Below are 44,871 nucleotides of genomic sequence, written 5' to 3' on the forward strand. Positions count from 1 at the left end.
TCCCCGGCCCCTCACCCGCGTCCCGGTCCCCGGAAAACGCGGGTGGGGCGGGCGCGTGCGGGGCCCCCCGCCCCTCCTCAGCAACTCACCGCTGTGCGGGTGCTGTTACGGCGTGACCTTGTCGATCTGCGCGCTGCCGGAGCCCGCGACCGTGCCGCGCGCGTTGACCAGCTGCACCTCGCCGAAGAACTTGCGTCCCTCGGGAGCCGCACCGGCCACCACGACCTCGGCCTTGACCTGCGCCGAGGCGCCGTTGGCCAGCTTGACGGTCTGCGCTTCGTCGATCTTGACCTGGCCGAGCGACGGCGCGAAGTACACGTCGCGGTAGTCGTACTCGGTGGTCCCGGCCGGGACCGAGTAACCGTCGACGACGATCCGGTACGTGCCCGCGGCGGGCTTGACGAGGCTGACGGCCTCCTCGGAGTCGCCGTCGGCGGCCTGGCCGACCAGCGTGGTGCCGAGGTAGACCGACAGGTCCAGGTCGGCGGCCGCGTCGGAGACCTTGCCGATCGCGATGTCGAGACGCTCCACGCCCTCACCGACGGTGAGAGTGGACTCCTGCTTCTCGCCGTTCTTGATCGAGGGACGGGTGTCCTTCGACGAGCCGAGCGAGCCGGCCTTCAGCTTGCCCTCCAGCGCGGCGAACCCGTTGGTGACCTTCCACTCGACCGCGGCCGGGTTGCCGACCTTGGCCTCGGGGATGGTCTGCACGGCCGGGTCGAAGGCGGCGCCGAGCACCGACACGTCCAGCTTGTACGGGTTGTCGAGCACCGGAGACGTACGGCGCGACTCGACCTCGACCTCCCAGACGCCCGCCTGCGGGTTCGGGTACGAACGCACGTCGGGGCGGCAGGTGTTGGCCGGGTTGGTGTAGTTCGGGTAGCAGTTGACCGTCGACGTCGGGTCCGAAGGCACACCGTACGGGTGGATGGAGACGAAGCGCGTCTGGCTGCCGGCGGCGAGCCCGCCCAGGGCCACCTCCAGCGACTTCGCGCCCTCGGGGACGTTCACGAAGTACGACTTCGGCGCGTTGCGCTGCACCGAGCCGGTGGCGGAGAACGCGTACGAGGGCTCGGCCAGCGCCTCCGCGGCGACCACGGTGGTGAGGATCTGCTTGTCGATGCCCTCGGTGGCCTTGTCGGACACCTCCAGGACCGCGCTGTGGATGCCCTTGGCGCGCGGCTGGGCGGAGACCTTCACGGTGACCGGCTGGTTCAGCGGAAGCCGGACCACGTCGTCGCCGACGATCTTGAAGGTGCCGTCGTTGTTCTCGAAGTGCAGCTCGTGGCGGACGGGGCCGGCGGGGCCGGTGGTCCGGGTGAGCGTGATGTCGTAGACCTTCTTCTGGCCGGCCTTCAGGCCGCCCTCGCGGTCGTACAGACCGGTGCCGAAGCCCGGCGTCTTGAGGAACTGGTCGATCGCGGTGTCGACCGGGGCCTTCACCGTGTACTCGTGCGCCGAGGCGTCGTCCTCGATCGACTCCCAGGCGTCCACGATGTTGATCAGGCCGGCGCCCTGCTCGTGGGGCTGGAAGCCCTTGATGTGGTCGGCCTGGCTGACGAGCGCGGTGCGCAGCTTCGCCGGGGTCAGGTCGATCTTCGCCTGCTTCGCGGCCGACAGCAGCAGCGCGCTCGCGCCCGCCGCCTGCGGCGAGGCCATCGAAGTGCCCTGGAGCATCGAGTAACCGGCCGGGAGCTTGTAGCCCGCCTCGGCGACCGGGCCGCCGGGCGACCAGGTCTGGGTGGTGTTGATGGCGGCGCCGGGGGCCGAGATCGTCGGCGCGAAGCCGCCGTCCTCACGCGGGCCGCGCGAGGAGAACGGCATCATCGCGTACCGCTTCTCCACGACCGAGCCGTAGTTGGCGGCCCACGTCTGCTTGGAGATCGACGCGCCGACCGAGACGACCTTGTCGGCCAGTGACGGGTCGCCGATGGTGTTGGTGCCGGGGCCGCTGTTGCCGGCCGAGATGACCAGCTGCACGCCGTACGTGTCGATGAGACGCGTGTAGAGCTCGGCGCGCGCGTTGTTGCCGTCGTTCAGCGCGGGGAGGCCGCCGATCGACATGTTGACGATGTCGACACCGCGCTTGGTGACGAGGTCGATCATGCCCTCGGTGAGCGCGACGTTGGTGCAGCCGCCGCTCCACGTGCAGGCGCGGGAGGAGACCAGCTTGGCGCCGGGGGCGGCGCCGTTCATCCGGCCGCCGAAGAGGCTGTTGGCGGCGGCGATGCCGGCGACGTGCGTGCCGTGCGAACCCTCGATGATGCCGATGTTGACGTAATCGGCCTTCGCGCCGGCCGCGTTGTAGACGACGTCCTTGCGGATCTCGGCGACGAACGGGATCTGCTCGACGACGTCCGTGGCCGGGTCGTCCTTGCCGAAGTACCGGACCTGGTGCCCGTCCTTGTACGGCTTCATCGCCTCTTCGTCGGCGAAGTCGGCGTCGTTGTCGAGGTCGACGCGGACCGTGCCGGCGGCGGCGTCGTACAGCACGCCCCACACGTCGGTGGTGTCGCCGTCGCGGTTCAGGTCGCCGTTCATGTCGCCACCCGTGGTGGCTTCCTCGCGGAACAGATTGAACTTGTAGCTGCCGGCGGGGGCCGACCACGTGCGGTCCGCGATCGCGAACGTCGGGCCGTCCACGGCCGCCGTCATCCGACGCCAGGTGCCGTCACCGTCCGCGACCGGGTCGGTGGCCGTCACCCAGTCGACGATCTTGCGCTCGCCGGTGGTGGTCTTCTGGAGCGCCGGGTGGCCGAGGTCGACACCCGAGTCGAGGATGCCGATGGTGACCCCGCGGCCGTCGGCCTTCGGGTTGTCCTCCACGAAGTCGACCGCGCCCGTCTCGAAGGACGGGTTGTACGGGTTCTTCGCGGGCGTCCGCTTCCCGGGGGCGGGGTACGTGCCCTCGGCGGCGGTCTCCGCGCCCTTGGCGCGGTCCGCGGCCGGCGTCGGGTCGTCCAGCGCGATCTCCTGCTTGAGGTCGATCCCGTGGACGGAGGAGAGCTTCGCGGCGGCCTTGATGGCCTTGTCCGCCTCTCCGGTGGGCAGGGTGGCCCGTACGTAACCGAGCTTGTCGTCCGTACGGCCGACCAGGCCGCCCTGGACGGCGTCCAGCTGCCGCGCGACCTGCTCGGTCGCGCCGGGCGCGGTGGCGACCATCAGCGTGACGCTCTTCGCGCCGTCGGCCTCCGCCTCGGCGAGCAGCTGCGCGTCGGCGGAACCGAGCTTCGCCGCCGCCGACTTGGGCGCGGGCGTGGTGGAACGCGGGTCGTCGGCGCCGGCCGCCACGGCGGGCAGCGGCGCTGCGGCACACAGCGCGGCGACCAGACCTGCGGCGAGCGCGATGCGGGCCACGGGTCTGGCGCCGGGTATGGAGCCGGATGATTCGAGGGTCATGGGCTTCCCTGTGAGTGAAAGAAGGAGTCGTCCGGGCTGTCGTCCGGAATACGGTGCCGGATGACCGCTCAGCCTTGCCTAAGTGATGGTCGTTTGGGGAGAGTTGCCAAGGGCGTAATGCGGTCGTGGCGTACATCCGCCACCGTGCGGTGTGCGCCACCGGGCTCGAACCACCCGATTCCGGGCGCTGCCGCGCCGCCTGCCCGTAATCTCGGTCAATGAACCGAGAGCTCAGGGTGGCGGCCTACGCCGTGTGCGTGCGGGACGGGCGGGTGCTGCTGGCCCGCTGGGTGGCGCCCGACGGGGCGAGGCGGTGGACGCTGCCGGGCGGCGGCATGGACCACGGCGAGGATCCGTACGACACGGTGATCCGCGAGGTGGAGGAGGAGACCGGGTACGCCGTCGAACCGGTGCGGCTGCTCGGAGTCGACTCCGTCACCCGCCGCTATCCGCGCCGGCTCGGCGCGTTCGCCGACTTCCAGGGCCTGCGGATCGTGTACGAGGGGACGATCACCGGCGGCGCACTCCGCCACGAGACCGGTGGCTCCACCGACCTGGCGGCCTGGCACCCCCTGGACGAGGTGCACCGCCTCGACCACGTCGAACTGGTCGACACCGGGATGGAGATGTGGCGCACGAGGCCGCCGGCGGGACGGGTGGCGCAGCCGGGGCGGTGAGCGGGGGCCGCGCGGAGGGGGACGGCGCCGCGGACGGCGCGCGCCCCGGTGATCCCTGTTCGGTGATCGGCGTTGGGCGTTGCGGAGCCGTTAACGCGCAGGCCACCCCCGGTGCCGACGATCCCAGTGGGGCAAGGGGTCCCACTGGCTCCCACCAGCGGTCCACTCCTGCCCGGCCGATGCGACCGCACCCCGGGGAGACCGCGCCATGTCACGCCTACGCTCCGCAGCCGAAGCCGCTCTCGACCGACGTTCCTTCCTCGCCGTGACGACAGCGGTCGGCGTCTCCGCCGGTATCGGCCTCGCCCTCCGCCCCGACCACGCGGCGGGGGCCGGCGCCGTGGCCGCACCCGCGCCGGCCGGCGCGCCTGCGGCCCCCGCGGCCGCGCCCGCCGTCGTACCCGCCGCCGTGCCGCCCTGGGCCGGCACGACGCTGCGCAAGGTCGCCACCCCGCGCGGCGGCGCCGCCGGTTACCGGCGCCTGGGGACCGGCCCCGGCTGGAAGCGCGTCGTGCGGACGCAGCTCGCCGCCGCACGGGCCGGCCGCGCGGAACGGCGTACCGCCCTCACCTCGTTCGTACAGCTCACCGACCTGCACCTCACCGACGTGCAGCACCCCGTCCGCACCGAGTACCTGCGCGCCCAGGCCGCGGGAGCCTGGCGTCCGCAGGAGGCGCTCACGGTGCACGGCGCGATCGCGCTGGTCGAGCGCGTCAACGGGCTGCGCGGCGGGCCGGTCACCGGAGCGGACCTCGGCTTCGTCATGACGACGGGCGACAACACGGACAACAACTGCAAGGCCGAACTCGACTGGTTCCTGCGGACCATGAGCGGCGGCCGCATCACCCCCAACACCGGCGACCCCGCCCGCTACGAGGGTGTCCAGGACTCCGGGGCGTCCCTGTACTGGCACCCGGACGCCGCGCTGCGCGACGCCGACAAGCAGCGCGGCTTCCCGCGCCTGCCCGGCTACCTCGCCGCCGCCCTGCGGCCCGTGAACAGCCCCGGTCTGCGCCTGCCCTGGTACTCCACCGTCGGCAACCACGACGACCTGCACAGCGGCTGCTTCGCCAACGGCAACGCCTCCGGACACCTCGCCGACTTCGCGGTCGGTGGCCGGAAGTTGATGTCGCTGCCGGTGGGCGAGGCGCGCGCGCTCGAAGCCGTACTCCGCAAGGGCGACGACCCGCGCGGCACCTACTTCACCGACCTCCTGCGCCGCGAGACCCGCCGCATGCGCTCCGTCACGCCCGACCCGTCGCGCGCGCCCTTCACCCCGCGCGAGTACGTCGAGGCGCACCTGGACCCGGCCCACGCGGGCGCGGGCCCGGCCGGGCACGGCTACAGCCGCGAGAACGCCGACACCGGGAACCTGTACTACAGCTTCCGTATCGCCGACGGGGTACGCGGCATCAGCCTCGACACCACCGACCGGGGCGGCCACTTCGCGGGCTCGATCGGCACGGCGCAACTGGGCTGGCTCCAGCGGACACTGCGCGCGCACAAGGACGAGCACCTCATCATTTTCAGCCACCACAACAGCTGGACGTTCGACGACGGCGGCGGCGGCAAGCTCGTCAGCCTCTTCCGGCAGAACCCCCACGTCGTCGCCTGGATCAACGGACACAGCCACCGCAACGAGATCCTCGCCCACGGCACCTTCTGGGAGATCTCCACCGCCTCGCACGTCGAGTTCCCGCAGCTCGCCCGGGTCATCGAGCTGACCGACAACCACGACGGCACACTCTCCCTCTTCACCACGCTGATCGAGTCGGCCGCCCCGCACCGCACGGACTTCACCGACCTCTCGCAGACGGGACTCGCGGCCCTCTACCGCGAGCTGTCCCTCAACGCGGCGGGCGCCCGGCAGACCCTGGCGGGTCCGCTGGACGCCCGGAACACGGAGTTGCTGCTGAAGAAGCGCTGAGGCCCTCAGCGCGGCACCACCACCACATAGGCGGGCGGCTCCCGGTCCCCCGACGCCATCAGGGCGGTCCGTACGACGGTCGCCTGCTGCTCCACGGCCTCCCGCAGTTTCTTCGGCGTGATGTGCACGACGGTGATGCCGAGCCGCTCCAGGTGGTCCCGCTTGCGGGCGTACTGCGACCATTCCAGTTCCCGGCCGCCCTCACGCGGTCCGGCCCCCTTGGCGTCCCCGTCCTGCCGGGGCGCGCGGGTGTCGAGTTCCACGGCCACGGCGTGGTCGGGCCAGTACATGTCGACGCCGCCGAGGTGCGGCCCGCCGGGCAGCCGCAGGTCGACGTTCCACAGCGGGTCGGGCAGCCCGTGGTCGCGGACCATCCGGTAGAGCCGGTCCTCGACGATGGCCCGCCCCTCGGCGAGCAGGGAGTCGACGGCGTCCACGACGTGCGGCCGCGACAGCAGCCGCGCGAGGGTCAGCTCCCGCACCACGGCGGCCGGTTCGCAGTGCCCGCCGCGTACCGCCTCGGTGAGCAGGCGGCGTACGACGTCGGCGTCGCAGAGGTGCGCGACGGCGTCGGCCAGGGCGCGCGCCACGGGCGCGACCGGCAGGCCGTCGATCTCATGGACGGCGGGCAGGGCGTGGGCCCGGACCAGCCGGGCGCACCCGGTGGAACGCAGCCGCCGGGTGCGGGGCACGAGTACGTCGATCCGCTCCAGGGAGGGCAGCGGGGGAGCGGCGGAGAAGCGGTGCAGGACGAGGGCGGCCAACCCGGTGATCATGACATCGCCGTACGAACCCGTCCCGTCCTCGCTCCTGGCCTGTGCCGGGACCGCCGCGCCGCCCGGGGACGCGGCGGGCCGTCCCGCGTACAGCAGGGCGGCGTGCAGCCGCTCCGCGCTCGTGGGCGGGCCCGGGTGCAGGACGAAGACGCCGGGCAGGAGCTGCTGCCAGGGTCCGCCGGGCCGGCACGCGGCGGACGCCCGGGCGGCGGACACACCGTGCTCGCGCAGCTGCGCGGCGGACAGCACGCGCCGCTGGGCGTCGGTGAGGTGGCTGAGGGGGCGGGGGGAGACCGGGGTGTTGTGGTTCATGTCCCGGGGTTTCCCGCCCGCCCCCGGCTCCCTAACCGCTGTTACACAGCCGTCGACAATTCGGGACATCACCGCACTAAAGTACGGAAGTTCGAATGCCGAAACCCCGCCCCCGTCAGCCGTTCACACCGCCGCGCCCCGGTCGCACGCCTGACCCCGCAGGGCCCGCGCCAGGTCGTCGCGGGCCTCCAGGACCAGCCGCCGCAGCGCCGGGGCCGCGTCCGGGTGCCCCTCCAGCCACGCGTCCGTCGCGTTTAGGGTGGCCGGGTCGTCCTGGAGCCCCGGGAAGAGCCCCGACACCACGTCCATCCCGATCTGGATGGAACGCTCGGCCCACACCCGCTCGATCGCCGAGAAGTACTTGCCCGCGTACGGGGCGAGCAACTCCCGCTGCCCCGGCTGGACGAAGCCGTCGATCGTCGCCACCGCCAGCGCGTTCGACAGGGAGTCGGACTCCACCACGGCCGCCCACGCCTGCGCCTTGACGGCCGCCGAGGGGCGCGAGGCGAGACACCGCACCTGGTGGCGCTTGCCCGACGCCGTGTCGTCGCGCGCCAGCTCCGCGTTGATCACCTTCTCGTCGGCGACGCCGTGCGACGCGAGGGGCCCGAGGAAGGCCCAGCGCAGTTCCTGGTCGACCTCCAGGCCGTCGATCCTGGCCGTACCCTCCAGGAGTCCCCGAAATAGCTGGAAGTCCGCGTCCCGGCAGGCCGTCGCGGCGAAGAACCGCGCCCACGTGAGCTGGTGCTCGCTGCCGGGCCCGGCGATCCGCAGCTCCCGCAGGGCCCCTTCCGCGAGCGCGCGCCCGCCCTCCTCGCGCCACTCGGGCGCCGCGTAGTGCGTGAGCGCGGACCGGGTCCACGCGTGCAGCATCTGGAGCACCCCGATGTCCGTCTCGCGCCCGGCGAAGCGCAGCACCAGGTCCACGAAGTCCCGCGCCGGCATGAGCGCGTCCCGCGTGAGGTTCCACAGGGCGGACCAGCACAGCGCCCGCGCCAGCGGGTCGCCCACCTCGCCGAGGTGCGCCCGCAGGGTGGCCAGCGACTCCGCGTCGAAGCGGATCTTGCAGTACGTCAGGTCGTCGTCGTTGACGAGCACCAGTTCCGGCTTCTCGCTGCCCGCGAGCTCCGCGACGACCGTGCGCGGCCCGGCGACGTCCACCTCCGCCCTCGCGTACCGCACCAGCTCACCCCCGGCCTGCTCGCGCCGGTAGAGCCCGACGGCGACCCGGTGGGGGCGCAGCTCCGGGTGGGACTCGGCGCCCTCCTGGAAGACCGCCAGCTCGGTGATCCGCCCCGCCGCGTCGTACACCACCTGCGGGGTGAGCGAGTTGACCCCGGCCGTCTGGAGCCACGCCCGCGACCAGGACGCGAGATCGCGCCCCGAGGTCTCCTCCAGCACCGCCAGCAGGTCCTCCAGCCGGGTGTTGCCGTACGCGTGGCGCTTGAAGTACCGCCGGGCGCCCTCCATGAAGGCGTCCTTCCCGACGTACGCGACGAGCTGCTTCAGCACGGACGCGCCCTTGGCGTACGTGATGCCGTCGAAGTTCAGCTTCGCGTCCTCCAGGTCACGGATGTCGGCCGTGATCGGGTGCGTCGAGGGGAGCTGGTCGGCGCGGTACGCCCAGGACTTGCGGTTGTTGGCGAAGGTGATCCACCCGTTGGTGAAGCGGGTGGCCTCCACCATCGAGTACGACCCCATGAAGTCGGCGAAGGACTCCTTGAGCCACAGGTCGTCCCACCACCGCATGGTGACCAGGTCGCCGAACCACATGTGCGCCATCTCGTGCAGGATGACGTTGGCCCGGCGCTCGTACGACGCCTTGGTGACGTTGCCGCGGAAGACGTACTCCTCGCGGAAGGTGACGCAGCCGGGGTTCTCCATGGCGCCGATGTTGTACTCGGGCACGAACGCCTGGTCGTACTTCCCGAAGGGGTAAGGGAAGTCGAAGTTCTCGTGGAAGAAGTCGAGGCCCTGCTTGGTGACGGTGAAGATGTCGTCCGCGTCGAAGTGCCGGGCGAGGCCCTTGCGGCACATGGCGCCGAGCGGGATCTCCAGTTCCGTGCCGTCGGCGAGGGTCCGCCGGTAGAGGTCGCTCTCGTAGTGGTACGGGCCCGCGACGACGGCGGTGATGTAGGTGGAGATCGGCGCGGTCTCGCGGAAGCGCCAGACCTTCGCGTCGCCGTCCCCCTCGCCCACCGCCTCGCTGACCCCGTTGCTCCACACCGTCCACCCGGCGGGTGCCGTCACCTCGAAGCGGAACGGTGCCTTGAGGTCGGGCTGTTCGAAGTTGGCGAAGACCCGCCGCGCGTCGGCCGGCTCGTACTGCGTGTAGAGGTACACCTCGCCGTCCTCCGGATCGACGAAGCGGTGCATGCCCTCGCCGGTGCGGCTGTACGCGCACTGCGCGTCCACCACCAGGACGTTCTCCTCGCGCAGCCCGGTCAGGGCGACCCGCCGGCCGTCGAAGACGGCGGCCGGGTCCAGGGACTCGCCGTTGAGTGTGACGGCCGTCACGGACGGAGCCAGCAGATCCGCGAAGGTGGCGGCGCCGGGCCGCGCGCACCGGAAGCGGAGCGTGGTGACGGAGCGGAACGTACGCGGCTCGCCCTCCCCGGTCTCGCCGACCGCCGATCGCAGGTCGAGGGCCACTTCGTACCCGTCGACGGACAGCAGCTCGGCCCGCTCACGGGCCTCGTCGCGGGACAGATTCTCACCGGGCACGGGCACTCCTTCGTGTCTCGTTCGAACCTCCCGATCCTCCCACGCGGCCGTGACCGGGGAATCCCGGGAATGCCGCAGGCGGCCGGTGACGTTGCCGGGGCAGGTTGCGACACCACGAGGAGAGACATGCCCGAGAACCTTGAGACCGTTGACGCGCTCGTGACTGCCCAGAGGTCCGCAGGCCCGCTGGAGACCACCGGCGCCGGAAGCGGCACGACCACGGCGGACTTCTGGTTCGACCCGCTGTGCCCGTGGGCCTGGATGACTTCCCGGTGGATGCTGGAGGTCCAGAAGGTCCGCGATGTCGAGGTCCGCTGGCACGTCATGAGCCTGGCCGTGCTGAACGAGGACAAGCTGGACGAGCTGCCGGAGCAGTACCGCGAGCTGCTCGGCCCCAAGGGCTGGCGCCCGGTGCGCGTGGTGACGGCGGCCCGTGAGCTGCACGGCGACGAGGTCGTCGGCCCCCTCTACACCGCGCTCGGCACGCGCTTCCACAACAAGGGCGAGGGCGCGACCCTGGAGGCGATCGCGGGCGCGCTGGAGGACGCCGGCCTGCCGGCCGGGCTGATCGAGTACGCCGACAAGGACACGTACGACGCCCAGGTGCGCGCGTCGCACAAGGTGGGCATCGACAAGGTGGGCCAGGAGGTCGGCACCCCGGTCATCTCCGTGCCCGGCGCGGACGGCGGCGAGGTCGCCTTCTTCGGCCCGGTCGTCACCCCGGCCCCGAAGGGCGAAGAGGCGGCCCGCCTGTGGGACGGCACGCTGATGGTGGCGTCGATCCCCGGCTTCTACGAGATCAAGCGCACGCGCACCCAGGGCCCGGTCTTCGACTGATCCCCGGGACGCAGCCGGCCCCCGCGAGTCACGTCCTCGCGGGGGCCGGCCTTTTTCCGCCTGCGCGTGAAGGGTGAGAAGACGATCACGAGCAGGACGTCGTCACACGCCTACGGCGCGAGCAGCAGGTTGAAAGCGCGATCCCGGGCAGCGGCGTAACGCTTCGCCACGTCCTGCCAGTTGACGACCTTCCACATCGCCTCGACGAAGTCCACCTTCTGGTTCTTGTACTGCAGGTAGAAGGCGTGCTCCCAGGCGTCGAAGACCAGGATGGGGACCGACCCCTGGCCCACGTTGCCCTGGTGGTCGTAGATCTGCTCGACGATCAGACGGCCGCTGACCGGCTCGTACGCGAGCACGCCCCAGCCCGAACCCTGGGTCGTGGCGGCGGCCTTGGTCAGCTGGGCCCTGAACTTGTCGAACGAGCCGAACGACTCGGCGATCGCGTCCGCGAGCTCCCCGACACCGTCCGCCGCCAGCGGCTCACCGCCACCGTCACCGGTCATGTTGTGCCAGTAGATGGAGTGCAGGATGTGGCCGGAGAGCTGGAACGCGAGGTTCTTCTCCAGGCCGTTGATCGCCCCCCACGCCTCCTTCGCGCGCGCCTCTTCCAGCTGCTCCAGCGTGTCGTTCGCGCCCTTCACATAAGCCGCGTGGTGCTTGTCGTGGTGCAGCTCGATGATCTCCGGGTTGATGACGGGTTCGAGGGCCGCGTAGTCGTACGGGAGTTCAGGAAGTGTGTACATGGCCATGTCCGAGCCCTCCGACTGCTTATTGCGACTGATGTGCAAGTGCAGATTAACAGCAGTAGGCTCGGCAGGGATCATCCGTAGGTCCTAGGACCTCGCCGCGTTCCTCGCGAGGACCGCCAGATCGGGGAAGTCGGTCACCACCGCGTCCACACCCATCCCGAAGTGCAGGGCGTACTCCGCGAAGGCGTCGCCGAAGTCGTTCGGCGCGCTGCCGCGCCGGAACCGGGCGGGCAGGAACTGGTTCTCGCTGCGGAAGGTGTACGCCCCCACCTTCAGCCCCGCCGCGTGCGCGTCCGCGAGCAGCGTCGAGGGCTCCACGACCGACGACTTGTCCGGGCCGATCCAGTCGGCGTACTCCGCGATCCCGGCCAGACCGGCCGGCGTCATCATCTCCTCGTACGTCTGCGGGTGGCCGTACGGCCCGCCCGCCGTCCCGAGCGCCTGCCACAGCGGCAGCCGCAGCCCCGCCTCCGCCACCCGGGTCAGGCTCGACGGCTCGAACGACTGGACGACGCACTCGTGGGCACGGAGCCGGTTGCGCCGCACGGCCGCGACGAGCGCCGGTTCGAGCGGCAGACCGATGGAACGGAAGTAGCCGGGGTGCTTCGTCTCCGGGAACACGGCGATCGTCCGTCCGTACCGCTTGGACAACGTCCGTGCCAGGTCCACGACTTCCTGGAACGTCATGATCTCCATACGGCCGTCGAAGACGGTGTTCCTGTTCCGGACCAGCGGCAGGCGCTCCACCGCGCGCAGGGTCTTCAGCTCGGCGAGCGTGAAGTCCTCGGTGAACCAGCCGGTGACCGACCGTCCGTCCACGGTCTTCGTCGTACGCCGCGCGGCGAACTCGGAGTGTCGCGCCACGTCCGTGGTCCCGGAGATCTCGTTCTCGTGCCGCACGACGAGGACGTGGTCCTTGGTCGGCACGAGGTCGGGCTCGATCCAGTCGGCGCCGGTCTGGACGGCGTGGGTGTACGAGGCGACGGTGTGCTCGGGCCGCCATCCGGCCGCGCCCCGGTGACCGATCACCACGGGTCCGGGCCGCCGCGGTTCCGCAGCCGCCCCGGAGCCCCCGACAACGGAGACCGCCCCGGCGGCGAACAGAACCGACCGGCGTCTCGGCATCAAGGCCATGAGACTCTCCCCAACTCGTCAACGAAACCCACCACGACCCGACCCCGAACCCGCGCCCCCCGACGCGGCACCTCGCCCACTCCCGCACCAGCGCCCCCTCTCCCGCGAGAAGACACCCCGACGCAGCCACGCATCCCACTTCTCGCGGAACCGACCCCAAGACCCCCGCGACGGCTCCAGCAGGGAAGCCGCGCATCCCACTTCTCGCGGTGGGGTGAGGGGACGTGTTGGGGCGCTCCCCGCAGGGTGTCGAACGCAACGCGCCCGCATACAAGGCCGGTGCCCGAACGTTCGGCGCCCGAGGAGACGCCCCGACGCGGCACCGACCCCGGAGCCCCGGCGGAGAACCCGCGCCCGGGCCCCGCAGCAGCACGCACCCCCGCACCACCAGACCCCCGCACCACCAGCCCCCACCCCGCCGCAGACCTCACCCCGCACCACCGAACGCCCCCGCCCCGCCCCGCGCCCGCGCCTCCCCCAACCGCGCCAGATGCCCCGCGTACCCCACCGTGTAGAACTCCGCCCGCCCCGCGTCCGGCTCCACCACCGCCGAGGGCCGGGTCCAGGAAGCCACGTCCAGGTCCACCCCGAACCGCCGCGCCGCCGCCAGCACCGCCCCCCGCGCCCCGACCTCGCCCTCCACCACCCGCAACGGCCGCCCCAGCACGTCGGCGAACAGCCGCAGCCACGCCGCCGACCGCGTCCCGCCGCCGCACACCGCGAGGTCGCCCGTGAGTCCCGCCGCCTCCAGGCAGTGGCGCGCGGCGAAGGCGATGCCCTCACAGGCGGCCCGTACGAGGTCGCCCTTCGTCGTCTCCAGCGACACACCGGTCAGCTCCGCCCGCAGCCGAGGCTCGACGAACGGAGCGCGCTCGCCCGACGGCGCGAAGTAGGGCAGTACCCGGACGCCGTTCGCGCCCGGCGGCGTCGCGTCCAGCAGTGCGTCCACCTCCGCGTGCCCTACGCCGGTGGTCCGCAGCACCCAGTCCAGCGCCGCCGTGCCCACCATCGCCGGCATGGCCCGCAGCCACTGCCCCCGCCGGTCGGTCGAGATGTGCAGCCCGGCCGGTTCGCCGCCCGCCAGGTCGAGTACGTCGGTGGCGACCAGCGACGCCAGGCACGTACCGATGATCAGCAGCCCGTCCCCCGGCCGTGTCACCCCCGCGCCGAGCGCGCACGCGGGCAGGTCGTACGGGCCGTCCGCGATCCGCGTGCCGGGCGGAAGGCCGGGGCCGCGCGTCTCCCCGGTGGCGACCGGGTCGGCCACCGGGGCGAGGAGACCGCGCCGGTGACCGAGGCCGAGCAGTGCCAGCGTCTCGTCGTCGTACGTCCGTGTGCGCGGGTCGAGGAACGGCATGGACGCGTCCGAGACATCCGTCGCCTGCACGCCCGTCAGGCGCTGGAAGACCATGTCCTTGCAGTACAGGGCGGTGGCGGCCGCGTCCAGGACCTGCGGCTCGTACCGGTCGAGCCAGGCAAGGACGGGCCCCGGGCAGCCCGGGAACATCGCGCTGCCCGTACGCCGGAACACGGACGTGAAGACGCCCGAGGCCATCCACGCGTCAAGCTCTTCGTGGGCCCGGCCGTCCATCCACGAGATGGCCGGCCGCACCGGCCGGCCGCCCGCGTCCACCAGCCACACGCCGTCGCCCTGGCCCGTGAGCCCGGCCAGCACGACGGGACCGGGGAGCCCGGACACCAGGGTGGTCAGGACGTCCACGACCGCCGCGTGGATCTCGTCCATGTCCTGCTCGACGAACCCGTCGCGGATGTCGAGCGCGACGGGGCGGGACTCGACCGCGACCTGCCGCCCCGAGGCGTCGAAGGCGGCCGCCTTGACCATGGACGTGCCCACATCGATCCCGACGTACAGCATGCGACCTCCCGACGCCCGCACCTCGCCACCTGCACCTGCACCCGCACCCGCACCCGCACTCACACCCGACCCCACCCGCAGGCAACGCCCGTCACACCGTCACACCCCGCCCCACGTCACGCCCCGCCTCTCACGCCAGGCAGTGCGCCAACGGCGACCCGGCCGCGTACCGCGCCACCTCCGCCGCCGCGATCCGCGCCGCCTTCTCGGCCACCTGACGGCTCGCACCGCCCAGATGCGGGGTCATCACGACCCCCGGCACACCCCGCAGCCGCGCGTCGGCCGGCAGGGGTTCCCGCTCGTAGGTGTCGAGCGCGGCCGCCGCCAGCCGCCCCTTCTCCAGCGCGTCGCACAGCGCGTCCGTGTCGACGAGCGGCCCCCGCGCCACGTTGACCAGCACGGAACCCCGCGGCAGGAGGCCCAGTTCGCGGGCGCCGAGCAGACCCCGCGTCTCGTCGGTGAGGCGCGCGTGCAGGGTGAGGACCCGCGAGCGGGACAGCAGCTCGTCGAGCGAGGCGACCCGCACGCCGTGCACGTCACCTCGCACGTACGGGTCGTACACCTCCACCTCGGCGCCGAACGCGCACAGCACCCGCGCGACCCGGCTGCCGACCGCCCCGTAACCGATCAGCCCGACCCGCGTGTCCTCGAGCTCCGTCCCGGAGCCCTCGTACGTGAAGTACGAGCCGTCCCACACCCCGCGCCGCGCGAGCGAGTCGTGGCTCTGCGGGATCCGGCGCATCGCGGCCAGCATCATCCCGACCGTGAACTCGGCGGTGGCGGCGGCGTTGCGCCCCGGCGCGAAGCACACCCGCACGCCGCGGGCCCGCGCCGCCTCCACGTTGACGTTGACCGGGCCGCCCCGGCAGACGACGACGAGCCGCAGCCCGGGGGAGGACTCCAGCACCCGCTCGGTGAACGGCGCCATCTGCGTCACGCACACCTCGACGCCCCGCAGCGCTTCGATCAGCGCGTCCTCGCAGTCGGCGGCCTCGTCGACCTCGGCCACTTTCGTGAAGGGTTCGAGCGGCCAGGGAAGGGTGAGTTCCGTGAGCTCGAAGGGGGACGCCGTGACGGCGGCCTCCAGGGCCTCGCCGATCAGCGAGTTGCGGACGAAGTGGTCACCGGCTGCCAGGATCCTCATCGCAGTACCTCCCCTGTCTCGGTGTCGAAGACATGCGTCAGGCGCGGGTCCGCGGTCACCCGCACGGTGTCGCCCCGGTCGAGGCGCACCTCGGGACCGGTCTGTACGACGAGCGGCTCGGCCACCCCTGGGAGCGTGAGCGTGGCGATGCCCGTTTCGAGGAGCGGCTCGTACGCGCTGACCCCGGCCGGCACGGAACCCTCGGCACCGGCACCCTCCACGCCGCCGCCGGGCAGCGGATCGCCGAGCCGCAGGTCCTCCGGCCTGATCCCCAGCACGACCTCCCGCCCCGCCGCGAGCCGTACCGGAACGGCCAGCCGCACCGTGTCCGAGAGCCGTACGCGCCCGTCGGCGTCGGCCACCCCCGGCAGCAGGTTGATCGCCGGCTCCCCGACGAAGTCGGCCACGAAGGAGTTCGCCGGGCTGTCGTAGATCTCGTACGGCGTGCCGAGCTGCTGGATGACGCCGTCCTTCATCACCGCGATCCGGTCGGCCAGCGACAGCGCCTCCTCCTGGTCGTGCGTGACCAGGATCGTGGTGTGCCCCAGGTCCTGCTGGATGCGCTTGAGCTCCCGGCGCGTGGTGTCGCGCTGCGCCGCGTCCAGGTGCGAGAGCGGTTCGTCGAGCAGCAGGACGTCCGGTGCGCGGATCAGCGCCCGCGCCAGCGCCACCCGCTGCTTCTGGCCGCTGGAGAGCCCGCCCGGCCTGGCGTCGAGCAGCTCGGTCAGGCCGATCCGCTCGGCCATGTCCCGTACGCGCGCGTCCGTCTCCGCGCGGGGCGTGCCGCGCGCGGCGAGCCCGAATCCGAGGTTGCCGGCCACGGTGAGCGGCGGATAGAGCGCGTAGTTCTCGAACGCGACCCCGATGTTGCGCCGCTGGGCGGGGACCTTCACCACCGACGCGCCGCCGACGAGGATGTCCCCGCCGGTCACCTCCTCGAGACCCGCGATCATGCGCAGGGTGGTGGACTTGCCGCAGCCGGAGGGGCCGAGCAGCCCGAGGAGTTCACCGGAGCGCAGCTCCAGGTCGATACCGCGCACGGCTTCCACGCGCGGGCGCCCGCGCACCGCGTAGGTCTTGCGCAGCGCCCGCAGGACCAGCTCAGTCATGGTGCGGGCCTCCCGTCGCCGTCGGGCACACCTCGTACGGGACCTTGTGCTCGTCGAGGTCGCGCAGCAGCCCCGCCGACGCCCCGTCGTCGACGAGGACGAGGTCGAAGCGGGAGAGCGGGGCGACCCGGTGGAGGGCGACGCGGCCGAGCTTGGAGTGGTCGAGCAGCAGCACGTTCCTCGCGGCGGAGTCGAGCATGGCGCGCTTGACGGACACGATGTGCTGCTCCTGGTGGTAGGCGAAGCCGCCCGAGACGGCCGACGTCGACGTGAAGCAGATGTCGACCCGCAGGAGCTGGACCGCCTCCACGCAGGAGACGCCCAGGAACGACGAGTGCAGCGGATCGTAGTCGCCGCCGAGCGCCATCAGGTGGATGCCGCGCTCGCCGGACAGCAGCGTCAGCGCTTCCAGGAAGTTGGTGACGACGGTCAGCGGAGTGATCCGGCTGGCAGCGCCCCCCGATCCGCCCGGAGCGCTCCCCGGCGATCCGCCGGGAGAGCCGAGCCGGCGCGCGATCTCAAGCGTGGACGTCGAGTCGTCGAGCATCACCGCCATGCCGGGCTCGATGAGCCTCAGCGCCCGTTCGGCCACGGCGGCCTTCTCCGCGCGCATGGCCTTGAGCCGGTAGGCGACGTTCGACTCGAACACGCCGGAGGGCTGCGCGGTCACGCCGCCGCGGAACTTCCGTACCACTCCCTGCCGTTCGAGCTCGTCCAGGTCCCGGTGGATGGTCATCAGGCTGACGTCGAACCGCCCGGCCAGTTCGGCGGCGGTCGCGGAACCCGCCGCCAGCACCTGTTCCGCGATGGCCGCCCGGCGGGGCGCAGGACCGTGCTGCCGGTCGCCGCTCATCCGGTGATCCTCCGCCCCGGCCGCCCCGGCCCCTCGGCGCCTTCCGCCTCGAACAGCAGCAGGCTCTCGGACCGCACCGACAGCCGCACCGGCGCGTCGGGCCGCAGCCCGGCCGCCTCGGAGCGCGGCGCGACCAGGGACAGGTGCTGCGCCCCGAGCCGTACGGTGACCTCGGTGGCCCGGCCCAGGGCCTCGGTGATGTAGACGCTGCCCATCAGCTCGACGGTGCCGGGCCCGGGCGCGCGGGAGCCCAGCGACACATCGCGCGGCCGCACCCCGACCTGCACCGGGGTGCCGGGGGAGAGGGCCCGTACGCCGGGGAGGGCCGTGGCGCCCGGCGGGATCTCGAAGAAGCGGTCGGCGGAGACGAAACCGCCGCCCTCGGTGACGGCGCCCGGCAGCAGGTTGATGCGCGGCCTGCCGAAGGAGCGCGCGACGAACGTGTCGTACGGCTGGTGCCAGATCTCCTCGCGCGTTCCCGTCTGCACGATCCGGCCCGCGCGGATCACCCCGATGCGGTCACCGAGCGCCAGTGCCTCCACCGAGTCGTGGGTGACGTACAGGGTCGTGGTGCGCCGCACCGCGCCGATGGCCTTCAGTTCGGCGCGCATGGCCTGGCGGAGCTTCGCGTCGAGGTGGGACAGCGGCTCGTCGAGGAGGAACGCGCGGGCCGGCCGCACCAGGACGCGGCCGAGGGCGACGCGCTGGCGCTGCCCGTTGGACAGCCGGCCCACCGGCCGGTCAAGGAGCGCCCCGATGCCCAGGAGGTCCGCGACCTCGCCCACGCGCCGGCGCGCCTCGACGGCGGGCAGCCGGTAGCGGGGGGAGCGCAGAGGCGAGACGAGGTTGTCGTACGCGCTGCGGTGCGCGTAGAGGGCGTACGACTCGAAGCACATGGCGACGCCTCGGTCGTACGGCTCGACTCCCGTCATGTCGACGCCGTCGAGCCGGACCGTCCCGGACCGGGGTTCCTCCAGCCCGGCCACGTTTTGAGCGTCGTGGTCTTGCCCGCGCCGGACGGACCGAGCAGGCAGAAGAACTCGCCCGGCGCGACGTCGAGATCGAGACCGTCGAGCGCGGTCGTCGCGCCGTACGCCTTGTGGACGCCGCGCAGCGAGATGGCGGAGCTCGTCACGACTTCACCGCCCCGAACGAGAGCCCGCGCACCAGATACCGCTGGATGGTGAGCGCGAGGAGCAGCGGCGGGACGACCGACACCAGGGCGGCGGCCGCCGTCAGGTTGTACTTGGGCCGGTCCCCGCCGAGGAACGACAGCGCGCCCACGGTGACGGTCTGCGCGTGCGAGGAGGTCAGGATCAGCGGGAAGACGAAGTTGTTCCAGGCGAAGATGAAGGCGAGCAGCGACACCGCCGCGATGCCCGGCCCGACCAGCGGCAGCGCGACCGTGAAGAAGGCCCGCTTCCTCGTGTAGCCGTCGAGCAGCGCGGCCTGCTCCAGCTCGGGGGAGAGGTCGGCGAAGTACGAGCGCATGATCCAGACGATCAGCGGCAGGGTGACGAGCTGGAGCACCCAGATCATGCCGACGTACGTGTCGAAGAGACCGAGCTGCTGGTAGAGCACGAACAGCGGGATGATGACGGTCAGTTCGGGCGCGAACCGGAAGGACAGCAGGGTGAACATCAGGTTCTCCGAGCCCCGGAACCGCCACCTCGCCGCCGCGTAGGCGGCGGGCAGCCCGATCACGAGCGAAAGCCCCACGGCCCCCAGCGACACCACCAGGCTGTTGACGAAGAACCGCAGGAACGGCACGCCCGCGTCGTCCCCCGTGCCCAGTACGGTCCGGTACGCGTCGAAGGTCGGCGTGAACGAGAAGTACGTGCTGAACAGCTCGTTGGCCGGCTTCAGGGACAGAATGACCATCCAGGCGACCGGGAACAGCGCGAAGACGAAGTAGAGGATCAACGCCCCGTCGGCGGCGATCGCCAGCACTCTGCGTTTCACTTGGGCACCTCCGCCGTCCGGTTCTGGATCTTCCCCAGGTAGCGCACCAGCACCATCGTCACCAGGTAGACCACGGCCCACAGCACGATCATGTAGCTGATCCCGAACGAGTACCGCTGGAAGCGGATCGCCTCCAGGTACGCCCGGATCTGGAGCACCACGGTGGCGTCACCGGGCCCGCCCTCCGTCAGGGCGTAGATGATGTCGAAGACCTTCAGCGAGTCCATGAACCGGAAGATCACCGCGACCAGGACGTACGGCCACAGCATCGGCAGCGTCAGCGTCCGGAAGGTGAACCACCAGCCGGCCCCGTCCACCGCCGCCGCCTCGAACGGTGACGTGGGCAGCGACCGCAGCCCCGCCAGCGCCAGGATCGCCACGAACGGCGTGTAGACCCACACGTCCACGGCGATCGACGACAGCAGCGCGCCGGCCGGGGAGTCCGTCCACTGCACCCCGCCCATGCCGAAGGGCTTCAGCAGGTGGTTGACGACCCCGACACTCGGCTGGAGCATCAGCTTCCACATGATCGCGGCGATCACCGGCGCGATCATCAGCGGCAGGATGAGAATCTTCTCCAGCACGCGCCCGACCCGCGTCGAGCGGTGCAGCAGCAGCGCCACGCCCACCCCGAGCACCGTCTCGAACGCCGCCGCGCCCACCGCGTACAGCACCGTCACCCACGCCGAGTCCCAGAACGACGACTCGCCGAGAATCCGGCGGTAGTTCTCCAGGCCCACCATGTCCGGCCGCGGCCTGCTCGCCGCGAAGTCGAAGAGCGTGTAGTACAGCCCGAGCCCGAAGGGATAGAGGATCCCGCCGGTGAGCAGCAGCGCAGGCAGGATCAGCAGGTACGGCCGCAGCGCCCGCCGCCGGCGCGTGACCACGCGCGCCGGCGGCCCGTTGCCCCCGCTCGGGGCCGCCCCGTGGCCGGCCCCGGTGAGGGACGACGACACGGAGCCGTCACCCGACCTTCGCGGCCAGGTCGCTCTCCAGGCCGTTCAGCACCGACGTGGCGTTCTTGCCGCCGTAGATCTCCTGGAGCGAGGCCGCCCAGCTCGTCGTCGCGTCGAAGAACTGCTCCTGCGGCGTGAACTGGATCTTCGTCTGGCCGACGACCGTCTCGAAGGTCTCGATGAAGCCCTTGAGCCCCTTCATCTTGTCCTTGTACGCCGCGTCCCGGCTGACGGACTCGCGCACCGGGTCGATGTGGTTGCCCTCGATCGCCGCCTTGCGCAGGTGCTCCTTGCCGGTCGCCCACTGGAGGAACAGCCACGCGGCGTGCTTGCTGCGGCTCCTGGCGTTCATGCCGAGCGACCAGATCCACATGTTGGTGGCGAGCGACCCGCCGGGCCCCTTCGGCCCCGGATGGAAGGCGATCTTCCCGGAGGCGGGCGACGCTCCCTTCACCGCCTGGAAGTACGCGGCCGTGTCGGCGTCGAACAGCATCCCGGCCTTCTTCGCGCCGAGGTCGCCGGAGCACTGGTACCAGGTGTACGACGTCCAGGACGGCGGCCCGCCCTTCCTGACCATCTCCGCCCAGTCCCGGGTGAAGGCGACGGCCTCCGGGGTGTTCATGGCGGGTTCGATCTTCCCGCCGTCCACCGTGAAGTCCTTCAGCCCGAACCGCGAGTACATCGTCATGAAGCCGGGATGGATCGTCGCCCAGCTCCGCGACCCGCGCACCGCCACGCCGTACATCCCGTCGAAGCCCGCCCCGGGCGCCCTGCGCTTGATGGCGCCCGATATCTCGCGCAGCTCGTCGAAGGTCTCGGCCGGCCTGAGCCCCAGCTTCCCGAAGACCTCGGTGTTGTACGCGACGACGTTCGTCTCCCAGCCCCACGGCAGCGCGTACTGCCCGCCCTGCCCGAGCGGGGCGCCGGCCTTGAGCGACCACTGGCCGGCCTGGAGCAGGTTGGGGAAGAAGTCGCCCTGGTCCCACTCCGCGCCGGTCGCCGAGGAGTTGCTCATCCACGGCCCGAGATCCTCCAGCCACCCCGGCGGCCCGTACTGCCACACCATGTAGGCGCCGAGCATGAAGACGTCGTACGAGGCACGACCGCTGGACAGGTCGACCGTGAGCTTGTCGAAGTAGTTGTCCTCGGGGAACACGTCGTACTCGACCTCGACGCCGGTCTTCTCGGTGAAGGCTTTCAGGTCGGCGATCAGCGCGTCCGTGTACGGGTGCTTGTTGAGCAACGCCTTGACGGTCTTGCCCCGGGCCTTCTTCCAGTCGAACGGGCCGGTGACGTCGTCGGCCGCCGATCCGCCGTCCTTCGTGCCCCCGCCACCGCCGAATCCCGTGCCGCACGCGGTCAGCAGCGGGGTGGCGGACGCGGCCGCCGTGAGGGCGAGGAACCGCCGCCGGTCATGTGCGCGCATGTCCATCCCGACCTCCGCAACACGTGCAGTCGATTGGTCAACAGAGCTTCGAACAGCGGAAGTTGGGCGTCAATCCCTCCCGCAACGGAAAATTCCGGTGCACAGTGAGAACTTCACAGGCGGCGCCGACAAACGCGGGAGGATCGTGTGCGGTCCGCGGAACCCGTAGAGCGAGAAAAGCCAGTCACCCGGGGAGGGCGCGCCGGGGACACCGCGTGGCTGGGAATCGATCTCGGTACGCAGAGCGTCCGGGCGGTCGTCGTGACCACCCGCGGGCACCTGCTGGGCAGCGGCTCGGCCCCGCTGGCCGGCCGGCGCACCGGCGTACGCCACGAGCAGGACCCCGCCGACTGGTGGGCCGCCGTCTGCGCCGCGACCCGGGCCGCGCTCGCCGGCCCGGCCGCGCGCCGGGTCCACGCGCTGGCCGTCTGCTCCACCTCGGGCACGGTCCTGCTCACCGACCCGTACGGGCGCCCGCTCACCCCCGGCCTGATGTACGACGACGGCCGCGCCGCACCCGAGGCCCACGAGGCGGGGGTGGCCCCGAGCTGGGGCCTGCCGAAGGCACTGTGGCTGGCCCGGCGGTGGGGCGCGACGGGCAGCGCGGCCCGCCCGGTGCGGCTGGCCCACCAGGCCGACACGGTGACGGCCCGGCTGACCGGCGGCCCGGTCGCCACCGATTCCGGCCACGCCCTGAAGACGGGCTACGACCTGGAGCACGACACCTGGCCGAAGGGGGCCCTCGCCTTCCTCGGCCTGGGCACCGCCCTCTTCCCCGACGTCGTACGGCCCGGCACGGTCCTCGGCACCGTCACCGCCGGGGCGTCGGGCGAGACCGGCATCCCCGCGGGAACCCTGGTCGTCGCGGGGACGACGGACGGCTGCGCGGCCCAGATCGCCTCCGGCGCGCTGCGCGCCGGCGCCTGGAACTCCGTACTCGGCACGACCCTCGTCCTCAAGGGCGTGACGCCCGAACCCGTCCGCGACCCGGCCGGCGTCGTCTACAACCACCGCTCACCGGACGGCAACTGGCTGCCCGGCGGCGCCTCCAGCGTGGGCGCGGGAGCGCTGAGCGCCGCCTTTCCCGGCGCCGACCCGGCCCGCCTCGACCGCCTCGCCGCCCGCCACGAGCCGTCGGTGGCCCTCGCGTACCCCCTCGTCTCCCGGGGCGAGCGCTTCCCGTTCCGCGCCCCGGACGCCACTGCGTTCGTGTGCGGCGCGGGCACGTCGGAGGGGGACCGGTGGGCGGCGCTGCTCCAGGGCGTCGCGTACACAGAACGCCTGTGCCTGGACTACCTCCACCACCTCGGCGCCCCCGTCGACGGCCCGCTCACCTTCACCGGAGGAGCGGCCCGCAGCGCGTACTGGAACCGGCTGCGCGCCGACATCCTGGGCCGCCCCGCGTACATCCCCGAACAGACCGAGCCGGCACTCGGCATGGCGGTGCTGGCCGCCCACGGGGCGGGGGCGGCGCCCGACCTGGCGGGGGCCGCGCACGCCATGGTCCGGATCCGCGAGGTCGTGGAACCGCACCCGCGCCGCACGGCTGCCTTCGCCGACCCGTACGCCCGTTTCGTCGGCGAACTGGAACGGCGCGGCTGGCTGCCGGGCCCGGTGGCGGCGCACGCGGTGGCGAGGCTGGGGGCGTGACCGGACGCGCGGAACCCCCCGGCCACGAGGGCCGGGGGGTTCCGGTGGCGCGGGCGACGACCGCCTCAGTCGTCCTTGCCCGCACCCGCGTCGTCGGCGGACTTCGCCACATCGGCCGGCTTCGCCTCCGCCTCCACGACGTCACCGGCGGGCTTCCCCCCGGCCGCGGGCTGCGTCCCCTCGGCGTCGGCCACGGGCCCGGCGCCTGCGGCGCCCGCCCCCGGCTCGGCCATCGGCGTCCTCACGTTCTGGAGCACGAAGCCCACCACCGCGAGGAACAGCGTGAGGCCACCGCTCCAGTACAGCTGGAGCCGCGTCTCTTCTTCGCGCGCCATCAGGACGAACACCGCCGCCATGCCCGCGAGCGCCACGTACGTCAGCCCCGGGTAGAACCACATCTTCACGACGAGCTTCTCCGGCGCCTCGCGCTCGGTCCGCCGGCGCAGCACCAGCTGCGAGACGGCGATGAAGATCCAGACGACCAGGATCAGCGCGCCGATCATGTTGAGCAGCCACAGGAAGATGTCGTCCGGCCGCCAGTAGCTGAGCAGCACGCACCCGAAGCCGAACACGGAGGACACCAGCACGGCGACGCGCGGAACCCCGCCGAAGACCGCCCCGAGCGCCTTCGGCCCCTGGCCGCGGGAGACGAGCGAGCAGGCCATGCGGGAGGCGCCGTACACGTTGGCGTTCATCGCCGACAGGAGGGCGACCAGCACGACCACGTTCATGATCTGGCCGGCGGCGGGGATGCCGAGGTGGTTCAGGGTGGCGACGTACGGGCCGGCCGTGACGACGGCCTTGTCGTTCCACGGCACCAGCGTGACGATGACCGCCATCGAGCCGATGTAGAAGATCGCGATGCGCCACATCGCGGTGCGCACCGCCTTCGCGACGCCCTCGACCGGACGCTCGGACTCCGCCGCGGCGATGGTGACCGTCTCCAGGCCGCCGTACGCGAAGACGGAGGCGAGCAGGCCGACGATGAGGCCCTCGGTGCCGTTCGGCATGAAACCGCCGAGGCCCGTGAGGTTCTCCGCACCGGGCGACGGCGTGTCGGAGCCGGGCAGGATGCCCAGGATGGCGAGGGCGCCGATGCCGAGGAAGAGGGCGATGGCGCCGACCTTGAGCGCGGCGAACCAGAACTCGAACTCGCCGAAGTTCTTCACCGCCGCCAGGTTCGTGCCGCAGAACACCAGCATGAAGAGGGCGACCCACGCCCACTCGGGCGAGTCGGGGAACCAGCCCACCATGATTTTGGCCGCGCCGATGCCCTCCAGGCCGACGGCCACGCAGAGCAGGAACCAGAAGCCCCAGCCCGCCGTGAAGCCCGCCCACGGGCCGATCGCGCGCTCCGCGTGCACCGAGAAGGAGCCGGACGCCGGATTCGCGGCCGACATCTCACCGAGCATGCGCATCACCAGCATGACCAGCAGCCCGGAGATCGCGTACGCGACGACGATCGACGGTCCGGCGGCGGCGATGCCCGCGCCGGACCCGACGAAGAGCCCCGCGCCGATGACACCGCCGAGGGCGATCATCGACAGATGGCGTTGCTTGAGTCCGTGCGTGAGCGCCGAGTCGGCCTTGTGGTCGACGCCGCCGGCAGTGCCGACGTCCTCGACAGGCGCCGGCGCGGGAGTCCGAGACATGGGTGTGCCCTGTTCAGTAGCTGATACCGGGGGGAACAGACCCAACAGTCTGAGTACGGGTACCGCTCACACGGAACACTTGACCGCTATACGGACACCACGCTCACACCTTGTGAACGGTCACGCACGCCGCGCATGCAATTCCCTCACCAGTGCCACCAGCAGCACCAGCCCCGTCGCCCCGGCCGACCACAGCAACTGCGGCCGGGCCGCGTCGTCCGTGAGCATGAGCAGCAGTACGCCGACGAGCCCGGCCAGCGTCACCCAGGTGAGCCAGGGAAAGCCCCACATCCGCAGCGTCAGCGTCTGCGGAGCCTCCCGCTCGATGCGCCGCCGCAGCCTCAGCTGCGAGGCGGCGATCAGCCCCCAGACGAACAGCAGCACCGCGCCCACCGCGTTGAGCATGTAGAGGAAGACGGTGTCCGGCCACAGCAGATTCAGCAGTACGGACACGAACCCGAACGCCACCGACGCCAGCACGGCCCGCCGCGGCACCCCGCCGCCCGACACCTTCAGCAGCCCCCGGGGCGCCTCGCCGCGCTCGGCGAGCGAGAAGACCATCCGGGAGGACCCGTACAGATTGGCGTTGAGGGCCGACAGCAGGGCGACGAACACCACGATGTTCATGATCTGCCCGGCGGCCGGGACGCCCATCGCGTCGAGCACGGTGACGTACGGGCTGAGCCCCGCCTTCTGCGCGGTCCACGGCAGCACCGTCACGATGACCAGCATCGACCCGACGTAGAAGAAGAGGATGCGCCACACGGCGGCGCGCACCGCGCGGGCCACGTTGCGGGCCGGGTCCTCGGTCTCGGCGGCGGCGATCGTGACGACCTCCAGGCCGCCGAAGGCGAAGACGACGGCCAGTACGCCGGAGACGACACCCGCCCACCCGTTCGGCAGGAACCCGCCCTGGCCGGTCAGGTTCGTGAACCCCACGGCCTCGGTCTCGGGCAGCACCCCGAACATGGCGAGCAGCCCCAGCCCGAGGAACAGGACGATGGCGCCGACCTTGAGCGCGGCGAACCAGAACTCGAACTCGCCGAAGTTCCGCACGGCCGTGAGGTTCGCGCAGGTGAACACCACCATGAAGAGCAGCACCCAGCCCCACTGCGCGATGCCCGGCACCCAGCCGTGCGCGATCTGCGCCGCCGCCGTCGCCTCGACCGCCAGCACCACGACCAGCAGGAACCAGTACAGCCACCCCACGCTGAACCCGGCCCAGCGCCCCAGGGCCCGCTCGGCGTGCACCGAGAACGACCCGGACGCCGGCATCGCCGCCGACATCTCGCCGAGCATCCGCATCACCAGCGTCGCGAGCGCGCCCGCGATCAGATACGAGACGACGATGCCGGGGCCCGCGACCGCGATCCCGGCGCCCGAGCCGACGAACAGCCCGGCGCCGATCACCCCGCCGAGGCCGAGCATGGTCAAGTGGCGCCGCTTGAGCGCATGGGCCAGCGGCTCGGCCTGATCGTCGTGCATGTCGCTCGCAGCTCTGAAGGATGGGTTTTGGCAAGAACCTACAGTCTTCCCGAGCGGCCCCCGTCTCCGCAAAACGGGCGGCCACGCCTGCCACCTCAGTGACGAGTGTCACCCCCGCACGGCATGACCGACCCTTCTTTGTGCGAACTCCACCACCGGATCAACATCGCCTTTGTCGGCGACTGACGGTGATCGGTCGTTAACCCCTGGGCTACGGTCACGAGGTCCTTTCCGTCAGCCCCCTCACCTCCCGGAGTTCCCGATGAGCACTGCCGCCGCCCCCGCCCGCTCCGGAGCGGTCCTCGCCGACCTGCTGCCGTCCACCACCACCGCCACCCGGGCGTTCGCCCGCGACGCGGCCCTGGTGCTCGGCGGCGCCGCGCTCACCGGCATAGCGGCCCAGATAGCGGTACCGGTGCCGGGCTCCCCGGTCCCCGTCACCGGCCAGACCTTCGCGGCGCTGCTCGTCGGCACCGCCGTGGGCGCCCGGCGCGGCTTCCTCTCCCTGGCGCTGTACGCCGTGGTCGGCATGGCCGGTGTGCCCTGGTTCGCGGGCGGCACCTCGGGCGCGGGCGGCGCGTCCTTCGGCTACGTACTCGGCATGCTGCTGGCCGCCACCGTGGTCGGCGCGCTGGCCCGCCGCGGGGGCGACCGCTCGGTGCTGCGCACCGCGGGCACGATGGTCCTCGGCTCGGCCGTGATCTACGCGATCGGCGTGCCCTACCTCGCCCTCTCCACCGGCATGTCGCTGGGCGCGGCCGTGGCGGCGGGCCTGGTGCCGTTCCTGATCGGCGACGCGCTCAAGGCGGCGCTGGCGATGGGCGCGCTCCCGGCGGCGTGGAAGCTGGTGGGCGACCGCGGCTGAGTCCCGGACGCGAAAGGGCCCGTACCTCACGAGGTACGGGCCCTTCCGCGTGTCCGGGGCCGGGAGGCTACAGCGCCCCGGCCGGCTCCTCGGCCGCACTGCGACCGCGCCGCAGCTTCTCGCGCACGAACGCGATGCCGACGACCACGGCCGCGACCAGCAGCGACAGCAGCACCTGCTCGCGCGCCGCGTCGTCGAACGCCATGTAGACGATGACGAACATGATCATCGCGGCGGTCGCCCAGGTCAGGTACGGGAAGAGCCACATCTTGACGATCAGCTTCTCCGGCGCCTCGCGCAGGATGATGCCGCGCATGCGCAGCTGCGTGAAGCAGATGACCAGCCACACGAACAGCGCCACCGCGCCCGACGAGTTCAGCAGGAACGCGAACACCGTGTCGGGCCACTTGTAGTTGAAGAAGACCGCCACGAAGCCGAAGGCGACCGACGCCAGGATCGCCGCCATGGGCACACCCTGCTTGTTCGTGACGGCGAACGACTTGGGCGCGTCGCCGCGCTGCCCCAGCGAGAACGCCATGCGCGAGGCGGTGTAGAGCCCGGAGTTCAGGCACGAGAGCACAGCCGTCAGCACGATGACGTTCATGATCTGGCCGGCGTGCGGAATGCCGATCGAGTTCAGGGCGGCGACGTACGAGCCGTCCTTCAGGATCGACTTGTCGTTCCACGGCAGCAGCGTCAGCACGACGAAGATCGAACCGAGGTAGAAGACGCCGATGCGCCAGATCACGCTGTTCGTGGCCTTGGTCACGGCGCGCTGCGGGTCGGCCGACTCGCCGGCCGCCAGCGTGACGATCTCACTGCCCATGAACGAGAAGACGACCATCAGCACACCGGTGAGGATGGCGCCGGGCCCGTTGGGGAAGAAACCGCCGCTGTCCGTCAGGTGCGCGAACCCGGTGCCGGGGTTGTCCGAGCCGGGCAGCACACCGAAGACGGCCAGCAGGCCGATGACCACGAACCCGCCGATGGCGACGACCTTGATCCCGGCGAACCAGAACTCGAACTCGCCGTACGACGACACGGACACCAGGTTCGTGGCGGTCAGCACGACCATCACGATCAGCGCCCAGCCCCACTGCGGCACGGCCGGTATCCAGCCTTCGAGGATCTTCGCGCCCGCGGTCGCCTCGACCGCCAGCACGACCACCCAGAAGAACCAGTACAGCCAGCCGATCGAGAACCCGGCCCAGCGCCCGAGCGCGCGGTCCGCGTACGCGGAGAAGGAGCCGGACGTCGGGTTGGCTGCGGCCATCTCGCCGAGCATCCGCATCACGAAGACGACCAGGGCGCCGACGAGCGTGTACGACAGAAGAATCGCCGGGCCGGCGGCGGCGATGCCGCCGCTCGATCCCACGAAGAGACCGGCGCCGATGACACCGCCAATGGCGATCATGGACAGGTGGCGGTTCTTGAGACCTGCCTGGAGACCGTCCGAAGACTGCGGATTCCCCGGTTCCACGGGGTTTTCGCCTGTCTTCGCAAGGGTCGGCTGCGCGTTCATGCACAATCCTTAGCTTCTCGGGTTACGAGCCCACGCATTCAAACGGGAAGTGACGTGAGACGGAAGGCCCGATTCCGGATCGTTGTACGAAATCCGCAGCAGCACCCCATCCGCCCCCTGCCCGCCCCCTCTTCCCACCCCGGCGACGGCTACCCGGCCGCGCCCGTGCCACACTCGTCCCATGCGCGTGTACCTCGGTTCCGACCATGCCGGATACGAACTCAAGAACCACCTCGTCGAGTGGCTGAAGGCCCACGGGCACGAGCCCGTCGACTGCGGCCCCCACATCTACGACGCCCTCGACGACTACCCGCCGTTCTGCCTGCGGGCCGCGGAGAAGACCGCCGCCGACCCCGACAGCCTCGGCATCGTCATCGGCGGCTCCGGCAACGGCGAGCAGATCGCCGCGAACAAGGTCAAGGGCGTACGCGCCGCGCTGGCCTGGAGCGAGCAGACGGCGGCGCTGGGCCGCGAGCACAACGACGCCAACGTCATCTCGATCGGCGGCCGGATGCACTCGCAGGAAGAGGCCACGAAGTTCGTGGAGATCTTCCTCGCCACCCCGTACTCCAACGAGGAGCGCCACCAGCGCCGCATCGACATGCTGGCGGCGTACGAGCAGACCGGCGACCTCCCCGAGATCCCGCCCCACCACCCCCAGCCGTAACTCCCCGCAGCCCCGCACCCCCCGGGTGCGGGGCAGCGCCCCGCCTCCACACCCGCCGGCGAGGCCGCCCAGCGCCCGGGGCCGCACAGTCCACGCCGCCGGAGGGGACGTGCCGGGGCGCTCCCCGCAGGGCGTCGAACGCAACCACGCCCACGCATTCCGCAGTACCCGAACGTTCGACGCCCGAGGAGACGCCCCGGCGCGGCACCGACCCCGCAGCCCCCGCACCTCTCGGCCCGCTCCGAACCCCGGGACGCCCGGCCCCGGAGCCCCGGTCCCGGTGCCCCGACCCTCCGGCCCCTGGGGGCACCGCACCCCAGCCCGGAATACCCGCACCCCCCAGACGCAAGCGGCACCCCGCAGGAGACGCAGAACATGCCCGAGGGGCACACCATCCACCGCCTCGCGGACGACCACCGCCTCCGCTTCGCCGGCGCCCCGGTCCGCGTCACCAGCCCCCAGGGCAAGTTCGCGGACAGTGCGGCCCTCCTGGACGGCGTCCGGCTGGACGCCGTCGACGCCCACGGCAAGCACCTCTTCCTCGGCTTCGAGGACACCGGCTGGGTGCACATCCACCTCGGCCTGTTCGGCAAGCTCGGCTTCGGCGCGACTCCCGCCCCGCCCCCCACGGACACCGTCCGCCTGCGGCTGGTCAACGCCGACCACTACGCCGACCTCCGCGGCCCCACCACCTGCGCCCTGATCACCGACGCCGAGAAGCAGGCGATACACGACCGCCTGGGCCCGGACCCGCTGCGCCCGGACGCCGCCCCCGACAAGGCGTGGCAGCGCATCTCCCGCAGCCGCACCACCGTCGCCGCGCTCCTCATGGACCAGCAGGTGGTGGCGGGCGTCGGCAACGTCTACCGCGCCGAAGTGCTCTTCCGGCACGGCATCGACCCGTACCGCACGGGCCGGGACCTCACGCGCCGCGAGTGGGACGCGATCTGGTCCGACCTGGCCGTCCTCATGCGCGAGGGGGTACGGAACAACCGCATCGACACGGTCCGCCCGGAGCACATGCCCGAAGCGATGGGCCGCCCGCCGCGCGTCGACGACCACGGCGGCGAGGTCTACGTGTACCGCCGGGCGAACCTGCCCTGCCACATCTGTGGCGGCGAGATCCGCACCGCCGGTCTCGCCGCCCGCAACCTCTTCTGGTGCCCGACCTGCCAGACCATCTGAACGGCGACCACGTCCCGGGCCGCGAGCAGGGGCCGCGTCCCGGGCCGTGCTGCGGGCAGGGGGTCGCGGAGCCGGGTCGCGGTCAGCCCCTCAGAACCCGTGCGGCAGCCACGGCGCGGCGGCGGATCCGAACGCCACCGAAGCTTCCGCCAGTGCCCCCGGCCGCAGCTCCCGCACCCGGCCCGCCGCCGCCAGGGCGACCAGGCTGACGCCGCCCAGATACGCCGCCCCCAACTCCCGCACGGACAGCACCAGGTCCGCCGCCTCGTCGGTCCGCTTGCACGCCGCACCCCCCTTCGTGTCGCCGGTGAGCCGCCAACGCCCCTCGTTCCAGGGGCAGAACGCGTCCGTGACCTCGAAGACGACATCCACCGGCGCCAGGTACGCACGCGCCTCCAGCGCCGCCCCGAGACCCACCAGCCGCACATAGAGGGAGTCCCGCAGCCGTACGTCGCAGCGCCGGACGTCGGAGACGAGGTGCTGCCAGGCATCGTCCACGGGCCGGTTGCGCACCCGGATCGAAGACGTCAGGTCGATGTCGAAGAGGAAGCGCCACAGCGCCGCGTACGCGGCGGGGTCGAGCGCCTCCATGTCGCTCAGTACGACCGTGCCGTCGGCGCCGGCCGGTTTGAAGTGGAAGCGGGCGTACCCGACGACCTCGCCGCCCCGCTCGGCCAGCACGCACCGCAGCGGCGAAGCTCCGTCCCGGTCGCTCTCCGGGTCGAGGAGCGGCACCCGGTCCCAGTGCGGGCGGCGGGCGAGCATCCCGGGCCGGGCGGCGACGTTCCGCGCGTACACCGTCTCGCAGGCGTCCCGGACGCCCACCGGGTCCGCGAACCGCAGCCGTACGCCGTCGGTCCCCTGCGGCGTCTCCAGCCGCACGCGCGCGGTGTCGATGTCCGCCGACAGGGACTGCGTCGCCGCTCCGTACCCGAACCGGCCGTAGATCGCGGGCTCCGAAGCGGTGAGCAGCGCCAGCGGCTCGCCCCACTCCCGTACGTCGTGGAGCTGGCGCCGCATCATCTCGGTCAGCAGCCCGCGCCGCCGGTGCGTCGTCGCGACGCTCACCAGGCTCACGCCGGCGGCCGGCACCAGAGCGCCACCGGGAACGGACAGCCGGAAGGAGAACGCGCTCGCCGTGCCGACACAGGAGACCCCGTCCCACACGCCCAGGCTCCGCGCCGGATCGGTCAGCGCGCGGTCGAGCTCCCGTTCCTCCGCACTCTGGGGGACACCTCCGAAGGCGAGTTCGACCGCCTCGAGCCAGTCGTCCCACTCACTCACCCGCAACACGCGTAATTCGGTGGCCATATGCCATGCCTACCAGGCGTCCGGCATCCGAGCGACCCAATTTCGAACACAATGTCACAGGGGTCCCCCTGCGGAGCAGCGGCGAGGATGGATAGGGTCCACCGCAATGGCAGGTGGAGCAGGAACCGAATCGTTCTCGGCCCGGACGCGCAAGAGCGCACACCGGGCCCGCATCGCGCTGCGCAAATCGGGCGTCGACTACTTCAGGGGCGACGGCTCGGACTGGATCGCGCTGGCGGGCCTGCTGCTGACCGTCCCGGCGATCGTCGCCGGCACGATCGCGTCGCCGGCCTGGTGCTCTCCGGCCCTGCTGGTCCTGCCGATCGTGGCCGGCGGCCTGCTGCTGCGACCGGCCAGCCTGCTGGGCCTGTACGCCGCGGCAGCCACCGGACTGATCGTCGAGTCGGTCGTGCTGGGCCCGTACACGCAGGGCCCCGGCACGGTGACGCCCGGCACCGTCCTCACGGTCGCCGCCTGCGGCTTCTTCGGCCTGATCATCGCCCAGTTCCGCGCCAGGGTCGGCGTCCCCTGGCGGCGCGGCGGCACGATGCTCTTCGACCTGCGCGAACGCATCCGGGTGCAGAGCGCCCTGCCCCGGCTCCCGAAGAGCTGGCACAGTGAGATGGCGCTGCGCCCCGCGGGCGGCCAGTCCTTCTCCGGCGACTTCGTGGTCGCGGCCCGCACCAACGGCGGCCGCACCCTGGAGGTCGTACTCACCGACGTGTCCGGCAAGGGGATGGACGCGGCCTCGCGCGCACTGCTCCTGTCCGGGGCGTTCGGCGGCCTGCTCGGCTCGCTCCCGCCCCACGGCTTCCTGCCCGCCGCCAACGGCTACCTCCTGCGCCAGGACTGGGAGGAGGGCTTCGCGACCTCCATCCACCTGGTGCTCGACCTGGAGTCCGGCGACTACGAACTCCTGTCGGCGGGCCACCTTCCCGCGCTCCAGCTGCACGCCGGAAGCGGGCGCTGGGAGGAGAAGTCCGGCGAGGGCCCGCTGCTCGGGGTGTACGACGGCGCGCAGTTCGACTCCTGCAAGGGCTCCCTCGCGCCGGGCGACGTACTGATGCTGTTCACGGACGGGCTTGTGGAAGCGTCCGGCCGGGACATCGCGGAAGGCATCGACCGCCTGACGGGCGAGGCCGACCGCTACGTGTCGTGCGGCTTCCAGGGCGCGGCGTGGCACCTCATCGAGGCGGTGGCCAAGGACGTCAACGACGACCGCGCACTCCTGCTGATCTGCCACGACGCGTAACGTCCGCCGACGGCCGGACACGCGCCGTACGCGTCGCGGGCCCCCGTGCGTACAGTCGGGCCATGCCGCATCTCACCCTCGCCCAGGTCGAGGCCGTCGCCCGGGCCGCGCACGCCACGCAGACCGACAAGGCCGGCCTGCCGTACACCGGGCACCTCGCCGCCGTCGCCGAGGGCGTCCGCGCGCGGGGCGGCTCCGACGAGCAGATCGCCGCCGCCTGGCTGCACGACGCCGTCGAGGACGGCGCGCTGTCCGAGGAGTGGTTGGCGGCGGCCGAACTGCCGCAGGCCACCAAGGACATGGTGCTCGCCGTGACCAAGCGCCCGGGGGAGGACCTCGCCGCGTACACCCGGCGCATCCTCGCGACGCCCGGCGCGCTCCTCGTCAAGGAGGCGGACCTCGCACACAACGCGGACCCCGGCCGTCTCGCCGTGCTCGACGAGGCGACCAGGGTCCGTCTCACGCTCAAGTACGCGGAGGTGCACCGTCTCCTGGGACTGGAACCCGGGCCCGGGACCGCCGTTCAGGGGTCGGGCGGGCCGACGGCCTAGGCGGACACCTTGGCGGCGGGGCGGTGCTCCCGCCGCCGGGCGTTCTCGACCGGGTCGCGGCGGAACGCCCACGTCATCTCCGGCTCCATCGCCCAGCGGAACATCCGCCGGACGAACGGGGTGCACAGCAGCGTGACCGCGACGGCCATCGCGACGGTCACCACGACCTCGCCCACGGGGCTGGTCAGCCAGCTGTACGTCTCGAAGAGGTCCGCGTAGCTCGCGCCCTTCACCAGGAAGCCGTGCAGCAGGTAGCCGCCGAGGGTGCCGGCGCCGAGCGCCGTGAACCACATCGTGCGCCCCGGGACCCAGGCCAGGAAGCAGGCCGTGAGCAGCAGCGAGCAGCCGAAGAGGGCGAAGGTCATGACGACCCCGGCCCACCAGGGAGCGCCGATCTCCTGGGCGGCGCTGCTGTGGTAGAACCACCCGAGCCCGAGGCGGGGGGCGGCCCAGTACGCGAAGACCAGCGTGCACAGCACGACGGGCAGGGCCAGCAGCCGGACCTCGCGCCTGCGCACCATCCGGAAGTGCTCCGGCTTCAGCAGCAGCCCCAGCACGAAGTACGGCAGGAACTGGAGCACCCGCTGGAGGTTGAGGTCGTCCCCGATGTTGGGGGTCACGGAGGCGAGTACGGCGATGGCGAGCGCCACCGGCAGGGGATGGCGCAGCGCCTGCCAGACCGGGGTGGTCAGCCGCCAGACGAACAGGGCGATGAGGAACCAGGTCAGGTACCAGGGGTCGAGCAGGCTGATGGACTGGGTGGGGTCGTCGGCCCACCGCTTGAAGAGCGTGTAGGCGGTCTCGAAGATCACATAGGGCACCGCGACGCCCGTGATCAGGCGCTGGAGCTTCTTGCGGCTCATGTCGAAACCGCGCGAGAAGTAACCGGAGATGATGATGAACGCCGGCATGTGGAAGCTGTAGACGACGATGTACAGCGCGCGCGTGGCGCGACTGCCGTCCATCATCGGCTCCCACATGTGGGCCATCGCGACGAACACGATGGCCAGGTACTTCGCGTTGTCGAAGAAGGCGTCGCGCTGCTTGGGGGCGGAGGCGGCGCCGGGTGCGGGGACAGGGGTGGCGGCACGGGCCGGGACGGTGGGCGTGGGGATCGCGCCGACCCCGGACCGGGGGGCGGAAGTGGCGGTCCGTGCGAGGGGTGTTTCGGGCTCCTGCTCCCGGGCCGGGGGGAGCGGGGCCCTCTGATATCCGTGCGGAGCGTGAAACATCTGAGGCACCCTAGCGTCGCCCGATGGATTTCGTAAAACCTCGTTCCCGGTTCTCTTTTCTACCTGCGGGTACCCCGTCGACGGAGAAGTCGACATAACGATGGCCGTTTATGGCGCGGCTCACATCTTCCCGCCCGTATGGGGTAACTCATCCTGATTAAACGGTGCATACCGTCAGCGGGTGACTCCGGTGATATGTCCTGTTCATTACGCCTTTGTCGCCTGCCCATGTGTGCGCGTCCACGCAATTCGAATTTCCTGCGAACATGATGTGTGGGTGGCGAAACGATCACGTCTATTAACGCCCGGGCGGGGCAGATCAATTCAGTGGCGCGCCTATGCGGCGCCCGCGCCCCGGGGTGCACGCCGGGCCTCCGCCGGTGCGGGCCCCCGTCGACGTTCCGTCACCCGGCAGCCGCGGGTGGTGAGTTGGTGGCACGATGGTGCCTGCGGGAGTGCGCTGGGCCGTGCGCTCCCGGGCCGGCAAGGCGGACCGACCGAGGGTGTGATCAGTTGTGGCCATTTCACTGTCTGTAGTGGTTCTGTTGGCGATCGTCCTGGTGGTGCTGATCCGCGGGGGGTCGATCAAGGCGGGGCCGGCGGTGGTGGCCGTGCTCTTCGGCTTCTTCCTCGCGTCCACCGGAATGGCGCCGTCGATCAACCGCTTCCTCAACTCGATAGCGGAGACCATCGGCCAGATCAGCTTCTGAGGGCGACCGGCCGGAGCGGGCGCGGCGGCGCGGCGGGCGCGGCTCCCGGAAAACGCCGCCGGCCCGGTCGGTGACGTATCACCGAGCCGGGCCGGAGGCAGTGGAGCGGGCGACGGGAATCGAACCCGCGTAGCTAGTTTGGAAGACTAGGGCTCTACCATTGAGCTACGCCCGCACAGCGCGCCGCAGGTCACGTGACCGCGGCACGAGAAGCATCGTAGCGGGTTCCCGGGCGTTGATGCACACCCGATACGTCCCCCGTAAAGCGGCGGCCGCAGAGTCCCCGGCCATGTACCCTACGTGTCGCACCGACGGGGTGTGGCGCAGCTTGGTAGCGCGTCCGCTTTGGGAGCGGAAGGTCGTCGGTTCGAATCCGGCCACCCCGACCATCGTCCAGACACGATCCCGCGCGATCACCGGATCAAGATCGCGTTGTGGGAGTCTTCCTGCTTGCCGTTACTATGCAAACTCGTGCCCGTGTGTCTGATTGTGCCGGGCCCGAAACGGCGAAGCCGCCTCCCGCGCGGCCCAGCAGAACCCCAGAAGTCAGCCCCCAAGGAGACCGAACCGTGAAGAGCGCCGTGGAGACCCTGAACCCGACCCGGGTTCGGCTCAGCATCGAGGTGCCCTTCGAGGAGCTCAAGGACAGCCTCGACGCGGCGTACAAGAAGATCAACCAGCAGGTCACGGTGAAGGGCTTCCGCAAGGGCAAGATCCCGAACCGAGTCATCGACCAGCGGTTCGGCCGTGGTGCTGTGCTGGAGGAGGCCGTCAACGACGCCCTTCCGAAGTTCTACACCGAGGCTGTCAACGAGGGTGAGCTGAACGTTCTCGGCCAGCCCGAGGTCGACATCACCGAGCTGAAGGACGGCGAGCTGCTCTCCTTCACCGCCGAGGTCGACATCCGCCCGACGATCGAGATCCCGGACTACTCCGGCATCGAGGTCGAGGTCGACGCGGTCGAGGTCAAGGACGAGGACGTCGACAAGGCCGTGGAGGACCTGCGCGCGCGCTTCGCCTCCACGAACCCGGTCGAGCGCCCCGCCGCCGACGGTGACGTCGTGACGATCGACCTCGAGGCCAAGGTCGAGGGCGAGGTCCTGGAGGACGGCGTCGCCGAGGGTGTCTCGTACACCATCGGTTCCGGCGAGCTCCTCGACGGCATCGACGAGGCCGTGACCGGCCTGGAGGCCGGTGGCGAGGCCACCTTCACCTCCTCGCTCAAGGGCGGCAGCGCCGAGGGCAAGGAGGCCGAGGTCACCGTCAAGGTCACCGCGGTCGCGGCCCGTGAGCTGCCCGAGCTGGACGACGACTTCGCGCAGATGGCGAGCGAGTTCGACACCCTCGACGAGCTCAAGGCCGACAGCCGCAAGCGCCTCGAGAACATGAAGCAGTACGACCAGGCCACGCAGGCCCAGGAGCGCGTCCTGGAGAAGCTGCTGGAGCTGGTCGAGGTCCCGATCCCCGAGAAGCTGCTCGAGGACGAGGTCAAGACCCGCAAGCACAACCTGGAGCACCACCAGCTCGGCCAGATGGGCCTGGACATCGAGAAGTACCTCGAGATCCAGGGCAAGTCGGCCGAGGAGTTCGACGCCGAGCTGCGCGAGCAGGCGGTCAAGGGCATCAAGACGCAGTTCGTCCTCGACGAGCTCGTCAACAAGGAGAAGCTGAACGTCAACCAGGAGGAGCTCACCGAGCACCTCATGCGGCGTGCGCAGTCCTCCGGCATGAGCCCCGACCAGTTCGCCCAGGCCGTCGTCGAGGGCGGCCAGGTGCCGATGCTCGTCGGCGAGGTCGCCCGCGGCAAGGCGCTCGCCGTCGTCGTCGAGGCCGCCAAGGTCACCGACACCAACGGTGACCCCGTCGAGCTGGAGGACGAGGAGGACGAGACCGAGGCCGCCGAGGCCGCCGAGGGCTCCTCCGAGGAGAAGACGACCGAGGCCTGAGCCTCGCTCCGATCCGCTTGATCTGCGGTGACGGGCCCGGACGCGCGATGCGTCCGGGCCCGTCGTCGTATGCGGGCACGGGCCCGTACCTTGCGCTCCCAGCGAACAGTTCGGGAAGCGGGATGGCGTTGTCCTACCTGCGCGTTAGGGTCCATGAAGAGGAGAGTGGGGAGTCCCCGCTCTCCGGTACGAAGACGCTGAGACGGCCGAAGCCGTCAGAGACGAGCAGGTGTATACGTGACGAATCTGATGCCGTACGCCGCGGGTGAGCCGTCCATCGGTGGAGGCCTCGGCGACCAGGTCTACAACCGGCTGCTCGGCGAGCGGATCATCTTCCTCGGCCAGCAGGTCGACGATGACATCGCCAACAAGATCACAGCGCAGTTGCTCCTCCTTGCCGCCGATCCGGACAAGGACATCTACCTCTACATCAACAGCCCCGGCGGCTCGGTGACGGCGGGCATGGCGGTCTACGACACCATGCAGTACATCCCGAACGACGTGGTCACCATCGGCATGGGCCTCGCGGCCTCGATGGGCCAGTTCCTGCTGACCGGTGGCACCGCGGGCAAGCGCTTCGCGCTCCCCAACACCGACATCCTGATGCACCAGGGCTCGGCCGGCCTCGGCGGCACCGCCTCGGACATCAAGATCCAGGCCGAGCAGCTGCTGCGTACGAAGAAGCGCATGGCGGAGATCACCGCCCGGCACTCCGGTCAGACCGTCGAGACGATCATCCGTGACGGTGACCGCGACCGCTGGTACTCGGCGGAGGAAGCCGTGGAGTACGGCCTCATCGACGAGATCATCAGCTCCGCCTCGGGCGTTCCGGGCGGCGGCGGCACCGGGGCCTGACCCCCGCAGCCGAGCCTCCCCAGCCCACCGAACGCCACCAGGATGGTGAAATCCCACATGAACGAATTCTCCGCGAGCGGCCTCTACACCGGCCCGCAGGTGGACAACCGCTACATCGTGCCGCGCTTCGTCGAGCGCACCTCGCAGGGCGTGCGTGAGTACGACCCGTACGCGAAGCTCTTCGAGGAGCGCGTGATCTTCCTCGGTGTGCAGATCGACGACGCCTCCGCCAACGACGTCATGGCGCAGCTGCTGTGCCTGGAGTCGATGGACCCGGACCGCGACATCTCGATCTACATCAACAGCCCCGGCGGCTCGTTCACGGCCCTCACGGCCATCTACGACACGATGCAGTTCGTGAAGCCGGACATCCAGACGGTCTGCATGGGCCAGGCGGCCTCCGCCGCCGCCGTCCTGCTGGCCGCCGGCACGCCGGGCAAGCGCATGGCGCTGCCGAACGCGCGGGTGCTGATCCACCAGCCGTCCTCGCAGACCGGCCGTGAGCAGCTCTCCGACCTGGAGATCGCGGCCCAGGAGATCCTGCGGATGCGTTCGCAGCTGGAGGAGATGCTCGCCAAGCACTCCACCACGCCGATCGAGAAGATCCGCGACGACATCGAGCGCGACAAGATCCTGACCGCTGAGGACTCGCTTGCGTACGGTCTGATCGACCAGATCGTGTCCACCCGCAAGAACGCGCCGGTCGGCGCCTGACGCGTGGCAGCCGTCCCCTTGGCACCGGGCACGTCAATGTGAACCGTGCCAAGGGGGGCCCGAACGGGGGCCCAGGCAAGGTACCGTCGGATATGAGGCACCAGGAGACGCTGAACGTGGCGTCTCCCAGGCGAAGGGGAAGCACCTCGTGGCACGCATCGGTGATGGCGGCGACCTGCTCAAGTGCTCGTTCTGCGGCAAGAGCCAGAAGCAGGTGAAGAAGCTCATCGCAGGTCCCGGTGTGTACATCTGCGACGAGTGCATCGACCTCTGCAACGAGATCATCGAGGAGGAGCTCGCGGAGACCTCCGAGGTGCGGTGGGAGGAACTTCCCAAGCCGCGGGAGATCTACGAGTTCCTCGAGGGGTACGTCGTCGGCCAGGAGCCCGCCAAGAAGGCGCTCTCCGTGGCGGTCTACAACCACTACAAGCGCGTACAGGCCGGTGAGAACGCGGGCGCGGGCTCGGGCCGTGACGACGCGATCGAACTGGCCAAGTCCAACATCCTCCTGCTGGGCCCCACGGGCTCCGGCAAGACGCTGCTGGCGCAGACCCTCGCGCGCATGCTGAACGTCCCGTTCGCCATCGCGGACGCGACGGCGCTGACGGAGGCCGGTTACGTCGGCGAGGACGTCGAGAACATCCTGCTGAAGCTGATCCAGGCGGCCGACTACGACGTCAAGAAGGCCGAGACCGGGATCATCTACATCGACGAGATCGACAAGGTCGCCCGCAAGAGCGAGAACCCGTCGATCACGCGCGACGTGTCGGGCGAGGGCGTCCAGCAGGCCCTGCTCAAGATCCTCGAGGGCACGACGGCCTCGGTTCCGCCGCAGGGCGGCCGCAAGCACCCGCACCAGGAGTTCATCCAGATCGACACGACGAACGTGCTGTTCATCGTGGGCGGCGCGTTCGCCGGCCTGGAGAAGATCATCGAGTCGCGCGCGGGCGCCAAGGGCATCGGCTTCGGCGCGACGATCCGCTCGAAGCGGGAGATCGAGGCGAGCGACCAGTTCCAGGAGGTCATGCCGGAGGACCTGGTGAAGTTCGGGATGATCCCGGAGTTCATCGGCCGCCTGCCCGTCCTGACCTCGGTCCACAACCTGGACCGCGAGGCGCTCCTCCAGATCCTGGTCGAGCCGCGCAACGCGCTGGTGAAGCAGTACGAGCGGCTCTTCGAACTCGACGGTGTGGAGCTGGAGTTCGAGCGCGAGGCGCTGGAGGCCATCGCAGACCAGGCGATCCTCCGCCAGACGGGCGCGCGGGGCTTGCGCGCCATCATGGAGGAGGTGCTGATGTCGGTGATGTACGAGGTCCCGTCCCGCAAGGACGTGGCCCGCGTCGTCATCACGGCGGACGTGGTCCACAGCAACGTCAACCCGACCCTGGTCCCGCGCGAGCCGCGCATCATCAAGAACGACGGCCGCCACGAGAAGTCCGCGTAGCCGTCCGGTACGTACGCCGAAGGGGCGCCCGCCAGTCGAACCGGCCGGGCGCCCCTTCGCGTTGTGCGCGTCGGATCCGCGGGCTACTTGATCTCGACGCGTACCGCGTTGCGGACGTCGGACGTCGTGGCCGCCGCCTCGGCGATCGTCTTGCCCTTGCCGGTGAGGAAGGACGCCGGGTCGGCCTGGCTCGCGGAGCCCAGCGTGCTGTGGTCGGCCCACATGCACATCGGCATGGTGATCGAGGAGGCGCCGCTGGCCGAGGACGAGGGCAGGAGGCCGGACATCTTCATCATCCGGCACTTCATCACGCCGTTCTCGAAGCCGTCAGGAGTGACCGCCTCCGGTTCGCCGACGAGCTCGACCTTCAGGCCCTCGCCCGCACTCGCCTCCACGGACGCCTTCTGCTTCGCGAACATCGCGTCGAGGGCGGCCTCCGGGTCCTTGATCTCGCCCCAGACGCCGCTGAAGTTCAGGTGCTTGGCGGTCTGCCCCTCCCCGGACTTGTACTTGCCGCCCTCCTGCTGCGGGTTGGTGATGCCCACGGCCTCCAGCTCCGCCGCGTCCTTTGCGGGCAGGCCACCGCTCGTGCCGGCTCCGGTGGTGGTGTCCTTCTTGTACTCGCCCAGCATCGTCTCCGGCGCCGCCAGCTTGTACTTCTTGCCGTCGTCCGCGACCGCGCCGCCGCCCCCGCCCGCCGTGAAGTACCAGACGCCGCCGCCGATCACCGCGAGCGCCACCACCAGCACGCCCACGACCAGGCCCGTCTTCTTCTTCGGCGCGCCCGGCGGGGGCGGAACCATGCCGCCGGGGTACTGGGGCTGCTGGCCGTAGGGGCCCGGGTGCTGCGGCTGGCCGTACGGCGGCTGCTGGCCGTACGGGGCCGGAGCCTGCTGGGGGTAGCCGTAACCCTGCGGCGGGGGCGCCTGCTGGGGGTAGCCGTAGCCGGGCTGGCCCTGCGGGGGCTGCTGTCCGTACGGGTTCGGCTGTCCCTGCGGCGGCTGCTGGCCGTAGGGACCGGGCTGCTGCCCGCCGTACGGGCCCGGCTGGTTGTAGCTCATGGACTGGGTTCCCCTCAGATGCTTGTGCGTTGCGGCCATCCTGACGGAACGGGCCGCCTCCTGGGCACCCGGGGGCCCTCACCGTTACCAAGAATCCGGTTTCGGTACGGGGCTGTGACGCCCGTAAACTGAGCCCGTGACCGAGAACTCATCGCAGCAGCCAGCCGCCCCCGCCCCCGAACTGCCGACCCAGTACGCGCCGGCCGAGGTAGAGGGGAAGCTGTACGAGCGCTGGGTGGAACGCGGTTACTTCGAAGCGGACGAGAAGAGCGACAAAGAGCCGTACACCATCGTCATCCCGCCGCCGAACGTCACGGGATCGCTCCACCTCGGGCACGCCTTCGAGCACACGCTCATCGACGCCCTGACCCGGCGCAAGCGCATGCAGGGCTACGAGACCCTGTGGCAGCCCGGCATGGACCACGCCGGCATCGCCACCCAGAACGTCGTCGAGCGCGAGCTCGCCAAGGAGGGCAAGTCCCGCCACGACCTGGGGCGCGAGGCGTTCGTCGAGCGCGTCTGGCAGTGGAAGGACGAGTCCGGCGGCCAGATCTCCGGGCAGATGAAGCGACTCGGCGACGGTGTCGCGTGGTCGCGTGAGCGCTTCACCATGGACGAGGGCCTGTCCAAGGCCGTCCAGACCATCTTCAAGAAGCTGTACGACGACGAGCTGATCTACCGCGCCGAGCGCATCATCAACTGGTGCCCGCGCTGCCTGACCGCCATCTCCGACATCGAGGTCGAGTACCAGGAGGACGACGGCGAGCTCGTCTCCATCCGGTACGGCTCCGGGGACGCCGAGATCGTCGTCGCCACGACCCGCGCCGAGACGATGCTCGGTGACACCGCCGTCGCCGTCCACCCCGACGACGAGCGGTACGCGCACCTGATCGGCACCGAGATCGAGCTGCCGCTCACCGGCCGCCGCATCCCGGTCGTCGCGGACGAGCACGTCGACCCCGCGTTCGGCACGGGCGCCGTCAAGGTCACGCCCGCCCACGACCCGAACGACTTCGAGATCGGCCAGCGCCACGGCCTGCCCAACCTGGCCGTGATGGACGAGCGCGCGGTCATCACCGCGCACGGCCCCTTCCAGGGGCTCGACCGCCTGGAGGCCCGCAGCGCCATCGTCGCCGCCCTGCGCGCCGAGGGCCGGATCGTCGCCGAGAAGCGTCCGTACGTCCACTCCGTCGGGCACTGCTCGCGCTGCAAGACCACCATCGAGCCGCGCCTGTCCCTCCAGTGGTGGGTCAAGGTCGGCCCGCTCGCCAAGGAGGCCGGCGACGCGGTCCGCGACGGCCGGGTCAAGATCCACCCCAAGGAGATGGAGCCCCGCTACTTCGGCTGGGTCGACAACCTCCACGACTGGTGCATCTCGCGACAGCTCTGGTGGGGCCACCGGATCCCCGTCTGGTACGGCCCGAACGGCGAGGTCGTCTGCGTCGGACCCGACGACGAGGCGCCGACCGGCGAGGGCTGGCACCAGGACACGGACGTCCTGGACACCTGGTTTTCCTCCGGCCTGTGGCCGTTCTCCACGCTCGGCTGGCCCGAACAGACCCCGAGCGTCGAGAAGTTCTACCCGAACTCGGTCCTGGTCACCGGCTACGACATCCTCTTCTTCTGGGTCGCCCGGATGATGATGTTCGGCCTCTACGCGATGGACGGCACCCCGCCGTTCCACACCATCGCCCTGCACGGCATGGTCCGCGACCAGTTCGGCAAGAAGATGTCGAAGTCCTTCGGCAACGCGGTCAACCCGCTGGACTGGATGGACGAGTACGGCTCCGACGCCGTCCGCTTCACCCTGGCCAACGGCGCCAACCCGGGTGTCGACGTCCCGATCGGCGAGGACTGGGTCAAGGCGTCCAGGAACTTCGCCAACAAGATCTGGAACGCCACCCGCTTCGCGCTGATGAACGGCGCCACGGTCGAGGGCCCGCTCCCGGCCGCGTCGGAGATGTCGGCGGCGGACCGGTGGATCCTCTCGCGGCTCAACAAGACGGTCGCCGAGGCCGACGCGTTCTACGACGACTACCAGTTCGCCAAGCTCGCCGACGCGCTCTACCACTTCGCGTGGGACGAGGTCTTCGACTGGTACGTCGAGCTGTCGAAGACGACGTTCTTCGCGGGTGGAGAGCAGGCCAAGGTCTCCGGCCGGGTCCTCGGCGAGGTCCTGGACGTCATGCTGCGCCTGCTCCACCCGATCGTCCCGTTCGTCACCGAGACGCTGTGGACCACGCTCACCGGCAAGGAGTCCGTCGTCATCGCGGACTGGCCCACCGACTCAGGTTTCCGCGACGAGGCCGCCGAGAAGGAGATCGAGCTCGTCCAGCAGGTCGTCACCGAGGTCCGCCGGTTCCGCTCGGACCAGGGCCTTCAGCCCGGCCAGAAGGTCCCGGCCCGCCTGGAGCTCGACGGCACCGCGCTCGCCCCGCACGAGGCGGCCATCCGTCAGCTGCTGCGTCTGCAGCCGGAGGGTGAGGGCTTCTCCGCCACCGCGTCCCTGCCGGTCGCCGGCGCCCGGGTCGAGCTCGACCTGTCCGGCACGATCGACGTCGAGGCCGAGCGCAAGCGCCTGGCGAAGGACCTCGCGGCGGCCGAGAAGGAGAAGGCCCAGGCGAACGGAAAGCTCGGCAACGAGGCGTTCCTGGCCAAGGCCCCGGACAACGTGGTCGACAAGATCCGCGGCCGGCTGTCCAAGGCCGAGGCGGACATCGAGCGGATCTCCGCCCAGCTCGCCGCGCTGCCGCAGCAGTAGGAGCGCGTACGCAGCACACCGGGGGGCCCCCCCACCCCGCGCGGGGCCCCCCGCCCGGCGGGGCCGCGGCGGCGAGTACCGCCCGCAGTACGCCCCGAAGGCGAATTTCTAGCACCAATGTCCCCCACCCCCGCCCCCCCCATC

General features: G+C 71.1%; 34 protein-coding genes, 2 tRNA genes and 1 pseudogene. 16 read left to right on the forward strand and 21 right to left on the reverse strand.

What is annotated here, in order from left to right; genetic code table 11:
- Positions 1 to 105: 105 nt before the first annotated feature.
- On the reverse strand, positions 106 to 3,399 hold the full coding sequence (locus tag ACWGH0_RS12455) for a S8 family serine peptidase (RefSeq protein ID WP_453404135.1): 3,294 nt from the start codon (positions 3,397 to 3,399) through the stop codon (positions 106 to 108).
- 218 nt (positions 3,400 to 3,617) lie between these two features.
- On the opposite strand from ACWGH0_RS12455, the gene ACWGH0_RS12460 reads away from it, so the two are divergent.
- A complete protein-coding gene (locus ACWGH0_RS12460; protein ID WP_453404136.1) occupies positions 3,618 to 4,076 on the forward strand; it encodes an NUDIX hydrolase in 459 nt (152 codons plus the stop codon).
- 208 nt (positions 4,077 to 4,284) lie between these two features.
- Complete coding sequence (locus ACWGH0_RS12465) at positions 4,285 to 6,003, forward strand: TIGR03767 family metallophosphoesterase (RefSeq protein ID WP_453404137.1); 1,719 nt, start codon at positions 4,285 to 4,287, stop codon at positions 6,001 to 6,003.
- 5 nt (positions 6,004 to 6,008) lie between these two features.
- On the opposite strand, the gene ACWGH0_RS12470 is transcribed toward ACWGH0_RS12465, so the two are convergent.
- The gene (locus ACWGH0_RS12470) at positions 6,009 to 7,091 is read right to left on the reverse strand and encodes a hypothetical protein (RefSeq protein ID WP_453404138.1); all 1,083 of its coding nucleotides are present in this window, start codon (positions 7,089 to 7,091) and stop codon (positions 6,009 to 6,011) included.
- A gap of 123 nt (positions 7,092 to 7,214) precedes the next feature.
- The gene (gene pepN / locus ACWGH0_RS12475) at positions 7,215 to 9,815 is read right to left on the reverse strand and encodes an aminopeptidase N (RefSeq protein WP_453404139.1); all 2,601 of its coding nucleotides are present in this window, start codon (positions 9,813 to 9,815) and stop codon (positions 7,215 to 7,217) included.
- A 126-nt stretch (positions 9,816 to 9,941) separates the two neighbouring features.
- Between pepN and ACWGH0_RS12480 the strand changes: the two genes are divergently transcribed.
- Complete coding sequence (locus tag ACWGH0_RS12480; protein WP_453404140.1) at positions 9,942 to 10,652, forward strand: mycothiol-dependent nitroreductase Rv2466c family protein; 711 nt, start codon at positions 9,942 to 9,944, stop codon at positions 10,650 to 10,652.
- A 110-nt stretch (positions 10,653 to 10,762) separates the two neighbouring features.
- Here ACWGH0_RS12480 and ACWGH0_RS12485 read toward each other — a convergent pair whose 3' ends face one another.
- The 11 genes and pseudogenes from ACWGH0_RS12485 to ACWGH0_RS12535 form a co-directional block, all read right to left on the reverse strand.
- Positions 10,763 to 11,404: a superoxide dismutase gene (locus tag ACWGH0_RS12485; protein ID WP_453404141.1), complete on the reverse strand. Its 642-nt coding sequence runs from the start codon at positions 11,402 to 11,404 to the stop codon at positions 10,763 to 10,765.
- Positions 11,405 to 11,488: 84 nt separating this feature from the next.
- Positions 11,489 to 12,538 carry a glycerophosphodiester phosphodiesterase family protein gene (locus ACWGH0_RS12490; RefSeq protein WP_453404142.1) on the reverse strand — a complete coding sequence of 350 codons (1,050 nt, stop codon included), beginning with the start codon at positions 12,536 to 12,538 and terminating at the stop codon, positions 11,489 to 11,491.
- A 427-nt stretch (positions 12,539 to 12,965) separates the two neighbouring features.
- A complete protein-coding gene (locus ACWGH0_RS12495; protein WP_453404203.1) occupies positions 12,966 to 14,411 on the reverse strand; it encodes an FGGY family carbohydrate kinase in 1,446 nt (481 codons plus the stop codon).
- A 133-nt stretch (positions 14,412 to 14,544) separates the two neighbouring features.
- Positions 14,545 to 15,558 (reverse strand): 2-hydroxyacid dehydrogenase, encoded by a 1,014-nt coding sequence (locus tag ACWGH0_RS12500; RefSeq protein WP_453404143.1) that lies wholly within the window; start codon positions 15,556 to 15,558, stop codon positions 14,545 to 14,547.
- Positions 15,555 to 16,667: an ABC transporter ATP-binding protein gene (locus ACWGH0_RS12505; RefSeq protein WP_453404144.1), complete on the reverse strand. Its 1,113-nt coding sequence runs from the start codon at positions 16,665 to 16,667 to the stop codon at positions 15,555 to 15,557. Before ACWGH0_RS12505 ends, ACWGH0_RS12500 begins: the two co-directional genes overlap by 4 nt.
- Positions 16,660 to 17,520: a DeoR/GlpR family DNA-binding transcription regulator gene (locus ACWGH0_RS12510; RefSeq protein ID WP_453404145.1), complete on the reverse strand. Its 861-nt coding sequence runs from the start codon at positions 17,518 to 17,520 to the stop codon at positions 16,660 to 16,662. The genes ACWGH0_RS12505 and ACWGH0_RS12510 overlap by 8 nt, the downstream gene beginning before the upstream one ends.
- Positions 17,517 to 18,131: a TOBE domain-containing protein gene (locus ACWGH0_RS12515; RefSeq protein ID WP_453404204.1), complete on the reverse strand. Its 615-nt coding sequence runs from the start codon at positions 18,129 to 18,131 to the stop codon at positions 17,517 to 17,519. Before ACWGH0_RS12515 ends, ACWGH0_RS12510 begins: the two co-directional genes overlap by 4 nt.
- A 90-nt stretch (positions 18,132 to 18,221) precedes the next feature.
- Positions 18,222 to 18,655 (reverse strand): annotated as a pseudogene (locus ACWGH0_RS12520) (ATP-binding cassette domain-containing protein); the annotation flags it as partial.
- Positions 18,652 to 19,482, reverse strand: coding sequence for a carbohydrate ABC transporter permease (locus ACWGH0_RS12525; protein ID WP_453404146.1), 831 nt, complete (start codon positions 19,480 to 19,482; stop codon positions 18,652 to 18,654). The gene ACWGH0_RS12525 and the pseudogene ACWGH0_RS12520, both read right to left, overlap by 4 nt.
- Positions 19,479 to 20,438: a carbohydrate ABC transporter permease gene (locus ACWGH0_RS12530; RefSeq protein WP_453404147.1), complete on the reverse strand. Its 960-nt coding sequence runs from the start codon at positions 20,436 to 20,438 to the stop codon at positions 19,479 to 19,481. Before ACWGH0_RS12530 ends, ACWGH0_RS12525 begins: the two co-directional genes overlap by 4 nt.
- A gap of 7 nt (positions 20,439 to 20,445) precedes the next feature.
- Positions 20,446 to 21,864 carry an ABC transporter substrate-binding protein gene (locus ACWGH0_RS12535; RefSeq protein WP_453404148.1) on the reverse strand — a complete coding sequence of 473 codons (1,419 nt, stop codon included), beginning with the start codon at positions 21,862 to 21,864 and terminating at the stop codon, positions 20,446 to 20,448.
- 219 nt (positions 21,865 to 22,083) lie between these two features.
- On the opposite strand from ACWGH0_RS12535, the gene ACWGH0_RS12540 reads away from it, so the two are divergent.
- On the forward strand, positions 22,084 to 23,514 hold the full coding sequence (locus ACWGH0_RS12540; RefSeq protein ID WP_453404205.1) for an FGGY-family carbohydrate kinase: 1,431 nt from the start codon (positions 22,084 to 22,086) through the stop codon (positions 23,512 to 23,514).
- A 65-nt stretch (positions 23,515 to 23,579) separates the two neighbouring features.
- Here the strand turns inward: ACWGH0_RS12540 and ACWGH0_RS12545 are convergent, their stop codons facing one another.
- Positions 23,580 to 25,166, reverse strand: a complete 1,587-nt coding sequence (locus ACWGH0_RS12545) for an amino acid permease (protein ID WP_453404149.1) — start codon at positions 25,164 to 25,166, stop codon at positions 23,580 to 23,582.
- A gap of 120 nt (positions 25,167 to 25,286) precedes the next feature.
- Positions 25,287 to 26,651 carry an amino acid permease gene (locus tag ACWGH0_RS12550; RefSeq protein WP_453404150.1) on the reverse strand — a complete coding sequence of 455 codons (1,365 nt, stop codon included), beginning with the start codon at positions 26,649 to 26,651 and terminating at the stop codon, positions 25,287 to 25,289.
- 262 nt (positions 26,652 to 26,913) lie between these two features.
- Between ACWGH0_RS12550 and ACWGH0_RS12555 the strand changes: the two genes are divergently transcribed.
- Positions 26,914 to 27,516 (forward strand): biotin transporter BioY, encoded by a 603-nt coding sequence (locus ACWGH0_RS12555; protein ID WP_453404151.1) that lies wholly within the window; start codon positions 26,914 to 26,916, stop codon positions 27,514 to 27,516.
- 67 nt (positions 27,517 to 27,583) lie between these two features.
- Here the strand turns inward: ACWGH0_RS12555 and ACWGH0_RS12560 are convergent, their stop codons facing one another.
- Entirely contained in the window at positions 27,584 to 29,038 is a 1,455-nt protein-coding gene (locus ACWGH0_RS12560; protein ID WP_453404152.1) for an amino acid permease, read from the reverse strand.
- A 181-nt stretch (positions 29,039 to 29,219) separates the two neighbouring features.
- Between ACWGH0_RS12560 and ACWGH0_RS12565 the strand changes: the two genes are divergently transcribed.
- Both ACWGH0_RS12565 and ACWGH0_RS12570 read left to right on the forward strand, forming a co-directional pair.
- Entirely contained in the window at positions 29,220 to 29,705 is a 486-nt protein-coding gene (locus tag ACWGH0_RS12565; protein WP_453404153.1) for a ribose-5-phosphate isomerase, read from the forward strand.
- 375 nt (positions 29,706 to 30,080) lie between these two features.
- Entirely contained in the window at positions 30,081 to 30,890 is an 810-nt protein-coding gene (locus ACWGH0_RS12570; RefSeq protein WP_453404154.1) for an Fpg/Nei family DNA glycosylase, read from the forward strand.
- A 90-nt stretch (positions 30,891 to 30,980) separates the two neighbouring features.
- Here the strand turns inward: ACWGH0_RS12570 and ACWGH0_RS12575 are convergent, their stop codons facing one another.
- Complete coding sequence (locus ACWGH0_RS12575; protein ID WP_453404155.1) at positions 30,981 to 32,201, reverse strand: GNAT family N-acetyltransferase; 1,221 nt, start codon at positions 32,199 to 32,201, stop codon at positions 30,981 to 30,983.
- A gap of 106 nt (positions 32,202 to 32,307) precedes the next feature.
- Here ACWGH0_RS12575 and ACWGH0_RS12580 point away from each other — a divergent pair, with 106 nt between their 5' ends.
- On the forward strand, positions 32,308 to 33,453 hold the full coding sequence (locus ACWGH0_RS12580) for a PP2C family protein-serine/threonine phosphatase (RefSeq protein WP_453404156.1): 1,146 nt from the start codon (positions 32,308 to 32,310) through the stop codon (positions 33,451 to 33,453).
- Between the two features lie 62 nt (positions 33,454 to 33,515).
- A complete protein-coding gene (locus tag ACWGH0_RS12585) occupies positions 33,516 to 34,004 on the forward strand; it encodes an HD domain-containing protein (protein ID WP_453404157.1) in 489 nt (162 codons plus the stop codon).
- Here the strand turns inward: ACWGH0_RS12585 and ACWGH0_RS12590 are convergent.
- Positions 34,001 to 35,236 (reverse strand): acyltransferase family protein, encoded by a 1,236-nt coding sequence (locus tag ACWGH0_RS12590; protein ID WP_453404158.1) that lies wholly within the window; start codon positions 35,234 to 35,236, stop codon positions 34,001 to 34,003. The two genes, ACWGH0_RS12585 and ACWGH0_RS12590, sit on opposite strands and share 4 nt — an antisense overlap.
- A 515-nt stretch (positions 35,237 to 35,751) precedes the next feature.
- On the opposite strand from ACWGH0_RS12590, the gene ACWGH0_RS12595 reads away from it, so the two are divergent.
- The gene (locus ACWGH0_RS12595) at positions 35,752 to 35,946 is read left to right on the forward strand and encodes a hypothetical protein (protein ID WP_453404159.1); all 195 of its coding nucleotides are present in this window, start codon (positions 35,752 to 35,754) and stop codon (positions 35,944 to 35,946) included.
- Between the two features lie 101 nt (positions 35,947 to 36,047).
- On the opposite strand, the gene ACWGH0_RS12600 is transcribed toward ACWGH0_RS12595, so the two are convergent.
- A tRNA-Gly gene (locus ACWGH0_RS12600) sits at positions 36,048 to 36,121 on the reverse strand.
- 137 nt (positions 36,122 to 36,258) lie between these two features.
- On the opposite strand from ACWGH0_RS12600, the gene ACWGH0_RS12605 reads away from it, so the two are divergent.
- The 5 genes from ACWGH0_RS12605 to clpX all read left to right on the forward strand — a co-directional run bounded on the left by ACWGH0_RS12605 (position 36,259) and on the right by clpX (position 40,905).
- Positions 36,259 to 36,335: transfer RNA gene (locus tag ACWGH0_RS12605), tRNA-Pro, on the forward strand.
- 180 nt (positions 36,336 to 36,515) lie between these two features.
- Positions 36,516 to 37,892: a trigger factor gene (gene tig / locus ACWGH0_RS12610; protein ID WP_453404160.1), complete on the forward strand. Its 1,377-nt coding sequence runs from the start codon at positions 36,516 to 36,518 to the stop codon at positions 37,890 to 37,892.
- Between the two features lie 249 nt (positions 37,893 to 38,141).
- Positions 38,142 to 38,747 (forward strand): ATP-dependent Clp protease proteolytic subunit, encoded by a 606-nt coding sequence (locus ACWGH0_RS12615; RefSeq protein ID WP_138894507.1) that lies wholly within the window; start codon positions 38,142 to 38,144, stop codon positions 38,745 to 38,747.
- Between the two features lie 42 nt (positions 38,748 to 38,789).
- Positions 38,790 to 39,461 (forward strand): ATP-dependent Clp protease proteolytic subunit, encoded by a 672-nt coding sequence (locus ACWGH0_RS12620; RefSeq protein WP_453404161.1) that lies wholly within the window; start codon positions 38,790 to 38,792, stop codon positions 39,459 to 39,461.
- A gap of 148 nt (positions 39,462 to 39,609) precedes the next feature.
- Complete coding sequence (clpX, locus tag ACWGH0_RS12625) at positions 39,610 to 40,905, forward strand: ATP-dependent Clp protease ATP-binding subunit ClpX (RefSeq protein ID WP_214905055.1); 1,296 nt, start codon at positions 39,610 to 39,612, stop codon at positions 40,903 to 40,905.
- An 83-nt stretch (positions 40,906 to 40,988) separates the two neighbouring features.
- Here clpX and ACWGH0_RS12630 read toward each other — a convergent pair whose 3' ends face one another.
- The gene (locus ACWGH0_RS12630; RefSeq protein WP_453404162.1) at positions 40,989 to 41,966 is read right to left on the reverse strand and encodes a hypothetical protein; all 978 of its coding nucleotides are present in this window, start codon (positions 41,964 to 41,966) and stop codon (positions 40,989 to 40,991) included.
- A gap of 136 nt (positions 41,967 to 42,102) precedes the next feature.
- Here ACWGH0_RS12630 and ACWGH0_RS12635 point away from each other — a divergent pair, with 136 nt between their 5' ends.
- Positions 42,103 to 44,727, forward strand: a complete 2,625-nt coding sequence (locus tag ACWGH0_RS12635; RefSeq protein WP_453404163.1) for a valine--tRNA ligase — start codon at positions 42,103 to 42,105, stop codon at positions 44,725 to 44,727.
- Positions 44,728 to 44,871: the final 144 nt, after the last annotated feature.

This window comes from Streptomyces sp. NPDC054887 (genome assembly GCF_053610585.1).

What these genes read in the sequence shown, in the direction of transcription:
- ACWGH0_RS12455 (WP_453404135.1), bottom strand. Translation starts at nt 3,399, where the DNA reads ATGACCCTCGAATCATCCGGCTCCATACCCGGCGCCAGACCCGTGGCC.
- ACWGH0_RS12460 (WP_453404136.1), top strand. Translation starts at nt 3,618, where the DNA reads ATGAACCGAGAGCTCAGGGTGGCGGCCTACGCCGTGTGCGTGCGGGAC.
- ACWGH0_RS12465 (WP_453404137.1), top strand. Translation starts at nt 4,285, where the DNA reads ATGTCACGCCTACGCTCCGCAGCCGAAGCCGCTCTCGACCGACGTTCC.
- ACWGH0_RS12470 (WP_453404138.1), bottom strand. Translation starts at nt 7,091, where the DNA reads ATGAACCACAACACCCCGGTCTCCCCCCGCCCCCTCAGCCACCTCACC.
- ACWGH0_RS12480 (WP_453404140.1), top strand. Translation starts at nt 9,942, where the DNA reads ATGCCCGAGAACCTTGAGACCGTTGACGCGCTCGTGACTGCCCAGAGG.
- ACWGH0_RS12485 (WP_453404141.1), bottom strand. Translation starts at nt 11,404, where the DNA reads ATGGCCATGTACACACTTCCTGAACTCCCGTACGACTACGCGGCCCTC.
- ACWGH0_RS12490 (WP_453404142.1), bottom strand. Translation starts at nt 12,538, where the DNA reads ATGGCCTTGATGCCGAGACGCCGGTCGGTTCTGTTCGCCGCCGGGGCG.
- ACWGH0_RS12500 (WP_453404143.1), bottom strand. Translation starts at nt 15,558, where the DNA reads ATGAGGATCCTGGCAGCCGGTGACCACTTCGTCCGCAACTCGCTGATC.
- ACWGH0_RS12505 (WP_453404144.1), bottom strand. Translation starts at nt 16,667, where the DNA reads ATGACTGAGCTGGTCCTGCGGGCGCTGCGCAAGACCTACGCGGTGCGC.
- ACWGH0_RS12510 (WP_453404145.1), bottom strand. Translation starts at nt 17,520, where the DNA reads ATGAGCGGCGACCGGCAGCACGGTCCTGCGCCCCGCCGGGCGGCCATC.
- ACWGH0_RS12515 (WP_453404204.1), bottom strand. Translation starts at nt 18,131, where the DNA reads ATGCGCGCCGAACTGAAGGCCATCGGCGCGGTGCGGCGCACCACGACC.
- ACWGH0_RS12535 (WP_453404148.1), bottom strand. Translation starts at nt 21,864, where the DNA reads ATGCGCGCACATGACCGGCGGCGGTTCCTCGCCCTCACGGCGGCCGCG.
- ACWGH0_RS12545 (WP_453404149.1), bottom strand. Translation starts at nt 25,166, where the DNA reads ATGTCTCGGACTCCCGCGCCGGCGCCTGTCGAGGACGTCGGCACTGCC.
- ACWGH0_RS12550 (WP_453404150.1), bottom strand. Translation starts at nt 26,651, where the DNA reads ATGCACGACGATCAGGCCGAGCCGCTGGCCCATGCGCTCAAGCGGCGC.
- ACWGH0_RS12555 (WP_453404151.1), top strand. Translation starts at nt 26,914, where the DNA reads ATGAGCACTGCCGCCGCCCCCGCCCGCTCCGGAGCGGTCCTCGCCGAC.
- ACWGH0_RS12560 (WP_453404152.1), bottom strand. Translation starts at nt 29,038, where the DNA reads ATGAACGCGCAGCCGACCCTTGCGAAGACAGGCGAAAACCCCGTGGAA.
- ACWGH0_RS12565 (WP_453404153.1), top strand. Translation starts at nt 29,220, where the DNA reads ATGCGCGTGTACCTCGGTTCCGACCATGCCGGATACGAACTCAAGAAC.
- ACWGH0_RS12570 (WP_453404154.1), top strand. Translation starts at nt 30,081, where the DNA reads ATGCCCGAGGGGCACACCATCCACCGCCTCGCGGACGACCACCGCCTC.
- ACWGH0_RS12575 (WP_453404155.1), bottom strand. Translation starts at nt 32,201, where the DNA reads ATGGCCACCGAATTACGCGTGTTGCGGGTGAGTGAGTGGGACGACTGG.
- ACWGH0_RS12580 (WP_453404156.1), top strand. Translation starts at nt 32,308, where the DNA reads ATGGCAGGTGGAGCAGGAACCGAATCGTTCTCGGCCCGGACGCGCAAG.
- ACWGH0_RS12585 (WP_453404157.1), top strand. Translation starts at nt 33,516, where the DNA reads ATGCCGCATCTCACCCTCGCCCAGGTCGAGGCCGTCGCCCGGGCCGCG.
- ACWGH0_RS12590 (WP_453404158.1), bottom strand. Translation starts at nt 35,236, where the DNA reads ATGTTTCACGCTCCGCACGGATATCAGAGGGCCCCGCTCCCCCCGGCC.
- ACWGH0_RS12615 (WP_138894507.1), top strand. Translation starts at nt 38,142, where the DNA reads ATGCCGTACGCCGCGGGTGAGCCGTCCATCGGTGGAGGCCTCGGCGAC.
- ACWGH0_RS12620 (WP_453404161.1), top strand. Translation starts at nt 38,790, where the DNA reads ATGGTGAAATCCCACATGAACGAATTCTCCGCGAGCGGCCTCTACACC.
- ACWGH0_RS12630 (WP_453404162.1), bottom strand. Translation starts at nt 41,966, where the DNA reads ATGAGCTACAACCAGCCGGGCCCGTACGGCGGGCAGCAGCCCGGTCCC.